The 57,671-nt window shown below is 43.2% G+C and carries 51 protein-coding genes and 2 other annotated features (2 of these 53 cut by a window edge); of the genes, 35 read left to right on the top strand and 16 right to left on the bottom strand.

Going from position 1 to position 57,671, the window contains the following annotated elements; all coding sequences use genetic code 11:
- The 3 genes in view from IGI86_RS14715 to IGI86_RS14705 are tightly spaced (at most 6 nt apart) and all read left to right on the top strand, a layout consistent with a single transcriptional unit that may run on beyond the window.
- A protein-coding gene (locus IGI86_RS14715; protein WP_430617504.1) for an alpha-mannosidase crosses the window boundary here: on the top strand, positions 1-188 show its end. 2,860 nt of this gene lie to the left of the window's left edge; the window shows 188 of its 3,048 coding nt (coding positions 2,861-3,048); its start codon lies beyond the left edge, outside the window; the stop codon is at positions 186-188.
- 6 nt (positions 189-194) lie between these two features.
- On the top strand, positions 195-2,450 hold the full coding sequence (locus IGI86_RS14710) for a glycoside hydrolase family 3 N-terminal domain-containing protein (RefSeq protein WP_430617503.1): 2,256 nt from the start codon (positions 195-197) through the stop codon (positions 2,448-2,450).
- Positions 2,447-3,832: a glycoside hydrolase family 1 protein gene (locus tag IGI86_RS14705; protein WP_430617502.1), complete on the top strand. Its 1,386-nt coding sequence runs from the start codon at positions 2,447-2,449 to the stop codon at positions 3,830-3,832. Before IGI86_RS14710 ends, IGI86_RS14705 begins: the two co-directional genes overlap by 4 nt.
- Positions 3,833-3,901: 69 nt before the next feature.
- Here the strand turns inward: IGI86_RS14705 and IGI86_RS14700 are convergent, their stop codons facing one another.
- Positions 3,902-4,762: a MurR/RpiR family transcriptional regulator gene (locus IGI86_RS14700; RefSeq protein ID WP_008379484.1), complete on the bottom strand. Its 861-nt coding sequence runs from the start codon at positions 4,760-4,762 to the stop codon at positions 3,902-3,904.
- A 216-nt stretch (positions 4,763-4,978) separates the two neighbouring features.
- On the opposite strand from IGI86_RS14700, the gene rpsO reads away from it, so the two are divergent.
- From rpsO to celB, 4 genes are all read left to right on the top strand, one after another.
- Positions 4,979-5,248, top strand: a complete 270-nt coding sequence (rpsO, locus tag IGI86_RS14695; protein ID WP_005228072.1) for a 30S ribosomal protein S15 — start codon at positions 4,979-4,981, stop codon at positions 5,246-5,248.
- A gap of 470 nt (positions 5,249-5,718) precedes the next feature.
- Entirely contained in the window at positions 5,719-7,836 is a 2,118-nt protein-coding gene (pnp, locus tag IGI86_RS14690) for a polyribonucleotide nucleotidyltransferase (RefSeq protein WP_008379486.1), read from the top strand.
- A gap of 210 nt (positions 7,837-8,046) precedes the next feature.
- Positions 8,047-9,447 (top strand): glycoside hydrolase family 1 protein, encoded by a 1,401-nt coding sequence (locus IGI86_RS14685; RefSeq protein WP_430617501.1) that lies wholly within the window; start codon positions 8,047-8,049, stop codon positions 9,445-9,447.
- Positions 9,448-9,449: 2 nt separating this feature from the next.
- Positions 9,450-10,790 carry a PTS cellobiose transporter subunit IIC gene (celB, locus tag IGI86_RS14680; protein WP_016621892.1) on the top strand — a complete coding sequence of 447 codons (1,341 nt, stop codon included), beginning with the start codon at positions 9,450-9,452 and terminating at the stop codon, positions 10,788-10,790.
- Positions 10,791-10,871: 81 nt separating this feature from the next.
- On the opposite strand, the gene IGI86_RS14675 is transcribed toward celB, so the two are convergent.
- From IGI86_RS14675 to mvk, 5 genes are all read right to left on the bottom strand, one after another.
- On the bottom strand, positions 10,872-12,794 hold the full coding sequence (locus IGI86_RS14675; RefSeq protein WP_430617500.1) for a heavy metal translocating P-type ATPase: 1,923 nt from the start codon (positions 12,792-12,794) through the stop codon (positions 10,872-10,874).
- 294 nt (positions 12,795-13,088) lie between these two features.
- Positions 13,089-14,129, bottom strand: coding sequence for a type 2 isopentenyl-diphosphate Delta-isomerase (gene fni, locus IGI86_RS14670; RefSeq protein WP_430617499.1), 1,041 nt, complete (start codon positions 14,127-14,129; stop codon positions 13,089-13,091).
- Positions 14,126-15,208 (bottom strand): phosphomevalonate kinase, encoded by a 1,083-nt coding sequence (locus IGI86_RS14665; protein WP_005233792.1) that lies wholly within the window; start codon positions 15,206-15,208, stop codon positions 14,126-14,128. Before IGI86_RS14665 ends, fni begins: the two co-directional genes overlap by 4 nt.
- 36 nt (positions 15,209-15,244) lie before the next feature.
- Complete coding sequence (mvaD, locus tag IGI86_RS14660; protein ID WP_430617498.1) at positions 15,245-16,243, bottom strand: diphosphomevalonate decarboxylase; 999 nt, start codon at positions 16,241-16,243, stop codon at positions 15,245-15,247.
- Positions 16,236-17,168, bottom strand: coding sequence for a mevalonate kinase (gene mvk / locus IGI86_RS14655; protein WP_430617497.1), 933 nt, complete (start codon positions 17,166-17,168; stop codon positions 16,236-16,238). Before mvk ends, mvaD begins: the two co-directional genes overlap by 8 nt.
- Positions 17,169-17,473: 305 nt before the next feature.
- Between mvk and IGI86_RS14650 the strand changes: the two genes are divergently transcribed.
- Positions 17,474-18,118 (top strand): deoxynucleoside kinase, encoded by a 645-nt coding sequence (locus IGI86_RS14650; RefSeq protein WP_008379503.1) that lies wholly within the window; start codon positions 17,474-17,476, stop codon positions 18,116-18,118.
- 90 nt (positions 18,119-18,208) lie between these two features.
- Entirely contained in the window at positions 18,209-19,114 is a 906-nt protein-coding gene (locus tag IGI86_RS14645; RefSeq protein WP_008379505.1) for a magnesium transporter CorA family protein, read from the top strand.
- Here the strand turns inward: IGI86_RS14645 and IGI86_RS14640 are convergent.
- Positions 19,111-19,746 (bottom strand): pentapeptide repeat-containing protein, encoded by a 636-nt coding sequence (locus IGI86_RS14640; RefSeq protein WP_430617496.1) that lies wholly within the window; start codon positions 19,744-19,746, stop codon positions 19,111-19,113. The two genes, IGI86_RS14645 and IGI86_RS14640, sit on opposite strands and share 4 nt — an antisense overlap.
- A 332-nt stretch (positions 19,747-20,078) precedes the next feature.
- On the opposite strand from IGI86_RS14640, the gene nox reads away from it, so the two are divergent.
- From nox to IGI86_RS14605, 7 genes are all read left to right on the top strand, one after another.
- A complete protein-coding gene (nox, locus tag IGI86_RS14635; RefSeq protein ID WP_061053308.1) occupies positions 20,079-21,413 on the top strand; it encodes a H2O-forming NADH oxidase in 1,335 nt (444 codons plus the stop codon).
- Between the two features lie 99 nt (positions 21,414-21,512).
- Positions 21,513-21,636, top strand: a sequence feature (ribosomal protein L20 leader region).
- Positions 21,637-21,683: 47 nt separating this feature from the next.
- A complete protein-coding gene (gene infC / locus IGI86_RS14630; protein ID WP_005228103.1) occupies positions 21,684-22,205 on the top strand; it encodes a translation initiation factor IF-3 in 522 nt (173 codons plus the stop codon).
- A 60-nt stretch (positions 22,206-22,265) separates the two neighbouring features.
- Positions 22,266-22,466, top strand: a complete 201-nt coding sequence (gene rpmI, locus IGI86_RS14625) for a 50S ribosomal protein L35 (RefSeq protein ID WP_003128650.1) — start codon at positions 22,266-22,268, stop codon at positions 22,464-22,466.
- A gap of 63 nt (positions 22,467-22,529) precedes the next feature.
- A complete protein-coding gene (rplT, locus tag IGI86_RS14620) occupies positions 22,530-22,889 on the top strand; it encodes a 50S ribosomal protein L20 (protein WP_003128653.1) in 360 nt (119 codons plus the stop codon).
- Positions 22,890-23,478: 589 nt separating this feature from the next.
- Positions 23,479-27,117, top strand: a complete 3,639-nt coding sequence (locus IGI86_RS14615) for an RNase A-like domain-containing protein (protein WP_430617495.1) — start codon at positions 23,479-23,481, stop codon at positions 27,115-27,117.
- Between the two features lie 27 nt (positions 27,118-27,144).
- On the top strand, positions 27,145-27,996 hold the full coding sequence (locus IGI86_RS14610; RefSeq protein ID WP_430617494.1) for a hypothetical protein: 852 nt from the start codon (positions 27,145-27,147) through the stop codon (positions 27,994-27,996).
- A 41-nt stretch (positions 27,997-28,037) separates the two neighbouring features.
- Positions 28,038-28,187 (top strand): hypothetical protein, encoded by a 150-nt coding sequence (locus tag IGI86_RS14605; RefSeq protein WP_430617493.1) that lies wholly within the window; start codon positions 28,038-28,040, stop codon positions 28,185-28,187.
- Here IGI86_RS14605 and IGI86_RS14600 read toward each other — a convergent pair.
- Positions 28,156-28,731 carry a helix-turn-helix transcriptional regulator gene (locus IGI86_RS14600; RefSeq protein WP_430617492.1) on the bottom strand — a complete coding sequence of 192 codons (576 nt, stop codon included), beginning with the start codon at positions 28,729-28,731 and terminating at the stop codon, positions 28,156-28,158. The two genes, IGI86_RS14605 and IGI86_RS14600, sit on opposite strands and share 32 nt — an antisense overlap.
- A 552-nt stretch (positions 28,732-29,283) precedes the next feature.
- Between IGI86_RS14600 and IGI86_RS14595 the strand changes: the two genes are divergently transcribed.
- The 6 genes from IGI86_RS14595 (at position 29,284) to IGI86_RS14570 (ending at position 34,958) form a co-directional block, all read left to right on the top strand.
- Positions 29,284-29,883, top strand: coding sequence for an MptD family putative ECF transporter S component (locus IGI86_RS14595; RefSeq protein ID WP_430617491.1), 600 nt, complete (start codon positions 29,284-29,286; stop codon positions 29,881-29,883).
- A complete protein-coding gene (locus tag IGI86_RS14590; protein WP_005233872.1) occupies positions 29,880-30,581 on the top strand; it encodes an energy-coupling factor transporter transmembrane component T in 702 nt (233 codons plus the stop codon). The genes IGI86_RS14595 and IGI86_RS14590 overlap by 4 nt, the downstream gene beginning before the upstream one ends.
- Complete coding sequence (locus IGI86_RS14585) at positions 30,578-32,014, top strand: ABC transporter ATP-binding protein (protein ID WP_074536796.1); 1,437 nt, start codon at positions 30,578-30,580, stop codon at positions 32,012-32,014. The genes IGI86_RS14590 and IGI86_RS14585 overlap by 4 nt, the downstream gene beginning before the upstream one ends.
- 142 nt (positions 32,015-32,156) lie before the next feature.
- A complete protein-coding gene (locus IGI86_RS14580; RefSeq protein ID WP_008379528.1) occupies positions 32,157-32,864 on the top strand; it encodes a response regulator transcription factor in 708 nt (235 codons plus the stop codon).
- Positions 32,854-34,212, top strand: a complete 1,359-nt coding sequence (locus IGI86_RS14575; RefSeq protein WP_008379530.1) for a sensor histidine kinase — start codon at positions 32,854-32,856, stop codon at positions 34,210-34,212. Before IGI86_RS14580 ends, IGI86_RS14575 begins: the two co-directional genes overlap by 11 nt.
- Before the next feature lie 107 nt (positions 34,213-34,319).
- Positions 34,320-34,958: a PepSY domain-containing protein gene (locus tag IGI86_RS14570; protein WP_008379532.1), complete on the top strand. Its 639-nt coding sequence runs from the start codon at positions 34,320-34,322 to the stop codon at positions 34,956-34,958.
- A gap of 68 nt (positions 34,959-35,026) precedes the next feature.
- Here the strand turns inward: IGI86_RS14570 and IGI86_RS14565 are convergent, their stop codons facing one another.
- Together IGI86_RS14565 and IGI86_RS14560 are read right to left on the bottom strand one after the other, a co-directional pair.
- On the bottom strand, positions 35,027-35,197 hold the full coding sequence (locus IGI86_RS14565; protein ID WP_008379536.1) for a hypothetical protein: 171 nt from the start codon (positions 35,195-35,197) through the stop codon (positions 35,027-35,029).
- A 90-nt stretch (positions 35,198-35,287) separates the two neighbouring features.
- Entirely contained in the window at positions 35,288-35,722 is a 435-nt protein-coding gene (locus IGI86_RS14560; RefSeq protein WP_008379539.1) for an acyl-CoA thioesterase, read from the bottom strand.
- A gap of 189 nt (positions 35,723-35,911) precedes the next feature.
- Positions 35,912-36,116: a binding site (T-box leader), on the top strand.
- Between the two features lie 403 nt (positions 36,117-36,519).
- Between IGI86_RS14560 and hisS the strand changes: the two genes are divergently transcribed.
- The 4 genes from hisS to IGI86_RS14540 all read left to right on the top strand — a co-directional run bounded on the left by hisS (position 36,520) and on the right by IGI86_RS14540 (position 42,704).
- Positions 36,520-37,818 carry a histidine--tRNA ligase gene (hisS, locus tag IGI86_RS14555; protein WP_034872142.1) on the top strand — a complete coding sequence of 433 codons (1,299 nt, stop codon included), beginning with the start codon at positions 36,520-36,522 and terminating at the stop codon, positions 37,816-37,818.
- An 11-nt stretch (positions 37,819-37,829) separates the two neighbouring features.
- Positions 37,830-39,605 carry an aspartate--tRNA ligase gene (gene aspS / locus IGI86_RS14550; protein WP_430617490.1) on the top strand — a complete coding sequence of 592 codons (1,776 nt, stop codon included), beginning with the start codon at positions 37,830-37,832 and terminating at the stop codon, positions 39,603-39,605.
- A gap of 156 nt (positions 39,606-39,761) precedes the next feature.
- A complete protein-coding gene (locus IGI86_RS14545) occupies positions 39,762-40,637 on the top strand; it encodes a YitT family protein (protein ID WP_005233887.1) in 876 nt (291 codons plus the stop codon).
- A 198-nt stretch (positions 40,638-40,835) separates the two neighbouring features.
- Positions 40,836-42,704 (top strand): acyltransferase family protein, encoded by a 1,869-nt coding sequence (locus IGI86_RS14540; protein ID WP_005233891.1) that lies wholly within the window; start codon positions 40,836-40,838, stop codon positions 42,702-42,704.
- Between the two features lie 78 nt (positions 42,705-42,782).
- Here IGI86_RS14540 and dhaL read toward each other — a convergent pair whose 3' ends face one another.
- The 4 genes from dhaL to IGI86_RS14520 form a co-directional block, all read right to left on the bottom strand.
- Positions 42,783-43,388, bottom strand: coding sequence for a dihydroxyacetone kinase subunit DhaL (gene dhaL, locus IGI86_RS14535; protein ID WP_005233893.1), 606 nt, complete (start codon positions 43,386-43,388; stop codon positions 42,783-42,785).
- A 14-nt stretch (positions 43,389-43,402) separates the two neighbouring features.
- Positions 43,403-44,386: a dihydroxyacetone kinase subunit DhaK gene (gene dhaK, locus IGI86_RS14530; RefSeq protein WP_086332694.1), complete on the bottom strand. Its 984-nt coding sequence runs from the start codon at positions 44,384-44,386 to the stop codon at positions 43,403-43,405.
- Positions 44,383-44,787, bottom strand: coding sequence for a dihydroxyacetone kinase phosphoryl donor subunit DhaM (dhaM, locus tag IGI86_RS14525; protein WP_005228160.1), 405 nt, complete (start codon positions 44,785-44,787; stop codon positions 44,383-44,385). Before dhaM ends, dhaK begins: the two co-directional genes overlap by 4 nt.
- A gap of 201 nt (positions 44,788-44,988) precedes the next feature.
- The gene (locus IGI86_RS14520) at positions 44,989-47,313 is read right to left on the bottom strand and encodes an HAD-IC family P-type ATPase (protein WP_034878322.1); all 2,325 of its coding nucleotides are present in this window, start codon (positions 47,311-47,313) and stop codon (positions 44,989-44,991) included.
- Between the two features lie 259 nt (positions 47,314-47,572).
- Here IGI86_RS14520 and queG point away from each other — a divergent pair, with 259 nt between their 5' ends.
- Positions 47,573-48,748, top strand: a complete 1,176-nt coding sequence (queG, locus tag IGI86_RS14515; protein WP_194199217.1) for a tRNA epoxyqueuosine(34) reductase QueG — start codon at positions 47,573-47,575, stop codon at positions 48,746-48,748.
- A gap of 38 nt (positions 48,749-48,786) precedes the next feature.
- Here queG and IGI86_RS14510 read toward each other — a convergent pair whose 3' ends face one another.
- Positions 48,787-49,143: a hypothetical protein gene (locus IGI86_RS14510; protein WP_430617489.1), complete on the bottom strand. Its 357-nt coding sequence runs from the start codon at positions 49,141-49,143 to the stop codon at positions 48,787-48,789.
- Positions 49,144-49,308: 165 nt separating this feature from the next.
- Here IGI86_RS14510 and IGI86_RS14505 point away from each other — a divergent pair, with 165 nt between their 5' ends.
- From IGI86_RS14505 to IGI86_RS14480, 6 genes are all read left to right on the top strand, one after another.
- Positions 49,309-50,184, top strand: a complete 876-nt coding sequence (locus tag IGI86_RS14505; RefSeq protein ID WP_008379560.1) for an SPFH domain-containing protein — start codon at positions 49,309-49,311, stop codon at positions 50,182-50,184.
- Between the two features lie 3 nt (positions 50,185-50,187).
- Entirely contained in the window at positions 50,188-50,685 is a 498-nt protein-coding gene (locus tag IGI86_RS14500) for an LURP-one-related/scramblase family protein (protein ID WP_005233908.1), read from the top strand.
- Between the two features lie 19 nt (positions 50,686-50,704).
- Positions 50,705-51,577 (top strand): fructokinase ScrK, encoded by an 873-nt coding sequence (scrK, locus tag IGI86_RS14495; RefSeq protein WP_002347415.1) that lies wholly within the window; start codon positions 50,705-50,707, stop codon positions 51,575-51,577.
- 98 nt (positions 51,578-51,675) lie between these two features.
- On the top strand, positions 51,676-52,425 hold the full coding sequence (locus tag IGI86_RS14490; protein ID WP_008379569.1) for an alpha/beta fold hydrolase: 750 nt from the start codon (positions 51,676-51,678) through the stop codon (positions 52,423-52,425).
- Positions 52,426-52,532: 107 nt separating this feature from the next.
- Positions 52,533-53,495 carry a rhodanese-related sulfurtransferase gene (locus IGI86_RS14485; RefSeq protein WP_430617488.1) on the top strand — a complete coding sequence of 321 codons (963 nt, stop codon included), beginning with the start codon at positions 52,533-52,535 and terminating at the stop codon, positions 53,493-53,495.
- A gap of 265 nt (positions 53,496-53,760) precedes the next feature.
- Entirely contained in the window at positions 53,761-54,699 is a 939-nt protein-coding gene (locus IGI86_RS14480; protein ID WP_008379573.1) for a 2-dehydropantoate 2-reductase, read from the top strand.
- A gap of 107 nt (positions 54,700-54,806) precedes the next feature.
- Here the strand turns inward: IGI86_RS14480 and IGI86_RS14475 are convergent, their stop codons facing one another.
- Entirely contained in the window at positions 54,807-55,595 is a 789-nt protein-coding gene (locus IGI86_RS14475; RefSeq protein WP_005233917.1) for a PHP domain-containing protein, read from the bottom strand.
- Positions 55,596-55,727: 132 nt separating this feature from the next.
- Between IGI86_RS14475 and IGI86_RS14470 the strand changes: the two genes are divergently transcribed.
- Both IGI86_RS14470 and IGI86_RS14465 read left to right on the top strand, forming a co-directional pair.
- On the top strand, positions 55,728-56,594 hold the full coding sequence (locus IGI86_RS14470) for an AraC family transcriptional regulator (protein ID WP_301389587.1): 867 nt from the start codon (positions 55,728-55,730) through the stop codon (positions 56,592-56,594).
- 234 nt (positions 56,595-56,828) lie between these two features.
- Positions 56,829-57,671, top strand: partial view of a Gfo/Idh/MocA family protein gene (locus IGI86_RS14465; protein WP_005228203.1) — the 5' portion only. 231 nt of this gene lie beyond the right edge of the window; the window shows 843 of its 1,074 coding nt (coding positions 1-843); the start codon lies at positions 56,829-56,831; the stop codon falls past the right edge of the window.

Below are 57,671 nucleotides of genomic sequence, written 5' to 3'. Positions count from 1 at the left end.
ATGAATATCACAATCAAACCACCGCCTGTCAATTGCGTTGCAAAAAAAGAATCAAAAAAGCGGTTTTAACGAATCTTTTGGAAGAAACCGTCGCTGAACTGCCGGTCGAGCCGCTGGATGCCCAAAGCATCACAATCCATTTCCAGCCTTTTGAGATCCAGACCATCATGCTTTATTTAGAAGACTAAATAGAAATGGAGAAGCATATGATTGAGACACTTTTACGGCAAATGACGTTGAAAGAAAAAATCGGCCAGCTGAATCAGCGTCTGTATGGTTGGGAAGTTTATGAAAAAACTAACGGAAAAATTATGTTGACTGAAACCTTTAAAAAAGAAGTAGCTCGTTTTGGCAGTCTTGGCTGGATTTACGGCGTGTTTCGAGCTGATCCTTGGTCAGGTAGAAATCAGCAAACAGGCCTGACGACCACGGAGTCCTATGAGCTGTCCCTTATGATTCAAACTTATTTGCAGGAGCACACTCGGCTGGGGATTCCGGCCCTTCTCAGTGAAGAGTGTCCTCACGGGCACCAAGGTTTAGAAGCGACGACGTTTCCGGTCAATTTTAGTGTTGGTTCTAGTTGGAATCCAGAGCTGTATCAAGCGGCCCAAACTATCACTGCTCAAGAGATTCGGGCAAAAGGAGCCCATGTTGGCTTGGTTTCCGCATTGGACATTGCTAGAGATCCGCGTTGGGGGCGAACTGAAGAATGTTTCAGTGAAGATCCGTTTTTAACCAGCAGCTTTACCAAAGCGGCCGTCAGAGGATTACAAGGATCAAAAACAACGATAGAAAAGCAGAACGTTTTAGCGGTATTGAAGCACTTTGCTGCCCAAGGTGCAGGAATGGGGGGACACAATGCAGGGCCAGTGGCAATCGGTGATCGGGAATTCCGCGAGATCCATCTGCCACCAATGAAAGCAGGGATTGCTGCTGGGGCCTTGGGGTGTATGGCTGCATACAATGATCTAGACGGTATCCCGTGCCATGCCAATGCTTATTTGCTGCAAGATGTTTTACGAGAAGAAAGTGGCTTTACGGGAATTGTGATGGCCGATGGGTGTGGGCTGGATCGGATTGCTGACTGGCTGGGGAGCCACCCACAAGCGGCCGCCAAATCCTTGACCAGCGGTGTGGATGTTAGTTTATGGGATGAAGTTTTCCCAGTGTTAGAAGAAGCTGTCCTTGAGGGGCTACTTGCGGAAACGGCGATCGATGATGCAGTCCGTCGTGTGCTTCTTTTGAAAGAAAAACTTGGCTTGTTTAAAGAAGCAACGCCCCGTGTTTCATTGCCCCGTAAAGAAAAGGCGCAACAAGTTGCCTTGAAATTGGCGGAGGAATCGATTGTTTTACTAGAGAACAATGGTATTTTGCCTTTGAAGAAAACGCGACAAAAGATTGCCGTCATCGGTCCTCACGTTAAACAGCTCTATCATCAGCTGGGGGATTATACGCCATTCAAGGAAGAAACAACATGTACGACCTTTTGGGAAGGTTTGACCAGTTTAAGTACGCATCAAGCTGACTTCTTCTACGAGAAAGGCTGCGAAATCTCTAGTGGCACACTGGCTCAACGAAGGCAAGCCTGTCAGATTGCAGAAAAAGCGGATGTCGTCTTAGTGACGATCGGCGGCTCCAGTGCCCGTGATTTCACAACGGATTTTGACAAAAACGGTGCCGCCTTAAGGGGATCTCAGGAAATGACCAGTGGAGAAAACATCGACTTGGCTACCCTCGATTTGCCGCAATGCCAGTTGGATTTACTGTTTGCGTTGAAGAAGAGTAAAAAGCCGCTGATTGGGATCGTGATTTCCGGTCGACCGCATTGCTTAGCTCCTTTGCAAGACTTGTTCGATGGGGTGCTTTACGTTGGCTATCCCGGCCAATATGGAGGGGAAGCGATTGCTCGGATTCTTTTTGGTGAAACGGTACCTAGTGGGAAATTAGCAGTTTCTATTCCTGATACAGTTGGACAACTGCCTGTCTGTTATAATTATCGCAACACAGCGTTTCAAAAAGACTACCTCGATCAAAAAGGCGCACCAGTATATTCTTTTGGTTATGGGCTTAGTTATGCCTCTTTTATTTGCAGCTCGGTTTCGGCTGAATATGCAGGGGAAGGCATTATCGTCAGTGGCACACTTGAAAATCATTCTACTGTGTCTGGTAAAGAAGTGGTCCAATGCTATCTAAAAGAGTATACAAAAGCATATGTGCCGAGGAAAAAAGTCTTATGCGGCTTTCAAAAAGTATGGGTGCCTAGTCAAGGACAAGCAACTTTTCAACTCGTGATCGGTGAAGCATCATTGCAGCAGCTGGCAATTTCCTTGGAAGAAACAACATCGTTTTGTCTGGAAGTCGAAACAGCAGGTCAGCAGTATCGATTTGTATTTCAACGGTCCAACCCTGACCGCACGTGGCAGGTAATTCAGAAAGGAGCAAAAGAATGATTCAATTTCCAAAAAACTTTTTATGGGGAGCGGCCGCGTCAGCACCGCAAACCGAGGGGGCCGCAGTGGTTGACGGCAAAAGTCCCTCTACATGGGACAAATGGTTTGAGTTGGAGCCGTCACGCTTTTACGATGGTGTCGGACCAAGCGACACCTCAAATACCTACTATCAATACCGGGAAGACGTAGCAAACATGAAGGCCATGAACTTGAATTCCTATCGGACATCGATTGCATGGACCCGCTTATTACCAGATGGAAAAACATTGAATCAGACGGCAGTCCGGTTTTATCGGGCATATTTTCAGGAAATGCTGGATCAAGGCATCGAACCGATCATTAATTTGTTTCATTTTGACATGCCTTGGTGGCTGATGGAAAAAGGAGGCTGGGAGGCGCGGGAATCCGTGGACCATTTTGCATTTTATGCAAAAACTGCTTTTGAACAATTTGGCGATTTAGTGAAAAAATGGGCGACCTTTAATGAACCATTGGTGCATATTGAATGTGGGTATTATGGAGATGCTCATTGGCCGCAAGTGCGTGATTTCAAGCGGGCGATCCAAGTGGGTTATCATACCTTGTTAGCCCATGCGAAGGCAGTTGCCGAGTTTCGTAAAATCGCACTATCTGAGGGAGAAATCAGCATCATCTTGAATCTGTCACCTGTTTACCCAAAAAGCCAAGAGGCAGCTAATCGAGAAGCTGCTGAATGGGCAGATCTCTTGTATATTCGCAGTTTTTTGGACTGTGTCGTTTATGGACAATTTCCTGAAAAACTAACGAGCTTATTCAAGGAGCATCACTTGTCCCCTGAATATGAGGCAGCAGATGCGGAAATTTTCCGTGAAAATACCGTAGATTTTATTGGTTGCAATTATTATCAACCGTTGCGGATCCAGGCACCACTTCCGCAGAATGCAGCATCCGAATCCTTTGAGCCACGTCAGTTATTTCGTGGGTACGATTGGCCAGAGAAAAAAATCAATCCTCATCGCGGCTGGGAAATCTATCCAGAAGGGATTTACGATATCGCGATGCGTCTAAAGAATGACTATCAAAACATGCCATGGTTTGTTTCCGAAAATGGCATGGGGGTATCTGAGGAAGAACGGTTCATGGACGCCACGGGGCAGGTCAATGATACGTATCGGATCGCCTTTGTTGAAGACCATTTGCGTCAGCTGCATCATGCAATCGAAGACGGGTCTCCTTGTTTCGGTTACCATATGTGGACCTTTATGGATTGCTGGAGCTGGTTGAATGCATATAAAAACCGTTATGGGTTTTATCGAGTGGATTTGAAAAATGACTTCAAGCGTTATCCCAAAGCGTCCAGTTTTTGGTTGGCAGAAGTAGCTGCCAAGAATGCCCTTGATTGATCAAAGTGTCCTTAGAAGAAAAAATACCGCAGGAAAACTTTCCTGCGGACTTCTTTGGCTATGAATATTTTATAAATACTTCTCACGAAAATCGGCAATGGCTTGGCGTGAGGCATAGATATTGCGTGCCAGCTTTTCATTCTTGCTTAAAAAGACATAGAAAAGGACATCGACCGCCAATAGGTGGGCGATAATCGAATTCGTAGCAGCACTACGTTGGTTGGCTTCTTTGGAACGGGACACTTGCAGGGGAACATCCGCCAACTTTGTTAACGGATTACTGCCAAATCGGGTGAGTGACAGAATCGGGACGCCAAGATTTTTAACGATTTCTGCTAAGTGAACCATCTCAGGCGTGTGTCCACTGTTGGAAATGACCCAGAGGAGACTTTTTTTCTCGTTTTTGACGAGTTGCGGCAACAAGAGATTGTAGTCATTTTCAAACACGACGATTTTGCCTAAACGGGTCCATTTTTGTTGGATATCTTGTGCGATCAATGAAGAAGCACCGATCCCGCAGACAAAGATTCGCTCACGAGTCGCGATCAGTTCAGCGGCAGCCAACATCAACTGTTCTTCTAACAATTGGGCCGTCTCATTCATAGTCACCTGTGCATTGTGGCTTAATTTAGATGTGATGGCATGAAAGGGCTCATTTAATTCAACATCGGCATAGCCCAAGTTTTCATTGGCATTTTGGCGCAAGCCGGATTCCGCAGATAATTGTATTTTTAAATCTGTCAAACTAGCAAAGCCGGTTTTTTTCGCAAAGCGTACGACAGTCGGCGCACTGATCCCAGTGGCTTCTGCTAATTGACTCGCAGTCATCGACGGCACTTTTTCAGGATTGGCCTCCATGAATGCGAAGAGTTTCTTCTCAGAAAGCGATAATTCATTTTTCATGCTCTCGATTCGGGAAAGAACGCTCATCCTTACACTTCCTTTAGATAGAGTAGTATCCTCAGTATAACATAAGTTTTGGAGGAGCTTTCAAAAGAAACGAAAAGAATAGGTAGATAAACTTGCTTTTTTACTTAGAATCAAGTAAAGTAATTACGTGTGAAAAGCACAGTACCTGTTACTTGGTTTAACGAATCACCAACGTTTTACTCAGTCGCAGGGGAAAAAGAAAAAGAGGTGAAAAACATGGCAATTTCAAAAGAACGCAAAAACGAAATCATCAACAAATTTGCACGTCATGAAGGAGATACTGGTTCTCCAGAAGTTCAAATCGCTGTTTTAACAGAAGAAATCAACCATTTGAACGAACATGCACGTATGCACAAAAAAGACCACCATTCATACCGTGGGTTGATGAAAAAAGTTGGACATCGTCGTAACTTATTAGCTTACCTACGTCAAAAAGACGTACAACGTTACCGCGAATTAATCCAAGCTTTAGGATTACGTCGTTAATCAAACAAAGAAAAGTGAGGTTCAACCCGAATCTCACTTTTTTGCTATGAATCACTGCGACTGGGCGGCGCAAGCCGCACAGAGCAGATGATGAATAGTACTAGGCGAGGGAAACGAGCGTAGTGACCAAGCAGCGGAATCGCTGCGACTGGGCGGCGCAAGCCGCACAGAGCAGATGATGAAACCTACTAGGCGAGAGCAGCGAGCGTAGTGATCAAGCAGCGGAATCACTGCGACTGCAGTGTCGGCTAAAACAGCTGATGCAGTCTGACAGGTGATCTCGAGTCATCTAAAAAGTGAAACACCGAAAGAGCGGCCTTTTGACTGGTGAATCAAAAAGCGCAGCTAAAAAGAATTTTGGGTCCTTGTAAGCAGCATCCTACTAACCAAATGAAAGCAGCGGAACGACATTCCGATTTTTTCATTTGTTTAGTAGTGACTTGCTGGGATCCGATGAAAAGGAGCAGAACATGACAGAAAAACAAGTATTCAAAACAACTTGGGGCGGCCGCCCATTAGAAGTAGAAGTTGGCCAATTAGCCAAACAAGCAAACGGAGCTGTATTGGTTCGTTATGGCGATACGGTTGTCCTAAGTGCAGCGGTTGCATCTAAGGAAGCAAAAGATACCGACTTTTTCCCATTAACAATCAATTACGAAGAAAAAATGTATGCCGTAGGGAAAGTACCTGGTGGCTTTATCAAACGGGAAGGACGTCCAAGTACGGAAGCAACCTTGACTGCCCGCTTGATCGATCGTCCGATCCGTCCAATGTTTGCGGAAGGTTTCCGTAACGAAGTACAAGTAACAAACATCGTAATGAGTGTTGAACAAGATTGTACGCCAGCAATGGCGGCAATGTTAGGTTCTTCTTTAGCATTGTCTATTTCAGATATCCCGTTTGACGGACCGATCGCTGGTGTTGATGTTGGTCGGGTCAATGGTGAGTACGTCTTGAATCCAACAGTAGAACAAGCAGAACAAACTGATATCGAATTGACAGTAGCTGGAACGAAAAAAGCTATCAACATGGTTGAATCAGGCGCGAAGGAAGTTTCTGAAGAAGACATGTTAGGTGCGTTATTATTCGGTTTTGATGCTATCCAAGAATTGGTTGCCTTCCAAGAAGAAGTTGTCGCAGCTGTGGGTAAACCAAAAATGGAAGTCAAATTGTTACAAGTAGATGCTGACTTGAAAAAAGAAATTTTCGACGGCTACTACCAAACAATGAAAACTGCTGTTATGACTGAAGAAAAATTGGCTCGTGAAGACGAGATCGATAAAGTCAAAGACACAGTGAAAGAAGTGTATGCAGAAAAATTTGCTGGACATGAAGAGGAAGCACAATTCTTGAAAGAAGTGAAACAAATCGCGGAAGATCTTGAAAAAGATGTGGTTCGCGAATTGATTACTATCGACAAGATTCGTCCGGATGGTCGTCAATTAGACGAAATCCGTCCATTGGCATCAGAAGTTGGCCTATTGCCACGTGTTCATGGTTCTGGTCTATTTACTCGGGGACAAACCCAAGCATTGTCCGCCTGTACGTTAGCACCTTTAGGAGAACACCAAATCATTGATGGATTAGGGGTTGAAGAATCAAAACGATTCATCCACCATTACAACTTCCCTCAATTTTCTGTTGGTTCGACTGGTCGTGCCGGCTCACCAGGGCGTCGTGAAATCGGTCATGGTGCATTAGGCGAACGTGCCTTAGCACAAGTGATTCCTGATGAAACAGACTTCCCTTACACAATCCGTCTCGTTGCAGAAGTATTAGAATCAAATGGTTCTTCTTCTCAAGCAAGTATTTGTGCTGGAACTTTAGCATTGATGGATGCAGGGGTACCAATCAAAGCACCAGTTGCAGGTATCGCAATGGGACTTGTATCTGATGGTGAAAACTACACGATCTTAACTGATATTCAAGGCTTAGAAGATCACCTTGGCGATATGGACTTTAAAGTTGCTGGAACCAAAGATGGGATCACTGCGTTACAAATGGATATCAAGATTCAAGGAATCACTGAACAAATCTTGACAGAAGCATTAGATCAAGCGAAAAAAGCACGGATGGAAATCTTAAATGAATTGACATCAACATTGGCTGCTCCTCGTGAAGAGTTAAGCCAATATGCACCGAAGATCGAAATGATCCAAATCGATCCTGCGAAGATCAAAGATGTAATCGGTAAAGGCGGCGACACCATCAATGGCATCATTGATGAAACTGGCGTGAAAATCGATATTGATCAAGACGGAAAAGTTTCGATTGCTTCTGCTGATGCAGAAATGATCCAAAAAGCTATCAAGATTATTGAAGAATTGACGAAAGAAGTAAAAGTTGGCGAAGTGTACCTTGGGAAAGTTGTCCGTGTTGAAAAATTCGGTGCGTTTGTCAACTTGATCAAAGGCAAAGACGGCTTAGTTCACATTTCACAACTTGCGAACGAACGGGTCAACAAAGTAGAAGACGTTGTCAAAGAAGGCGACGAAATCTTAGTGAAGGTCACAGAAATCGACAAACAAGGCCGTGTGAACCTTTCAAGAAAAGCACTATTGAACGAAGATAAAGCAGAGCAAAAATAAGCTGTTACTTCTAAATCATAAGCAAAGTCTAGGAAACTGGACTTTGCTTTTTTTGTGTCTAAGTAGCAGCTCTTCAAAAGGGTCTTACTTGACAGGAGTTATTTTTTGCGTTACCGCGAAAAATAAGAGATAATTCAGAATATTGTCTTTGCCATGCAAGCAATAATTCTAAGATGTTAAACGCATCTTATTTAGGATAAGGAGTACGATATGAAACAAACATTTCCAACTGATTTTTTATGGGGAGCATCGATTTCCGCTCACCAAACCGAAGGAGCGTATCAAACCGATGGCAAGGGACTGAGTGTCCAAGATACTCGTCCAAGAGACAACCACAAGATCGCGGATTTTACTGTGGCTGTCGACCATTACCACCAGTACAAAGAGGATATCGCCTTGTTAGCAGAAATGGGGATCAAAATTTTCCGTTTTTCGATCGCTTGGTCGCGAATTTTTCCAGAAGGGCGCGGTACTATTAATCAAAAAGGATTGGATCATTACAGCGATGTCATTGATGAATTGCTGAAACACGGCATTCAGCCCTTTGTAACGTTGAACCATTTTGACTTGCCGCAAGCATTGGAAGACGAAGGCGGCTGGACAAAACGCAGCACCGTTGAGGCATTTGCCGCATACGCCAAAACGCTGTTTACAGCCTATGGGGATCGAGTGACGCACTGGCTGACGATCAATGAACCAAATATCATGCTGTTGGTGGATCAAAAAATATTAGGGAAAAAGATTCCATTATCAGAAAAATACCAGCAATTTCATCACCTGATGATCGCTGAAAAATATGCTTTCGAAGCGTGTCATGAAATCGTACCGAATGGCAAAATCGGACCGGTGCCGAATATTTCGTTGGTCTATGCGGCGACTAGTCGACCAGAAGACAACCAAGCGGCGCTGTATTTCAACAGTGTCCGGAACTGGGCGTACCTTGATTTCGCCTGCTTCGGTCGTTACAATACGGTCTTTCAAGATTATTTGAACCAAAACGGCCTCACGATTGACTTTGGTCCGGAAGATGAGGTGTTGATGAAACGGGCTCTGCCTGACTTTGTCGCAATGAACTTCTACACCACGGTGACAGTGGAGCAGCCGACGGAAGCTGGGGACATGAAAAACGGCATCAGTGATCAGCAAAGTGAAGACATTATGGAGCGTGGTTTTTACAAAGGGTTCACCAATACGTTCTTGAAGAAAAATGCCTTCAATTGGACCATCGATCCCTTGGGACTGAAAACGACGTTGCAAACACTTTATGATCGTTACCACTTGCCGATCATCATTACTGAAAACGGCTTAGGGGCCGAAGACCATCTAGAAGCAGATGGCGCGGTTCATGATCCGTACCGCATCGACTATTTATCGCAGCATATCAGTCAATGCTTAGCAGCGATCAATGCTGGGGTGGAACTGATGGGATACAGCCCTTGGTCTGCCATTGATTTGATCAGTGTGCATGAAGGGATTCGAAAACGGTATGGCTTTATTTACGTGGATCGCAATGACGCAGAGGAAAAAGAACAAAAACGAGTGAGAAAAGACAGCTTTTATTGGTACCAAAAGCTGATTGAAGAAGGGGCGATCCCTTCGTTGGAGGAGTAACGATGACAAGTGTTTTTACCTTTTTAGAAACGCGTTTGATGCCGCCTTTGAATAAGTTGGCGAATTTACGCTTTATTCGCGCAATCATGCAAGCAGGGATCATTACGGTCCCTTTTACGATCGTCGGATCGATTTTTTTAATCATCAATAATTTACCACAAATCATTCCACCACTGGCTGGCTTTTTCGAACAAACGATTTTACGATTTTCACCGCTTTATAGTGTCGTAACTACCATGTCTGTTGGCTCGATTGCTGTTTTTTATTGTTTAGCAACAGGGTATTATTTAACTGAGATCTATCATAAAGAAGAGCATTTGACTATGAGCAGTTTTGTAGGGGCGTTATTAAGTTTGTTTGCCTTTTTAATGACGATCGTCCAAGTCGATATCACAGATGGTGCGGCACAATTGCTGCAGTCAGAGAGCGAAACCGCCATTGTTTATAATGGGATCGCTTTAGGCGGTTGGATCACTCGCTTCAGTGGAGTAGGGATCTTCATCGGGATTATCACTGCAGTACTTGCTACGTCAGTCTATCGTTTTTGTGTAAAAAGAAAGATCACCATCCAGATGCCTGAAGGGGTTCCTGATGGAGTCAGCAAAGCATTTGCGTCATTGATCCCAGCGATTTTGATTGCCTTTTTGATGGTGGCGATCAATGGAGTACTGGCGGTTTTCCACACGGATCTTCACGGATTGCTATCCAAACCATTTGAATTCGTGAAGGAGTTGACGGGTTCTTGGTTAGGAATCATCGTGATTATGCTCCTTATCCATCTCTTATGGGCAGTGGGGGTTCATGGGACGGCAGTTATTAAAAATAGTTTCATCAATCCCATCCTATTGGTGGCTCTAACTGAAAATATCGATGGTGCCAATAATATTTTTGCTGGGGATTTTGTGAACATGTATATTTTTATGGGCGGAGCAGGAAGTACACTTGGATTGGTTTTATTGATGCTGTTTGTGGCAAAATCACAACAGCTCAAAGTCTTAGGAAAAGCAGCGATCTTACCGGGGCTTTTTAACATCAATGAACCAGTAATCTTCGGGGCACCGATCGTCTACAATCCGTATTTGATCATCCCCTTTATCGTAACACCTTTGATCAACGTGACGATTGCTTACTTTGCTAGCTCGTTTGGCTTTGTCGATAAAGTCATTACGGGAATTCCCTGGATTTCACCGGTGGGCATAGGGGCGTTTTTAGGAACCGGCGGTGATTTCCGAGCCATCCTGATCGCTTTGATCAACTTAGGGGTTTCCATTCTCTGCTATTATCCATTCTTTAAGATGTACGATGGCAAACTCTACACGGAACAACTTGCCAATCAAGCATAAGTAGAAAAAACAGCAAAACGCCCGTTGATGGACTTCGAGTGAAGTGCCAACAATGGGCGTTTTTGCTAGTGTAAATAGTGGTCACGTGTGCAAAGACTGTTGATACAAGACACAATCATCGCAATCTTTGCGGGTTGGTTTGGCTTGCTGGGGTGTTTCTTTGTGTAATGGCAAAAGCATACGCAACCCGTTTAAGATAACTAAGATCGTGCTTCCTTCATGACCCACGACCCCTAGAGGTAGCGTGAGAAATTCAAGGAAGTTTGAAGCGATCAGCAACAAGATGACACTGATAGAAAAGACGATGTTTTGTTTGATGATCCGCTGTAATTTCTTAGCCAAACGGTGACTGTCGACCAAACGCAGCAAATCATTTTTCATCAAGACGATGTCCGCCACATCCATTGCGACATCTGTTCCTTCGCCCATCGCGATCCCTACACTTGCGGTCGCTAAGGCTGGAGCATCATTGATCCCATCACCGACCATCGCATTGATTTGGTAGGTTTCTTTCATTTCTTTGATACGAGTGGTTTTCTCATCAGGCAGGCAATCACTTTCGTAGTCAGACAAGCCGATTTCTGCGGCGATCACTTTGGCAGTACCTAAATGATCACCCGTCAGCATCGTCGTGTGAATTCCTTGCTTATTGAAGTAGGCGAGACTCTCACGAGCTTCAGGACGGGGCTGATCCAATAGTGCTAAATACCCTGCTAATACACGGTCTCGATTGATATAAATCAAGGTTTTTCCGGCTGCTTTCAATTCTTGGATGCGGGTTTGTTCACTGACAGCAACAGAGGTTAGATCGACTTCTTTTCCAATCGTCCAATGGGCAGCTTGGTAAGTGGTGGCTAGACCGACCCCCGCTTGTTCTTCCACTGCTAATTCCAATGGTCTTTCATCGTGGAAATACGCCAAGATCGCTTCAGCCAATGGGTGATTTGATTGTTTTTCCATCCCAACAATCAGTTGGGGAATAAACGGTTCATCCAGCAACAGATGAACATCAGTGACAGCAGGTTTGCCTCGAGTCAGCGTCCCTGTTTTGTCAAAAGCGATCGCTTTGACATCGGCAAAGGCATCCAAGGCTTGTCCGCCTTTGCATAAAACGCCCAAACGAGCAGCGTGAGAAATGGCTGCTAACGTCGCAGGAGTAGCAGAGGCGACTAAGGCACAAGGGGATGCCACTACTAGTAAGACCATGCCACGATAAAAACTTTCTTGGAACCCCCAATTCGTGAAAAACGTACACAAAACGATCATTAGTGGGACGGCGATCAGGACGATCGGCACATAGATCCGTTCGATTTTTTCGATCAGGGTCGCCGTTTGACTTGGCATTTGCTGCGCTTCTTCCACCAATTGAATGATTTTTGCAAAGCGGGTGTTTTCACTCGTTTGAGTAACTTCAATGTACAATGGCTGCCCAAGGTTGATGGTTCCCCCAAAGACTTCACTGCCTAAACGTTTCTCGACAGGAATGGATTCGCCACTGATGGCCGCCTCATCAACACTGCTGGTTCCTTGGATCACGATACCGTCGATCGGGATCGCACTGCCTTTTGCCACCATAATCGTATCTTTTAACTGAAGGGCTTCGACTGGTACTTCGACGAGCTCCCCAGATTCAATCATTTTTAAGGCAGTCGTTGGTTGCAGTGCCATTAATGAACTAATTTCTCGCGTACTTTTGTTGGTCGTATATTCCTCAAGGGCACCGCTCAAACAAAAGATAAAGGTCAGCATCGCCCCTTCAAACCAATGCCCAATGATACAGGCACCAATGGCGGCTAACGCCATCAGTAGATCGACGTTCAACCGTTTGTCGTGCACCAATTCTTGCGTGCCTTCCCAGGTTTGTTTCCAACCCCCGGCAAGAATCGCTAACAGATAAGGGACAAAGCTATAAGGAATGGAAAAAGATGCCATAAGAAAGCCAGTTGCCATCAATAGCAAACAAGCAATCGTTGAAAAAACAGCCGACGATTCGGATTTACTCATAAGAAACGCCTCCTTTTGAATGTAGTCTAGGAATGAAAAAACCGATCCTTTTCTCAAGAAACAATCGATTATTCCTCCCTCGACTTGAGCATAGCACATTCGAAAACAAGATGGTAAAAAAACAACGTACCTGATAATGAAAGTGATTATCAAGTAGCGATTAAATAACGCTACTATCCAAATGATAAATGGAAACTTACTATTATAGAAAAAAGAACACAAAAAAAGCAGCACAATAAAAAACGAATTGTACTGCTTTTACTTATTTGATGTGGTAGTCAGCGATTGGATCTCTCAACGCAAACTATACTTTGCTAAGGGAATTTGACGTGCTTCACACCACTCTTTGACAGCGCCAGAAAAAATCAGCTGAACCTTGGTGAGGTCTTTAGTGCTTGTCTGTCCTGCCATTGTGTAGAGCATCTGCAGCTGTTCCTTCCATGATTGTAAGGTGGCGATGGTTTCTTCTTTGCCTTTTGACAAAAGCAGCACGAGGATCGTGGCGGATAGTCCTACGCTATCCGCACCAAGGCAAAGTGCTTTGAAGATATCGTAAGCATCCCGAACGCCGCCTGAAGCGATGCGGGTAAAGGGCTGTTGGATCTCATTTGCTTCCAGCAAGGAAATCACGGTGGATTGGCCGAAGGTATCAAGATACGCCAATTCACGTTTTTTTCGACGAGCATTTTCGATTTGAGTAAAACTTGTGCCGCCGCTACCAGCAACATCAATCGTTTGTACGCCGATCGCCAGTAACTGCTGGATCGTTTCACGGGACATCCCAAAGCCGACCTCTTTGACGACAACCGGAACGGCAACAGAAGCCATCGTTTTTTCCAATAAGGACAGCCATTGGCTAAATTGACGATCGCCTTCGGGCATCACTAATTCTTGCGGTGCATTAAGATGGATCTGCAAGGCATCGGCATCAAAGAGCTCCACTGCCCGCTGTGCATTTTCAACGGGACTGCCCGCGCCAATATTGGCTAATAAGAAGCCGTCAGGATTGGCTTTACGGACGATACGGAAAGAATCGGCGACACTTGGGTCTTTTAAGGCAGCCGAAACGGAGCCGGTTGCCATCATCAAATCACAGGCTTGCGCGATCTCTGCTAACTCTTGATTGATTTTTAAGGTTTTTTCACTGCCGCCTGTCATGGCATTGATGAAAAAAGGGCTGGAAAATGAGCGGTCAAAGACAGTCGTCGTAATTGCCACATCAGCCACGTCAATTTGCGGAAAGGACTGGTGGACCAAGCGAACTGCATCAAAATCGTTGCTGTGTTCTTTATGGAACGCTTTTGCTAAGGAAACATGTTCATCTTTTCGATTCATGATAGGTCCTCCCGGTAATGGTAAACATGCAGCGGCAATGGGGTGATCTCGGCTTTTTCCCACGCACTCATCAATGGTAAAATACCGGTTTTTTGGTCAACGATCACGATACCGCAATCGCCGCCGCCGGCACCGGAAGATTTGGCTGCACCACAATAATTTTCTGCTAGATCACAAAGCTTTTTAAGTGCTGGAGTTTCAATCGGCACACCAGTCAGTGCGGACAACTCCCGCAGGAGCTTTCGATTTTCTGTGATCATTTTTTTGATCGTGCGACTGTCTTCATTTAAGAAGCCGTCGATCAATCGATTGACGCAGTCTTTGCTGGCTGCTAAAAAGGCGGCATAGGCGTTTTCTTTTTCTTCTTTGGATTGATAGACTTGATCCACTAAATCAGAAGTAGAGGCAGGAGAGCCTGTCCAACCAATCAATAGTCGAAGCGATTTCGGAACCGTCAAGGGACGGATCGATAATCCTGGCCAATCGAAAGCGATCAATTCTGTTAAGGTATGGTCCTTTTGTTTGGCTAAGACCCAGTCGTGATCGAAGGTTGAAAAAGCGATCCAGCCGCCATAACAAGAGGCTGCAATATCACCGCAAGACCCATTGCCTTGAACAGCGAGATGGGCAAGAGCCGCAATTTTGAATTGGGTCAACCGATCCATTTCCATTTGATAGTACAGATTCAATGCTTTGACCGTGGCAACAGTCACGGCGCCGCTGGAACCGAGGCCATATTTGCGGCCGTTCGAGTTATCCAGTTCACTGGTCACTTTTAAATCGTAAAAGGAAAGGGGAATGCCTTTTTCTTGGGCATATTTTTCCGTCAGACGAATGGCTGCCAAAATATAGTGGAAAGGATTATCCCGATGGTCTAAGACTAATTCGCCTTTGCGACGCGTCCAGCGAATCGGCAGGTCGCTGTATTGGGCAGACTGGATGCTGCCGTTTTTACGGGCCTCTTCCACATTGACCGTAATAAATTGGTCAACGGCAACGATGATTGCAGGATGACCAGGTTCGACAACCGCGTATTCACCAGCAATAAATAGTTTTCCGGGAACAGATAGTTCAATCATTTCGACACTCCTAATCGATGGCTTCTTAATGGCTTCTTAGTTGATGGCAGAAGATTCTTCCACCGGTAAAAAGGCTAATCCTTTGCCCGCATGAGCAGTTACTAATTGTTCTGAGGCAAAGTGAGCACTTAATTCACGTAAAATCGTTTGTTCTTCTTGTTTTTGGCATAAAACTTTGACATTGGGACCAGCATCCATCGTGAAATAGCAAGCCAATCCTTTTTTTCGCAGCATTCGGACACATTCCATAGCTCGTAAAGATTCAGAAGACCAATAAGTAAAAGGTGGTTCGGCGGCTAAGGTCGTTCCATGCATTTTCAAGGCGTTGGCCTCGGTCGTTTCCCCTAAAGCAGTAAAGTCTTTTTCGGCAATCGCTTGTTTCATTTTCACGAGATCGGTGGCAGTGGCAGAAAGCCAGCCTGGATAAAAGCTCGAGGTTTCAACGGTTCGGCGCATCCCCTCACGACTGGAGACTTCTTTGGCTTGTGCGTTGATCAAAATAAAGATCATACTCAATTCTTCTTCCCAGCCATTCGACGGCACTTGCATGGCAAAAGAAGTCTCATCGGTGCCTTGATGCCATTCAGCAAAGCCGCCGTAGATACTCCGACAAGCCGAACCAGAACCGCGACGGGCCAAACGGGATAACTCTTGCTCCGACAAGTTTAAGTCCAGTGCTTCACTACAGGCACCCGCCAATGCCGCTAATCCACTGGCAGAAGAGGCAAGTCCGGCAGCGGTTGGAACAAAATTTTGACTTTCCACCGTGGCATACCACGGGCAGTCCGCTTTTTTTCGTACCAGATCCAAAAAGTCCGCAACTTTTTTTGTGGCAGCGTCTGTTTGCACCACGCCATCCAATGTAAAGCGATCTTGCGTAAAATCGGGTGAAAAAGCCACCGTTGTTTCTGTGTAAAAAGCATCGAGGGTCAGGGACAAACTATTGTTCATCGGTAAAATGAAGGTTTCGTCTTGTTTTCCCCAATACTTGATCAATGCGATATTCGTGTAGGCACGAGCCTTTCCCTTATACATGTTCATAAACTCCTAATCCTTGTATCCATGCCGCACGAGCGCCATCGGACAATAAAATACGGCTGATATTCTCAGCCTGTTCCTTCGTTTTGGTTAGTGCGATCATACAGCCGCCCCGGCCCCCGCCGGTCAGCTTTGCCCCGTAAGCACCGTGTGCCAACGCTAAGGAAACCAACTGATCCAGTTGCTGATTGCTGACCCCTAGCTGCTGCAGGGCCTGATGGGCGTTGTTCATGCTTTCACCTAATACTTCTAATTGATTGGCTATGATGGCCTCTTTAGCTTTTTTGGTTTCGATCCCTATACGCTGGATTGCTTGACTAGCCAGCTGCTTGCTGGTTTCAAAAAGATGGGCGACACTTTTGACTGCTTCTCTCGTTTGCCCTTTGATTCCAGTATCAGCGACGAGCAAATAACCGTCGATCGTGAGGGGAAACGAAGTGATGGGATGCCCTTTGATAAAGTAAATGGCATCTGTCCCACTGGCTGCCGCAGCATCGATCCCGCTAGGATTGCCATGAGCGATTTTTTCAGAAAAGTTGACATAGGTCATCAATTCTTCTTTTGTAAAGTCTTTTTTGATCCAATCAAAAAAAGCGCGAGTCAGTGCAACAGCGACCGCCGCGCTAGAACCCATTCCCCGTTCAGAAGGTATAGTGCTGACGATGGAGGTTGCAAAAGGACCCGTGTGGAAGTCTTGTTGCAGACGATGCAGCAAGTCTTTGACATTTTTTAAGTGGCTGGGGACTTCTTCAAGCAGACCGTGATAGTAACTTGAAATCAAGGTGTTTGTTTCATTTGCTGTGATCTCGACTTGTACTTTTGCTCCCGCAAAAGGGAAAGCAATTGCTGGTTCACCGTAAACAACTGAATGTTCACCCATTAAGATGATTTTTCCTGTAGCTATGCCAGTACCAATTGACATTATTTTCCTCATTTCTCTAGGGAGCTTACCCCACATGATTCATTTATCGTTTGTCAGTCAATTGTAACTATCTCCTGACAAAAACACAATTTAATTAAAGATCCTTTCCTATTTTACTAGAAGAAGGCTCTTTCGTTAAGCATTCCGTATGAGATTTCAAAAAAAAGCAAAAATCTTTAAACTTTTATTGAAAAAATTCTTGATCTGTGCTTCAAAAGTTTCAGTTGACGGCACAAGATATAGTGTTGTATAGTTGATATCGCAAATGCAACATACAATATTTAGTGATGAGTGAGTTGGGGGATATGAGCGTGATCGTATTAGCAGGAACGATTGGTGCCGGTAAATCAAGTTTGACCGCATTGATCGCCAATCATTTTGGCAGTCAAGCCTTTTATGAATCGATCGATGACAATGAAGTGTTACCATTATTTTATGCAGATCCAAATAAATATGCGTTTTTACTGCAAATCTATTTCTTAAATAAACGATTTGAAAGTATCAAGCAAGCCATGAAAGACGACAATAACGTCCTGGACCGTTCCATTTATGAGGATTCACTGTTGTTCCATTTAAATGCGGACCTTGGGCGAGCGACCGATACCGAGGTCAAAGTCTATGATGAATTGTTAGCCAATATGTTAGAAGAGCTGCCGTATGCAGCTCACAAAAAGCATCCAGATCTTTTGGTGCATATTCGCGTTTCTTTTGAAACGATGCTCGAGCGTATTGAAAAACGTGGGCGGGAATATGAGCAGTTGACCTTTGATCCTTCGTTATACGACTACTACAAAGAGTTGAACAAACGCTACGATCAATGGTACGAAGAGTACAATGAGAGTCCAAAGATCCAGATCGATGGCGATCAATTCAATTTTGTCGAAGACCCGCAAGCGGCACAGGCCGTTTTAACGATGGTGGAAGAGGCCTTGAAAGACGCCCGTAAATAAGTAATAGCCGATACAGCCAGGAAAGTCCTTTGATTGGGCTTCTGGCTGTTTTCTTTTATAATAGAAGAAAGCAAGAGTGGAGGATGGATTGTGGAAAACAAACATGTCTTTTATGACGGAAACTATGAATGGATTCAAGTCGACCAACAAGACGCAAAAAGCGTGATGGCACTGCAAAAACAATATCATTTGTCTGACGAGATGCTTACGTACTCTTTAGATAAAAACGAACGCGCGCGGGTCGAATATGATGCCGAAGAGGAAGCATTGCTGCTGGTTTTCAATGTACCTCAGCAAGAAAAGCGTGAAAATCATTTTGAGACCAGCCCGATGACGTTTATTTTAAAAAGGAAGCAACTCTTTACTTTTGCATCCCACAATACCCGTTATGTGATTCCAATGATGGAGCGCTTGATCCTGCAAAATCCGCTGCAAACACCCATTCATTTTTTGTTTCAAAGCTTGTTCTTGATTTCTGGCACGTTTTTTCCGTTAGTCGAAGAAGTCAATAGTGAGCGGATTCGCTTGAATCAGCGACTACGGGAAAAAACAACCAATAAAAACTTACTGCAAATGTCTGATTTGGAAGTTGGACTGGTTTTTTTAGTGTCTGCCACGAAACAAAATGCGGTTCTCTTGGAGCAAATCAAAGCATTGTCCATTTATCGTTTGATGGATGATGATGAGCGGGAACAGCTGGATGATGCCCTGATCGAAGCCAAACAGGCAGTGGAAATGACCCAACTGGCATTCCAAATTTTGGAACAATTGTCTGGTACCTACAATAATCTATTAAACAATAACTTGAATGATACCATGAAGTTTTTGACCGTTTGGTCCCTCTTATTGACTGTGCCTTCCATCGTCACCAGTTTCTTTGGCATGAATGTTCCGCTGCCTTTTACCAATAGTATTTTCGGTTGGGGTATTGCCTTATTGATCAGTTTAGTGTTATCCGTCTGGATGTTGATTGCTTTATGGCGCAGAATTCGTTAGTCGATCACCAAACCTAGACCGGCGGCGATGACCAAGGCTTGTTCTTGATCGACTGTTAGTCCTCGCAAGTGTTCAAAGGACAACGCGATCTTTTGAAATTGATTGGTCCGAAAATCTAAAGTTGCTAATTTTGTGTGAAACCAGTTGCTATTGTTCAACTGGTTTTCTTGTAGCGTCAAGTGTTTCCAATCCATCTCATAAAACTCACTGTCGTTTAGTTGGCACTGACGAAACAGCATCGTCCGTAAATTGGTATTGCTAAAAGAAGCAAAGTTTGCCACGCAATCTTCAAAGGTACAGTCACGGAAATAGCTTTCCGCAAAATTCGTACCAGTCAATTTACACTGTTTAAAGTGAACGCGATGAAAGCTGGCACCAAAACATTCCAGATTAGAAAAATCGCAGTTCTCAAAGAGAACATTTTGACATTCCCATTGACTCAAGCGTGTTTTTTGCATCGTCACTTTCTTGAAATGACATTGCTTCAAGATAAGGTTTTTGCAAGTATCATAGCTATAATCATCGCCTTCGAACATCCCCCCTTCGAAAAGCAGTTCTTCTTCTAAATAAAAATCCTGTGGCTCTAATGCCGACAATAAGGGCGGTAGTGGCAATACGATTTTTTTCTTCATCAAGATCCCATCCTGTATGTTTTTCTCTCAGTATAACACGGCGAATCGATGCCGCGATAGTTACGAAAAAGCGGTGGGGCATTGTGAAATTTATTCAATCGGTTTGCAGAATGCTTTTATAACAAGGAAAACCTTTGATTTTGAATACATATTTTTTCACAATCTTTTTACTTGCAAGACAAAAATAATTTTGATATAGAAACTTAACCCGCTGAAAGTGACGTATATCAACGAAAAACTGTCACAAATTTTTAAAATCGCGAAAAAGTTGATAGTTTTCAAATTCACAAGCGAGCTATAATGACAATGTAAACAAAAGGAGGAAATTTTCCATGACAAAAACAGTTATTATCGGTGCAAACCACGCGGGGATTGCTGCTGCCAATACACTATTAGATAACTACAAAGACCAAGAGGTCGTAATGATCGACCGTAATACAAACTTAAGCTACCTAGGTTGTGGGACTGCTTTATGGGTTGGACGTCAAATCGATTCATATGAAGGCTTGTTCTATACAAAACGTGAAGATTTTGAAGCAAAAGGTGCAAAAATTCATATGGAAACAGTGGTTGACCATATCGATTTTGAGAAAAAAGAAGTGCACGCTGTAACCAATGACGGTGAAACGATCGTTGAATCTTATGATAAAGTTGTCATCGCAACTGGTTCTGTGCCAATTTCACCAAAAGTACCTGGACGTGATTTGAAAAACATCCATTTCTTGAAAAAATTCCAAGATGGACAAACGGTTGATAAAGAGTTAGCCTCAGAAGACGTGAAAAACGTTGCCGTTATCGGTGCTGGTTACATCGGTGTTGAAATTGCTGAAGCAGCAAAACGCCGTGGTAAAAATGTGTTGCTTTTTGATGCAGCGACACGGGCATTGCCAAACTACTACGACAAATGGTTCACAGAAGATATGGACAAAAACTTAGCTGACAATGGCATTGAATTGCATTTCGGTGAATTAGCACGTGAATACAAAGGAACAGAGAAAGTAGAAGCAGTTGTAACAGACAACGGCGAATACCCAGTTGATCTAGTGATCAATGCGATCGGTTTCTTACCAAACAATGAGCTGGGCAAAGATCATTTGGAATTGTTTGCTAACGGCGCGTACTTAGTGGACCGCCATCAACGGACAAGCGATGCAGATGTTTACGCAGTCGGTGACTGTGCAACGGTGTACTCAAATGCTTTGCAACAAACCACTTATATCGCATTAGCAACGAATGCCGTACGTTCAGGGATCGTCGCTGCCCATAATATCGGCGGAACTTCTTTAGAATCAACAGGTGTTCAAGGATCAAACGGGATTTCGATCTTCGGCTACAACATGGTTTCAACTGGCTTGTCAGTCGAAGCTGCCGAACGTAATGGCATGAAAGTGAAATACTCTGATTACGAAGATACCCAAAAACCAGGCTTCATGAAAGAAAATGCGACGGTTAAAATCCGCATCGTCTATGAAGAAGAATCACGCCGCATCGTTGGTGCACAAATGGCATCACGAACATCTGAAATCGCAATGGGCATCCACATGTTCTCACTAGCGATCGAAGAAGGCGTAACGATCGACAAGATGAAGCTATTAGATATCTTCTTCTTGCCTCACTTCAATCAACCATACAACTACATCACGATGGCTGCGTTGAAAGCAGAATAAGAAACACGAAAGTCGGAGCGTATGCTCCGGCTTTTTTTTGAAACAATCATGAAAACTGTTGACAATAAGAGGAAAAAGCAGTATACTATGAAAGTTGAGAAATAAAAGCAGAAGCACCCGCTTCTCGCCTGAGTGAAGATATCGCTGGGCAGAATAGGATTCCTACCATTTATTTGTGTGGAGTACGTGCGGGTTCGTGAAGAACTCGTTTTTTTATTGTCTGATTTCGAATCGACAAGCTTTTCTTTCTCTCAAAAAACTCGGAGGTGAATGACCATAGCAAAGGATATGATGGTAAACGACGGCATTCGTGCACGTGAATTGCGTTTGATTGATCAAAACGGCGAACAACTTGGTGTAAAGAGTAAAGCTGAAGCATTGCAAATTGCAGAACGAGCAAACCTTGATGTGGTATTGGTGGCACCAAATGCTAAGCCGCCAGTAGCAAGAATTATGGATTACGGGAAATTCCGCTTTGAGCAACAGAAAAAAGACCGTGAAGCTCGTAAGAAACAAAAAGTAATCAACATTAAAGAGGTTCGTTTAAGTCCAACGATCGACGTCAATGATTTCAACACAAAATTGCGTAATGCACGTAAATTCCTTGAAAAAGGGGACAAAGTGAAAGCTTCGATCCGTTTCAAAGGCCGTGCCATTACCCATAAAGAAATTGGTCAGAAAGTGTTAGATCGTTTGGCGGAAGAAACTGCTGATTTGGCAACTGTTGAGCAAAAGCCAAAAATGGATGGCCGCAGTATGTTCTTAGTATTAGCACCAAAAAACGATAAATAATGACTCACTGAGTTTCAGTTTAAAGTCAGATAACGAAAGATTTTGAGGAGGAAATTAGTTATGCCAAAACAAAAAACACACCGCGGATTAGCAAAACGCGTAAAACGCACTGGCGGCGGCGGATTGAAACGCTTCCGTGCCTTTACCAGTCACCGTTTCCACGGCAAAACAAAAAAACAACGTCGTCAATTGCGTAAAGCTTCAATGGTTTCAGCTGGCGATTACAAACGTATCCGTCAACAACTAGCACGCATGAAATAATTGCGTAACCCAAGCTTCACGTATACAAACAATTATCGATTTTCATATTAGGAGGAATTATACATGGCACGTGTTAAAGGTGGAACAGTAACTCGTAAACGTCGTAAAAAAGTGCTTAAATTAGCAAAAGGTTACTACGGTTCTAAACACACTCTATTTAAAACAGCAAAAGAACAAGTAATGAATTCATACAACTACGCATACCGCGATCGTCGTCAAAAGAAACGCGACTTCCGCAAATTGTGGATCGCTCGTATCAACGCAGCGGCTCGTATGAATGGCTTAAGCTACTCAAAATTGATGCACGGCTTGAAATTAGCTGAAATCGACATCAACCGCAAAATGTTAGCTGACTTGGCTGTAAACGATGCAACAGCATTTACTGCATTAGCTGACCAAGCAAAAGACGCTTTAAACAAATAATCAATCGTTGGCAACAACGTTAGCCCCGCTCTTTGAGCGGGGTTTTTTTATAAACTTTTTTACAAAACAGTGCGATCCTTTACTGATGTACTTTCTTAGTACGCAAATCAAAGGAATAAAGCGTGATTCTTGATTAGAAATTTTTTATTAAACATAGAAATCAAGCGGATAAATATATAAAGAAACTGATCGATTTTGTCGCATAATTTAAGGTGTCGGAAGTAGTTTATTGTTAATAAATAGGTCGTTATTTACTGTAAAAAATAAAAATAAAAGTATTTTTTGACAAATGAATACCCAAATACTATAATTATTGTGAATATAGGATTAACTTTAAGTCATTGTCAGCAGTCGATGTACAATGTTTTATGGCTGTGTCAATGGCTTTCTTAGTTCGAAAAGAGGATGATACAAGGAGGTTATGGAAAGAACATTGGATAACCAATGTGAATCGGGTTTTGCAAAATATATGGAATACATAGAAAATTAGAATTTTTAATAGGTACATTTTTCAGAATATTCAAAAAATTACTCGCCATAGGAATAGGACAGGATGAATAAACTGATTCAAAATGGGAGTAGATGAAAAATGATAAAGCGTTTGTTGATTTTATGGAGTGTATTGGGGTTATTGATTCCTTATTTTTTACCAGCATCCATCGTTGTAGCAGAGGAAATTGAAACAAGCAGAGGAATTTACTTTTTATCTGAGCCAACAGAACAAGTAGATTTCTCGACTGAGAAAGAGCAACTGTCTGAGATTTTTCAAGAGGAAGACTGGATATTTTTAAATCCAATCAATATTCGCTTTTATGTAGAAGGACAGATGGATTACCAAAAATATTTCCCCGTTTTTAAAGATGGGGACTTTCATCAATTGATTGATGAAAGCAGTTGGCAACTAGCACCATCAGAAGTAGCTGACTTTATCCAAAATCATAGTAAAACGACAAAACCAACCTCACCTATGACCTTTATTATCGTCAACTATGCTTGGTATGGTTTTTTTGATGAAACTTGGTACGACCTGTATTTGAACGAACCAGCTGATTTATCTGAATTGCTTTCCGATTTAGAGGAAACGATAATTATTCGAGATTTATTTACTGATTATCAGGATCAAGTAAAGCAAGAACAGTCAAATCAAAAAGCACTTGGATCTTCACAACAAAGTACATCCTCTAGAGAAGAAACCAATCACGATTTTTCGACTAGTACAGAATCGCAGGAAAACAAACAATCGGAAGAGTCAAAAGAAAATGTTGAAGGGGTTAGTGAAGACGAACCTGAAGGGACTATCAGAAAAAATACAATTGAAAAGCTTGAAGTGATTGAGGATTATAAATCAGAGAATAAAAAGGTGTTGTTAGAAAATTATCATGGAGATTGGGGAGATTTTGATTACACAAATGGATTAATTGATTCGACAAATAGCAACGGTTTTGCTTTTGTTAATAGGATAGGAGAATACACATTTAATCGGAAAGATTTTTATTTTTTAATCAAGGAAAAGGATGGAAAATATGCATATGCCCAAAGTATTTATACTAATTCATTTCCACATAGTTCAAATCTTCAACTAAAAAGACTTGGTATGGATGGCGTTCACTATCGAATGCTGGGAGGAAATTCAGGTTCTGGCAACCAAGTTAATTCTCATAGAACAATCAGATTGATTGGCTTCCAATTTATACCAGAATTTTATCGGTTCTATGATGTAAATAGTAATGACGATCCTAATAAGAATCAGAATATACATGTATTTTTGAATTGGCTGAACTTTTGGACAGACAATGAGGTTACTGTCGTCCAAAAAGACACTTTACTCTCAATGGAAAATTATATTAGAGAAAAAAACTCAGGTGTTAAATACGAACCACTAGGTATTGATTATACCAATGGGTTGATTGAGATAGATGGTAGCAATGAAGGAATTTTTGTAACTAATAGAGGTTTCTATGGATTAGGATCAAATTTATATTTCCTGATTAAATCGAAAGATGGGAAGTACGCATATACCCGTAACATTTATACGAATAGTTATCAGCATAATTCTATACGTTTAAATAAACGAGGAACAGATGCAGTACACTATCGGTTTTCAGGTGGAGATCATGGGACATCCTTAAATATTAACTCAAGTAAAACTCCCATTATAGTTGGATTTGAATTTAAGCCAGATTTTTATCGCTTCTATGATGTTAGCAGCGATGAGGATCCGTATAAGAATCAAAATATACATGTATTTTTAAATTGGCTGAACTTTTGGACAGAAAATGAGATAACTGTTATACAAAAAGACAACATACTTTCAATGGATAACTACGTTAGAGGAAAAAATTCAGGTGTTAAATACGAACCGCTAGGTATTGATTATACTAATGGATTGATAGAGAGAGAGGATAGCGACGAAGGAACTTTTGTATCTAATGGAGCTTTCTATGGATTAGGATCAAATTTATATTTTCTGATTAAATCGAAAAATGGGAAGTACGCATATACTCAACAAATTTATACGAACAGCTATCAACATAATTCTATACGTTTAAGTAAACAAGGAACAGATGGAGTACACTATCGATTCTCAGGTGGGGATCATGGGACAGCTTTAAATATTAACTCTAGTATCGCACCTCCTGTTATAGTGGGGTTTGAATTTAGATCTGAATTTTACTTGTTTTATGATGTAACGAAAAATGAAGACCCCTATAAAAATAAGAATATCCACGTATTTCTAAATTGGTTAAACTTTTGGACAGACAACGAAATTACTATTGTTCAAACAGATGCAGTAGATTTATATGTAGCCCAAAAAAACAATGACATCCAGCCTTGGCGTTTTTTCAAGACGGGTCGTCAATCAATAAGGGATCAAACTTTTTCACTTACACTAGATGAGACAACCAGACTAGATTTTGATATGAGAGGAAGATCAGGTCAAAGATTAACAGTCTATCAAGAAAATGAAACGAAGGTATTTGGTCGAAAGTATTCGGGATTTAACAATACAGTTACTCTTGATTTACCTGCTGGCAGCTACTATATTGCGATGACAGATATTACGGCTGAAACAACGCTACAAATCAGGCGACACCAGTTCAATGATTTCCAGCTTTCAATTGATACCAATCCAGAGCGAACACATATCTACTTAAATGGTGTGTTTCATCAAGAATTGACCGACATATATGCTCCCCACCATCGACCACTTCAATTACCAACAGCAGTAAGTGTTTCAAATAAGTTAAATTCAATTTGGCGAACCTCGCGAGGAAGCCATCCAGTTTTAGATGCAATGTTTGGTAAAAACTACTTATTGGGCACCAATTTAAGAGAGCAAACATTTCCTACTGTTGGTAATCTGCCGTTAGGAAGTACGTCCCTTTCGGCGCCGTTGCAATATGTAGGAAATGGTCAGTTCTATACAGATGCTCAAATAGTCAATTTTGGTCCACAACAGCGATTTGTGATCACCGGGTCAACCTTACTTCTAGCGATGGCAGGAACGCTGGTCGTTTACTATGCAGCACATCTGATCCATACCAATCAGCTACAATTAACAACCCCGTCTATTTTTCGAGAATTTGAAAGTGGTAGTTGGGAAGAGCTTGAAAAATTCACCTACCACGGGATCGTTTCCTATGAGGGGAAAACTTATGGAGTAAACGATGAGACGGGTGAAATCAAAAACACCGAAACTGGAGAAGAACTGCCTAAAAGTGTTATCCCAGATGATATTCGAAAATCTGCTGCAGGTGCCAGTAAATTGGCTATCAATAAGATTTTGGCAGAATTAAATGCATTAAAAATAGAAAATGTTGATGACGAGTATGAATGGTATACTTTTAAAGACTTAGTCCAAGACGAGTTGGAAGGACAAGGCAATAAACGAGGACATACAATTGAAAAACATGTAATGAAGTCGGATACTTACTTAAAAAATCGTCTGAATACAGATAACCTCCTATTTAGTTCAACTTACTACGGGGTAGTGGAAGCATTGATTGCTATCAATGTGACCAAGCTTAAACATCCAGAAGTTTTTCAGAATGTAGGTAAACAGAAAGGGCAATTTATTGAAACCCCCTTTAAGCTAGGGCGAGGTTTTACACAAAGTAATATTCCTGTATCTCCATTATACAACAACCAACTATATCTAATGCCTTCTACTAGCGACAAAGGCTTCAGAGTATTGACTAGTTATCCTGTATTTAAAGTAGGGGATTAAAAATAGTAATTGAAGGGAACAATCTCAGTGCAAAGATTATATATTGAAGATATAAAAGAAATGAGCATCCAAAGTGTTCTGGAGTTGAATGAATGGTATAAAAAATTAGGAGAAAAAGAAAGTTGCTACTTACTGGATAAGAAAAATTTTTTCACTGCAAATCGAACGAAGCAAAATCAAGAATATGAGTTTGTTTTTAGGAAAAGGCTTTATTTTTATCCATTTAACACACTAGGAGAATTAACAGAATATGCAACAAAGCATAAGTGCTATTTTGAATATCGAGGGAGTAATGAATTTACAAAAGAGCAGGAAAAAGAACGAGAAATGTCTTTTACAACAGTATCTTTCTGCAAAGATTCATTTTCAGAAACCCATGAGGATACTTTGATTTATCCCTTCTATCATTTTGAGATGGAAATCATTCCCAAGGCAAAAACTAGCTCTGACTATGACTTTTTTAAAGAATACATTTCAGATGATACACAGAATTTAGCTCCTAGTGATGAGGTGCAATGTGTGCGCAGCTTATTCTATGAAGATATTGAGATAGTCACAACAAAAAATGCTGAAGAATGGCAGAAATTCTATGATCAGTGGATTCAGAAACAAAATGCCCATTTTCTTGATCGAAAAGAATACTATCCAAATATAAATCAGGCAGTTGCTATTCAGTACCATAAACTGGAAATTCAAGCCTTCTCGCAAGAAGAGTTGGAAATGGAGCTCAAGAAAGTGGGGTATCTTTTTAGCCATAAACCAGAGAATGGCTGGACAGAGCAACGTAATACCAAACTTTTTAAGATTGTCGATGAAGCAAGTAAACCTATCAGCTATCTGTTTCTCGGCGTGCGAGAAGATATCATTGAGCTGTCTTAATGATGTGGAAGAAAAATAAAAGATGTTTATTAGGGAGGTGGTTGACAATAATCAACTTGCCCCATCGCCCGAAAAAAATGGTTTATGATGAGATCATTGAATTGAAAAAAAGGGTGCAGCTACTCGTTTATGAACAGCAGCTGCACCCTGTATTTTTTGTCAGCGCATCAGTAAATGCGGCAGTGTACTAAGCCATGCGATGATGCCGACGATCAAGGTAAAGACCACGACGATGACTGCTGTTGAAAGGAAATCTTTTTTGACGTCGCGCTTTTTTCTAATGGCATCGAGGTCTTGATTTTCCATGAAGGCAACGATCTCTTTATACGTTTTGATATTTTGGGTTTTCTTGATTTTTTCGATCTTTAATGCGGCATACATGGAGACGAGCCAAAAACATAGAGGCGGGACAATCCACCAGTATCCGGGTAAATAAAGAGCAGGCCCAACAGAGAGTGCGGTCAATAGTATAAAAAGCAGCATCATTTTTGTGTAACGATCCATTTCTGTTTTCTCAATCGTTTCTTTCATTTGTTCAACATCCCCTTTGACTAATTCATCTAAAGAAACATTAAATAGAACACTGAGCAATAATAAATTGTGAACATCAGGATAGCTTTTTTCATTCTCCCAATTGGAGATCGTTTGTCGGGAGACATAGAGTTTTTCTGCCAGCCCTTCCTGAGAGAGACTTAATCGTTCCCGATGTTTTTTTATTTGTTTGCTTAAGTTCATTTTATCCGCTCCTTCTCCCATTAGTTTAGGCCAATGTCTGCATTCTAACGATCAAATGTCTTTGACAATGCCTTGAAATCAAGTGTCAAAATGTTTTTACAGTTGGGTTTGGGGTGTTTACATAGCAGTACAGCGTTGATTTTCTTCCGTTAACAAGCGACGGTCAACTTGGTTATTGTTTTTTTATAGACATACCTGCTGGTTTCTAAAAAAAAGAAAAAAGATGGCGAGTCTTTGCTGATTTTAAGTGTTTGTCCTTGTCTATTAGTCATTAATTTCGCAAAGATGGGAAGAGGAGAAAACAACTAAGCGTGTGAAAGATTCATTTTTCCATTAGTGATTCTTTAAAGGTACCTGTGTGTTGAAATGGAGCCATTCAGAAGACACCTCTATTTGTTGGTTCTGTTTTAGAAGAAAAACGACTGTTGGTAAGCATATCTCCCCATAAAAACGTCTGCTTTGTGCTATACTGAGGCTTTGTAAAAATAAGTTTGTACAAGCAAGCAGCAACGGTTTTTTCATTGATTGCTTGCAAGAAGGAGCGTATACGCAGTGAAAAAACTAAAGGTTCAAGATTTAATTGCAGTAGGGATCTATACAGCGATCTATTTTCTTTTAATGAGCGTCTGTCTATTGATTTTGCGTTTTGTGATCCCAGGTTTTCATAATTTATTTATTCCAGCAGTCACCGCTTTGTTTTCTGGCATTATCTATCTGATTTTATTGAATAAAGTACCGAAATTTGGCGCAATCACCATTATGGGTACCGTGGTAGGGCTCTTTTTTTTGATTTCAGGACATTTTCCATTGGCCTTTTTACCCAATATGCTTTGTGCCTTAGTAGCTGATTTGATTCAATACAAAACAAAGCTCAAAGAGAACGTTCGCGTACTGGCGAGTTATATCGTCTTTAGTTTTGGCTTGATGGGCCCGATCTTGCCCCTGTGGTTTATGAAAAATGCCTATATCGATTCATTAGTGGCTCGCGGAAAAGATGAAACCTACATTGCCGGCGTGTTTGCTCATACCTCCAATGTGATGTTAGGGCTTTGTGCATTGGCCGTTTTGATTGGTGCGGTGGTTGGTTTAGGCATTGGCAGCCGCTTGATGGAAAAACATTTTCAACCAACGATCCAATCGCATAAAGGGTGAGGAATGTGTCGAAAACAAGGTTTGATCCCCGCAGCAAATTGGCGGTGATTCTCTTTGCTAGTTTTACTATGATGGTGTCCATTAGCTGGATCGATGAGTTTGTCTTTGTCACGTTCTTGCTGCTGCTATTTTTAGTCAGCGGCTTTTGGAAAAAAGGCCTGATGTTCTATGGCGTGTTTGTCTTGCTGACACTGGCAGATAGTTTTTTGTTTCGCCAAGGAAACCACCTACTGATCGTGTTGCTGGATTTCTTTTCCGTCGGTTATCGCCGCTTATTGCCAACGATCATGGCGGCGGCTTTTGCCATTAGTGGGACGAAGAACAGTGAGTGGATGGCGGCGTTGCAAAAAATGCACGTGCCCAATGTATTATTAGTCCCGTTGGCAGTCTTATTTCGTTTTTTTCCCACACTGGTACAAGATTTCAAAAGTATTCGCCAAGCGATGCGCTTTCGCGGCATCTCGCTGTCGGCAGGATCGATCTTGCTTCATCCGCTGCAAAGTGCGGAGTATTTTTTGATTCCATTACTGATGTCGGCTGAAAAGACCGCAACCGAACTGTCGGCTACGGCCCTCGTTCGCGGGCTAGCATCAGAAAATCCCCATACCACCGTCCACGAACTGAAGCTGCGCTGGTGGGATGGCTTGGTCTTTTTAGCATTAGGAGGCTTTATCGTGAAAAGGATGTGGCTTGGATGATCAGATTAGAACAAGTGTCAGTGAAGCGAGAAAATCGGACCGTATTATCTGAGCTCTCTTTGACGGTCGCAGCTGGGGAAGTCATCGTTTTGTGCGGCGCTAGTGGCAGCGGCAAATCGACCCTGCTCAATGTTTTGAATGGCTTGATCCCTGAGCTGTATCCTGCCGAAGTGCAAGGGAAGATCCGTGTCGGAGAAACAGACTTGCCAGTTGCCGATTTCTCCCATTATGCCCAGACGATCGGTGTTGTCTTTCAAAACCCCAAGACCCAATTTTTCACCACGGATGTCTATTCGGAGTTGGCTTTTTCAATGGAAAATGCGGGCGTCGCGCCAGAAAACATTCGACAGCGAATCACCGAAGTAGCGCAGCAGTTTTCCTTGACCCCGTTGCTTGATGCTAGTGTCTTTGACCTTTCTGGTGGGGAGAAACAGCTGATTGCTCTCGCTGCAGCCACGATGTTGCCCCATGATGTGTTCCTATTGGATGAGCCTTCCAGCAATTTGGATCAAGAAGCGATCCAAAAGTTGACTCAAGGATTGGCTTCTTTAAAACAACAAGGGAAAACCATTGTGATCGCCGAACACCGCTTGGCGTATTTGGCGCCACTGGCAGACCGCTTTTGCTTATTAGAAGCAGGGCGGTTGCGGGCGTCCTATCCAGCAGATCAGCTGTTGTCACTGCCGGAGGAGGCAATTCACGAGTTAGGATTGCGAAAAGTAGGTGAGGTGACATTGGCAGCCCAGCACTGCCGAGAATCTTTGCCAGAAAAATCTGGATTAACGGCAACGCATCTGCAGATCAAGCAATCAAAACGCTCGGCAAACAGCAGAAATTGGGCGCTCAACTTGCCTGAACTACAACTGCCGATGAAGCAAGCTGTGGGGATCGTTGGACCAAATGGTGCTGGCAAAAGTACGTTGGTGCAAGTCCTGTCAGGATTGAAAAAATGCCCAGAAGCAGTATTTGCCATCAATGGACAAAAGCGAACCCAAAAGCAGCTGCTGCAGGAAAGTTTTCTTGTGATGCAGGATGTCAACTTGCAACTGTTTTTTGAAACGGTGGAAAAAGAGTTGCTGATCAAAGCCCAAAACCCAGCTCGCTTTGAAGAAATAGTCTCATTGTTGCACTTAACACCACTCCTTGCCCGTCATCCACAAAGCTTGTCGGGTGGGGAAAAACAACGAGTTGCGATTGGCAGTGCCTTGCTTTCTGGCAAACGTTTGTTGTTTTTCGATGAACCAACGAGTGGATTAGATTTGCAGCAAATGGAGGAAGTCGCAAAACTACTGCGAATAGTTGCCAAAGAAGTTGATTTATTAGCCGTGATCAGTCATGATCGTGAGTTTTTAGCTGAAACATGTCCTTACATGATTCAACTCGAAAAAGGAGAACTTGTTGGCACGTATCAGCTGGCAAAAAATATGGAATAACTGAAAGACGGAGTGAACCTTGGTTCATGCCGTCTTTTTTTGGTCGAACATGAAAAAATCTTCATGTTTTTTTTCTTTCAATCAGTTAGGAAGTTTTGAAAAAATCCGTTATGATAGAAGCAAAACCAGAGGAGGAGCGCATATGGCTTTGAAGATCTTGCTAGTAGAAGACGAAGAAAGTTTAGCCAGTTTTATCCAGACCGAATTGACTTTTGAGGGATATGACACGGTCTGGGCCAAAGATGGGCAAGAGGCATTGACCTTATTCAATCAGCAAGCAAATGCTTTTGATCTGATTTTATTGGATTGGATGCTGCCAATCTATGATGGCATCACAGTGGCGCGGCGTATACGCAAAGAAAGCGACATCCCGATTTTGATGATGACCGCCAGAAATCAAACCGCCGATGTGGTGACGGGGCTTGATGTTGGGTTAGATGATTATTTAACGAAACCTTTTGAAATCGAAGAACTGTTTGCCAGAATTCGCGTGATCGAGCGGCGGCTGCAAAGAGAAGCCAAACAACAAAAGAACCAGCAAAACCAATTAGTGGCGGGGGAGTTGATGATGGACATCGCCAAGCACTTGGTTCAGGTTGCCGGTGAAACCATTGAGTTGACGCCCAAAGAGTTTGGGATTTTATATGAATTAATGAAAGAGCCGGAAGTCGTCAAAACCAGAGATGACCTATTGAATGAGATTTGGGGTTATGAATACGACGGTCAAACGAATGTTGTAGATGTCTATATCCGTACACTGCGGAACAAGCTGGATGTTTGCGGCAAAGGCAAAATGATCGCAACCGTTCGAGGATTAGGCTATGTCTTGAGGACCGACCATGAAGAATAAGTCAGTCAACCAACGTAGAAAAACAGCCCAGTTTCAATTGACGAGCCGCTTTTCCTTGATACTCTTTGGTCTGCTGATTCTCTTCAATCTGCTGTTTATTTTATTATCCGTAGGTTATTTGTTTGAACATATCGAAAATCGTGCTAGCAACATTCTTGAAGCCATCGAAAAAGGTGAGGCATCAGGGGATACCTGGGACACTCTCGTCAATGCCTATGTCTCGGCAGATGAAGAAGACGCCCTGCAAGTGATCTTAGCCGATGGCAGTGTCGTTTCATCAGAAGATGCGGAAGAGATTTTTACCGATATCAATCAAGGGCGAGTGATGCCGTTTCTCGAAGACATCGTTTTTACAGAGGAGGGCATCTATTACACGAAAACCCAAGAAGTCGATGGGGATCAGGTGACGATCGCTATCAATGGGGAGGATAGTGTGGAATTAGCCTATGGTCTCTTTATGATCAGCAGTTTCTTGAATCTGATCGCTGTTGTGGTGGGCAGTCTGCTGATTTATTGGAGTGTCGGGAAATGGAGCCAGAAGCTTACTGGCATGGCGCAAGAAATTGCTGCCATTGAACAAAGCCGACAAGGAGAATTGTCAGTGTCTGAAGAACCCATCGAGATTCGTTCGGTGGCCTTGGCTTTCAATAAATTGTTGAAAGAACAGCGTGAGACGATCGAACGGGAAAAACGATTCGTTGCCGATGCTTCCCATGAGCTGCGCACACCTTTGGCTGCGATTCGCGGACATGTCCAATTGATCCAGCGGCGTGGAACCAAACATCCCGAAGTCATTCCTTCCTCGATGGCATTTATTGACAAAGAGTCGAAGCGTTTGGAAACATTGAGCAATCAATTGCTAGACCTAGAAAAAAATCAATCCCAAGAAGAAATGACCCTTGTTAATGTTTCCCAGATCGTCCGAGAAGAGTGTGAAAAACAAGCGACGATCGTTCCGCAATCGATTGAATATTTTGTGGAGAACCAATGTATGAAGCGAGGACATAAACGTGACTTCCAGCAAATCATCCAAAACCTGTTAGAAAATGCCGCGAAGTATTCGCCTGTTGATCAGCCGATTCATGTGACCTTGACACAAGAGCAAAGGCAGTTGTCTTTAACCGTCGCCGATTTTGGCATTGGGATTCCCGATGACAAGAAAGCCTTGATTTTTGAACGGTTCTATCGGGTAGAAGATTCTCGTTCTAGCCAGATTGCCGGTTCAGGCATTGGGCTTTCACTGGTAAAACAGCTGGCAGACAAATATCATGCCAAAATCACCGTGATAGACAATCAACCGCAAGGCAGTATCTTTAAACTTGCCTTTCCAAATGAAAGAGAAAGATGAAGATTTTTTTAGATTTTCTTCAAGCAATTTTGATTCTTTTTCTTTGGGAACTTGTTATTCTAAATATATAGAAAAAAGGAATACACAAACAATTGGAGGAATGAAACATGAAAAAAACAACTATTTTATTCGGAATTGCCGCATTAGGATTATTGGCAGGATGTACACAAAACAACACGGGAAATTCAGAACCTGCGCAAAACAGCAGCTCAAGCACAGCAGTTGCCTCATCGAGTGAAACAACGTCGTCACAAGCAACAGACAGCTCTTCAAGCAGTGCAGCGATCGCCAATGGCGGCTTACCTACGGTGACCGTAGAAGAAGCGATCAAAATATTCCAAGACAAATACCCAGATGCAGCGATCACTTCGATTGATTTGGATACTTCTTTTGGCAATTACTTCTACCAAGTAGAAGGCGTGGATGACACGAATGAGTTTGAATTAAAGATCGATGCAGAAACCAAAGAAACTTCTGAAGAAAGAACGGAAAAATTGGATACCGATGAACAAAACGGTGTCAAAAAAGATGCCGATCAATTGGACCTAACCAACTTGCTTTCATTGGAAGAAATTTCTGATATCGCCGTGAAAGAAGCTGGCGGTGGTCAAGCAACAGATTGGTCCTTAGACAAAGAAATGAATGTAACCTATTGGGAAGTCAAAGTAGAAGATGGCAACAAACAAACAGATGTGAAAATCAATGCCCAAACAGGTGAAGTACTTGAAACAGAATTGGATGACTAATCCTTTTACGCAGTAAAAAAGATAAGCCGCTATCGTCTATGCGCAAAAGACGATAACGGCTTATTTCTTTACGTATGCTGTTTGACTTCAGTTAACGGTTTGACGCGACCACCAATTTTATCTGCAAATGCTTCGGACTGCTTCCGATCTTCAAAGACCCATAACTTGTCTGGAATTTTTTCACGAGTGCGACGACCATCTTTGCCAATGTAACCATGCAAAACTTTAATCACGTACATCGCCATCATCCTTCCCTGAAATTACTTTTGATTATACGAAAGCCGTTTCAAAAAGCAAGGATTTTGACTTAAATGAGTGATCAGAATTGATTATTCTCCTGACAGGGCAGCATAATCAGCAAATCGTTGATGGATTTCAGGAAAACTACGCTTCAGCTGCACGATGCGATTGGTCTCTTTTGCTAAAAAACAATGCTTTGAAGTCCCTGTCGTAGCCAACTGACCATCGCTAGTTTTGTAGATCTCATAGCGAAAATCCAAACGCGTGCCCGTATATTTGTCGACCAAAACATCGATTCGCACCTCATCTTCGTAACGAATCATCGTTTTGTATTGCGCACTGACTTCCAGCACAGGAACGATCAAGCCAGCTTCTTCGATGGTATGATATGGTAAATCCAAAAACGCCAGTAATTCCACGCGGGCCTCTTCAAACCAGCGGATATAATTGGCGTGATGGATGATCGCCATTTGATCGGTCTCATAGTAGTGTGGTTGACGGATATAGCCTGAATATAAAGACATAAAAACAGCTCCTTTCATAGAAACAAAACCTTCGTTATTCAGCATAACGCAAAAAGAAAGAAAAGCAAACAGAAGGGTAACTTCTTTGCGTTGACTACTAGAGAAAACGCTACTAGAGAGCAGCGGAGTGAAAAAGACAGTGAAACACCTTGACTTTTTCATAGCTTTCTTGTAGTTTATAGATAATATCAAAAATCAGTGAAGGATCGAGTACTTTATTCTATTCCTTAAAAGAGAAAACTGCCCCGGCTGAAAGCAGTTTAGGACGTGTAAAGGAAAGACAATCTGGAGATGAACAGAAGAAAAGCTGTTCCGTGACCGAGCGTTAATCGAGAGGAGAAGAACATTTCTCGAATTTAGGTGGTACCGCGTGTAATCAAAACTCGCCCTTGTATAAAAAAACAAGGGCGAGTTTTTTGCTGTGAATCACTGCGACTGGTCCGCAAAGCGGAACAGAGCAGATGATGAACAGTACTAGGCGACCACAGGGAGCGTAGTAACCATACTAGGAATCACTATGACTGGTCCGCAAAGCGGAACAGAGCAGATGATGAACAGTACTAGGCGACCCTAGGGAGCGTAATAACCGTACTAGGAATCACTGGGATTGTCTTTTGGAGCAAGACAGAATAGATGATGACCAGCAGCAACCAACCACTAAAAGCGCAATAACCCAAAAGCCAAACACGAGAACAACCCACCCACATCAATGAGCAACAAGCAATAGGTGAATAAGCAAACAAGCAATGAAAGCAAAGAACATGGGCAACCATGAAACAAATAGGAGGATGCATACGATGAGTTACCAACGTCCAAAAGGAACCAACGATATTTTGCCAGGAGAATCCGAAAAATGGCAATTTGTGGAAGAAACAGCACGTTTAGTGTTTCGCGATTACCAATTCAACGAGATTCGTACACCGATTTTTGAGCACTTTGAAGTGATTGCCCGCAGTGTCGGTGACACAACGGATATCGTTTCAAAAGAAATGTATGATTTTTACGATAAAGGAGAGCGGCATGTGACGTTGCGTCCAGAAGGCACCGCACCGATCGCTCGTTCTTATGTCGAAAACAAACTATTCGGACCAGAACATACGAAGCCTTATAAAGTGTTTTACATGGGACCAATGTTCCGTTATGAACGTCCGCAAAAAGGCCGTTTGCGTCAATTCCACCAAATCGGTGTCGAAGTTTTCGGTTCAGCAAATCCAGCGACCGATGTTGAGACAATGGCGATGGCAATGGATTTTTATCGTCAATTAGGACTGAGTCAATTGCGCTTGGTCATCAATTCATTAGGTGACAAAGAGACACGCCAAAACTATCGTCAAGCGTTGATCGATTATCTAGCGCCCCATGAAGCGGAGCTTAGTGAGGATTCAAAACGCCGCTTGCATGAGAATCCTTTGCGGGTTCTTGACAGCAAAGACAAGCGAGACCAAAAATTTGTGGCAGATGCGCCATCGATCTTAGACTACTTAACGCCAGATGCCAAGGCACATTTTGAAACCGTAACGAGTATGCTGGATGCGTTGGAGATCCCTTATGAGGTCGATTCGAATATGGTGCGTGGTCTGGATTATTATACCCACACGATTTTTGAGATCATGAGTGATGCACCAAAAATGGGGGCGCAAGCCACCATCTGTGCCGGCGGTCGTTACAATCATTTAGTGGAAGAGCTAGGTGGACCAGAAACACCTGGTTTTGGTTTTGCTTTGGGGATCGAACGTTTATTGATCACTATGGAAGCCGAAGAAGTTGTGATTCCTGCTTTGAATGAGTTAGATGCGTATGTGGTTGGTCTGGGACAAGAAACCAATTTAGAAGCGCTGAAAGTCGTGCAAGCGATCCGTAATTTCGGCTTTTCTGCCGATCGTGATTTCATGGATCGTAAAGCCAAAGCCCAGTTCAAATCTGCTGATAAACAAGGGGCACGGTTGGTTCTGACTCTAGGCGAAACAGAATTAGCAGAACAAGTGATCAATATCAAATCCATGGCAAGCCGTGAAGAAAAACAATTTCCGTTAGCGGATCTTTATGCCCGCTTCGATGAGATCTACGATGAAATGACAACCAAAATGTTTGAGTGAGGAGAAAAAGAATGACAAAACGTACAGTATATTGCGGGTTAGTAAATGAGACCCATTTAAACCAGAAAGTGACACTAAAAGGCTGGGTGCAAAAGCGCCGTGACTTAGGTGGCGTGATTTTTATTGACTTACGCGACCGGGAAGGGATCGTGCAAATCGTCTTCAATCCTGAGGTTTCGAAAGAAGCCTGGGAAATCGCGGACAAATGCCGCAGCGAATATGTATTAGAAGTAACGGGTCAAGTCATCAATCGTGCACCAGAAGCCATCAATCCGAAAATGGTGACAGGTGCCTATGAAGTGATGATCAGCGAAATCACGATTTTAAACACTGCAAAAACACCAGCCTTTTTGATTGAAGATGATCAAACCGTTGGCGACGAGATTCGCATGAAATACCGTTATTTAGACTTGCGTCGTCCAAAAATGACGAACAACATCGTGATGCGGGCGAAAACGACGCAAGTGATCCGCAATTTCTTAGACACGAACGAGTTCTTGGATATCGAAACCCCTTATCTAGGAAAATCAACACCAGAGGGCGCGCGGGATTATTTGGTTCCTTCACGGATCTATCCAGGTCATTTCTATGCGTTGCCGCAATCACCACAAATTTTTAAACAGTTATTGATGGGCGCCGGCTTCGATCGCTACTATCAAATCGTACGTTGCTTCCGTGACGAAGATTTGCGGGGCGACCGTCAACCAGAATTTACCCAAGTCGATATCGAAACCTCTTTCTTGACGGCAGAAGAAATCCAAACCTATACGGAAGAGCTATTGGCAAAAGTGATGCGAGAAGTCAAAGGCATCGAAGTTACCTTGCCATTCCCACGGATGACCTATGATGAGGCAATGGGACGCTACGGCAGTGACAAACCAGATACACGGTTTGACATGGAGCTTATCGACTTATCAGAAGTTGTGAAAGACGTTGATTTTAAAGTCTTCCAAATGGCTCTTGAAAAAGGCGGCGTTGTGAAAGTCTTGAATGCCAAAGGGGCTGCAGACAAATACTCAAGAAAAGATATGGACAATCTAGGTCATTACGCTGGCCAATTTGGTGCCAAAGGATTGGCATGGGTCAAAGTTGAAGAAGATGGATTGAAAGGACCGATCGCTAAATTCTTGACGGAAGCAACCGACGCGATTATTGCAGCAGCCAATGCGGAAGTTGGCGATATTCTGATGTTTGGTGCCGATTCCTTTGAGATCGTTTCAGCGACGTTAGGTGCGATCCGTAATAAATTAGGAAAAGAATTAGGCTTGATCGACGAGAGCAAATTCAACTTCCTATGGGTTACTGACTGGCCGCAATTTGAATACGATGAAGAAGCAGGTCGCTATGTTTCTGCTCACCATCCGTTCACATTGCCAAAAGAAAGCGATCTGCCGTTGTTAACGACAGACCCTTCAAAAGTCTATGCGCAAGCCTACGATATCGTGCTAAACGGTTACGAGCTAGGTGGCGGATCATTGCGTATCCATACACGGGAAGTGCAAGAGCAAATGTTTGAAGCGCTAGGCTTCTCACGTCGCGAGATGCAAAATCAATTTGGCTTCTTATTGGATGCTTTGGATTATGGTTTCCCACCACATGGCGGCATCGCCCTTGGGTTAGACCGATTAGTCATGCTCTTGGCTGGTGAAGAAAACATTCGCGAAGTCATTGCCTTCCCTAAAAATGGGAAAGCGGCTGATCCAATGTCACAAGCGCCAAGTACCGTTTCGCCAATGCAACTGTTTGACTTGAGCATTGATGTAACAACGGTTGAAGAAAACGAATAAGCGTTAAACCCATGATGAAATGAGTGATGAAATAGAAATTGGTGAATGAATGAAAAAAGTTCATGAGAATTCACCCATTTCTTTCATTGCTCGTTTCTTTTTTTATGTGCTGAAGTATAATAAAGGCAAATCAAAAAAGTGAGGCTATGAAATGCAATGACTCCTCTGTTTAAATGGCTCCCTCATCCGGAATATGCCAACAAACTTTCATTCTCGATCGTGTACGCACTGCTGGCATCGATTGCGGTCAATTTTTTCTATCAGCCGGGCAATATTTATTCCAGCGGCATTACCGGTGTCGCTCAGATCATTACTACGATCTCAAGAGAATGGATCGGGTTTTATATCCCCTTATCCCTTGCGCTATTATTGTTGAATGTGCCATTATTTTTTCTTGGCTGGTTTAAGATCGGCCACAAATTTACGATCTTTACTGGAATCACTGTTTTATTGACATCCTTATTCGTGCAAATTTTGCCAGAAGAAACCGTCACGACGGACCCGATGATCTGTGCGATTTTCGGTGGTGCCATCAATGGAGTGGGGATCGGCTATGCCTTGAAGAATGGTCTTTCTTCCGGAGGGCTGGATTTTGTCAGCATTGCCATCCGCAAACGGACAGGGAAGACGATCGGCTCGATATCGATTTTCTTTAACATTGTTATTTTGTTCGCCGCCGGAATCTTGTTTGGCTGGCAATATGCGTTGTATAGTGCAATCGCGATTTTTGTCAGTGGAAAAGTGACGGATGCGGTCTTTACGAAGCAAAAGAAAATGCAGGTGACGATCATCACTCGCAACCCAGAAGAAGTCATTCAAACGATCCAAAAACATATGCGGCGAGGCATTACCATCATCAATGAAGCCGAAGGAGCCTACAAGCATGACAAACAAACGGTTTTGCTGACGGTAGTCACACGCTTTGAACTGCCGATGCTGCGCAGTGCTATGAAAGAAGCCGATCCAAAAGCCTTTGTTAGTATTGCGGAAAATGTCCAGATTTTGGGTCGGTTTTATGAAGAAGAACTGTAAAAAAGGAGTTGAAAAAAGTATTTCTTTATAGAAGTACTTTTTTTTCGCCAAAAATTAATTTTTTTGAAATATAGCAGATGTTGCTAGCTTTATATGGGGGATTTCTGGTAAATTATGAGAGTATGGAATCAATAGCGTTCATGCTGAAATTGTTTTTTTATGAAACAATTGGATCAATTAGAGAAAAGTGGTTGAAAAATGAATAAACGTTTAAGCACAAGCCGCTATATTACCGGGTTTGACGGCATTCGAACCTTGGCAGTCATCGGCGTTATTTTATATCATTTACTACCTACTCATATGCGAGGCGGGTATTTAGGAGTTCCAGTATTCTTTGTCGTATCAGGTTATTTAATCACTGACTTGCTGAGGCAAGAATGGGATCAAAACGGCAAAATCAAAGTCAAAGATTTTTATATTCGGCGGATGAAACGGCTCTATCCAGGAATGGTGGTGATGCTGCTTATCTCAGCAGCGTATATCACTTTGTTCCAGCGAAACCTGCTGAATAATTTGCGCGGGGTTTTTGTTAGCTCGCTGCTGTATTACAACAACTGGTGGCAGATCAATCATGGGTTATCCTATTTTGATCGGTTCGGCAATGAATCCCCCTTTACCCATCTGTGGTCACTGGCTGTGGAGGGACAGAACTATCTGATTTGGCCTTTAGTGTTTATTTTGTTGATGAAAATCGGCAAGCAGAGGCATCGCGCCTTTAAATTTACTGCCGCAGTCACGATTTTATCGGCAATTCTGTTAGCGGTCCTTTACACACCAGGCGCTGATCCGACACGGGTCTATTATGGAACAGATACGCGGCTCTTTTCGATCTGGATGGGGAGTGCCTTAGCATTCATTTGGCCAAGTACCCACTTGAAGAAAGAGATACCGCAAAAAGCCAAACGGGTCTTAAATATCTCTGGTTTTGCTTCCTTGGCTGGTCTGATCGCAGCGTTCTTTTTCTTAGATGATCATTTGACCTTTGTCTATTATGGCGGCATGTTCTTGATCAGTATCCTATGTACGATTCTTGTGGCAGTCACCGCTCATCCCGGAGCCAGTTTGAATCGTGTATTGAGTAATCCGATTTTCAGTTATATCGGCAAGCGCAGTTATGGGATCTATTTGTATCAATTTCCAGTGATGATTTTTTACGAAGCAAAAGTGGGAAATATCGGTGAGAACGTGTTGATGCACACGTTAGTGGAACTATTCTTGATCTTGTTTATCAGTGAATTGTCCTATCGGTTTATCGAAAACCCAATGCGTAAATTCCAGTACAAAGATACATTCAGAACGGTCCGCGGTTGGTTCAGTAAACCAATTTTTAGTTGGAAAAAACCGTGGTTAGTGCCCAGCTTACTCATTACCCTCGTTGCTTTGTTTGGCGTCGTGACTGCACCGACGAATTATGTCGATGCCCAGCAGCAGCAGTTGAAAGACAACATTGCTGCCAATAAAAAAGCGGCAGAGCAATCGCAAAAGAATGCGAATGCTGAAGGAAATGAAGCGGATGATGAGGCGAACACGAGTGAAGATGAAAAAAATATCATGGAAAAGTATGATTTAACAGCAGCCCAAGTGAAAAAAGCGGAATCTCTTGAAATCACGGCTTTTGGTGATTCTGTGATGCTGGATGCAACGGCTGACTTGAAAGAAGTCTTTACCCAAGCGGTAGTTGATGGGGATGTTGGGCGCCAGCTGTATGCGAGCCCTGAATTGATCAAAGACTTGAAAGAAAAAAATCTTTTGCGGGATACCGTCCTTGTGGGGCTAGGGACGAATGGTTCCTTTACAGAAGCCCAATTTGACAGTTTTATGAACGAGATCGGTGATCGCAAAGTCTACTGGATCAATGTACGGGTACCGACACAGCGTTGGCAAAATGAAGTCAATCGGATGTTGGAGCGCATGGCGGAAAAATACGACAATATGACCTTGATCGATTGGTATGATTTGAGTAATGATCAAGAGTCCTGGTTCTATGAAGATCGGGTCCATCCAAATCCAGATGGCATGGATCAATACGTGAAGCTAGTTGCCCAAACGATTTTACAAGAGGAATAAACAAGAAAAAGACAAACCTTATGCAATCATAAGGTTTGTCTTTTGTCTTAAACGGTATTTTGTAAGAGCATCGTTTTTTTAATCCTTTTCTATCACCGTTAACAAAGACTCAAATAAAATCGCACTAGAAGCCGATCCGGGATCGATATGACCGATGGCACGTTCACCAACATAAGAGGCACGGCCTTTTTTAGCCACTAGTTCTTTGGTATGCTCTTTCGCTGCTTCGATCGTGTCTTTGGTCAATTCACCTTTTTTCAAGGCTTCTGCGACAGGTTGCCACACATCGACCATCGTTTTGTCTTCAAACTCAGCTTTTCCCCGCATTTTGATACCGGTCAAGCCTTCTTCAACGATCGTACCTAATTGTTCAAAGGAGTCGATTGTTTCTAGTTCCTTCGTTGCTTTGGTCATATTCATAAACGCCGAACCATAAAGGGGACCCGAAGCTCCGCCGACTTTTGAGATCATTGCCATCGAGAAGACTTTAAAGGTATCGCTGATCGTCGTTGGCTGTTGTTTGGCATAAGCTTCTTGATAAGCGGCTACGCCGCGTGCCATATTGTTGCCATGGTCACCGTCGCCGATCGGTGTATCTAAATCGCTTAAATAGGCCTTGTTTGCTTCGATTTCTTTCGTGAAGGTATCTAACCATGCTTGCACCGTTTCTGTTGTCAATTGCATCTCTATTCGCTCCTTTACCAGGCTATTGTTGTGACGGTTTCATTTAACGCATCGGTGTGATCCGTTTCGCTGAAGTCGATCAAGGTCAGTGAAAGTCCCTGCATATCGATGGAAGTCATGAAATTGCCGACTTTATGGAAGGAGACAGGGATGTCTTTTTCTGCGAGTAATTTCGCGACATCATTGGCAAAAACGAATAACTCCATTTGCGGCGTACCACCCATACCGTTGATCAAGACACCGACTTTTTCTGGGGTCTTTTCATAATCCGCCAAGATTTTTTCCACCAACTCTTTTGCTAGTTCACGTGAGGGTTTCAGTTTTTCTCGACGGTAACCAGGTTCGCCGTGGATACCCACGCCATACTCGATCTCATCATCGGCTAAGTCAAAACCTGGTTTCCCAACTTCAGGAACTGTTGCCGCTTTTAATGCGACCCCAATGGTTTTGATCGATGCAACCAAGGCATCGCCCAGTGTTTTTAATTCACTTAAGCTGGCACCATTACGAGCAGCTGCGCCTAAAATCTTGTGGACTAAGACCGTACCGGCAACTCCTCGTTTCCCAGCAGTATAGGTGCTATTTTCAACAGCGATATCATCATCAACGACCACGATCTCCGTTGTGATCTCTTCCATTTCTGCCATATCTTTGGCCATCTCAAAGTTCAAGATATCGCCAGTATAGTTTTTGACGATCAACAAGACGCCTTGTCCTTGATCAGAATCTTGGATAGCCGTCAAAATCTGGTCGGGGGTAGGGGAGGTAAAGACATCGCCTAAAACGGCGGCGCTAAGCATCCCATCACCGACAAAGCCAGCATGGGCCGGCTCATGTCCGCTCCCACCGCCAGAAACAAGACCGACTTGTTCTTTTTGATTATTCTTAGCGATCACCCGTGAGTCGGCGACTTGATGGACCAGTTCAGGATAACTGCCTACGATACCAGCCAACATTTCTTCTACGATCATTGAGGGATCATTAATGATTTTTTTCATGCTTCATGCCATCCTTTCTCGGCTGCTTTTTTTGCTTCTGCAACGATTTGTGCCAAATCATCACTGAAACCAGCGGTGATCGCTGCAGCAAAGGCACCTTCCACTAGCGGCGCGTCGATCAGGTGATAGCGTTCTTGTTGCTGAGGTTCCAGCATGTCGTAAGCAAGTTCGGCATTCAAAACGGCACTGCCTAGATCGGCAAAGACTAAGATCAGTTCAGCATCTGCGGATTCGTTGACGGCATCCACGATTTTCGTGGCGTCAGAACCCAGCTCTCCTTCTGCTGTCCCGCCTAAAGAATAGATCGTGACTGACTCGCCATCAGCCATTTCTTCGATCATCTGTTTTAATCCTTCGGTGAGTTGCTGACTGTGAGAAACGAGTAAAATACTTTTTTTCATCCAATTTCACCAACACTTTCTGATTAAATTTGGCTGTTCAACAAGATGGCTTTTGGTAAAATGATAGCTTTCCTGTTGAAACCGCCTACAGGTTCAGTATACCAAATTTCTTCCTTCTTGTATGGTTGCACCTATGGAGAGGACAAAAAAACAGCATCGTCTTTCTGGACAAAGCAAGAAAGAGCGATGCTGCAAAATCAATTAGGATTGTTTAACGAGCATTTTGGCTGAAAAGCGCTTCGTTAGGAAAGAAAGCCCAACGTACAGACAGATATTTAATGCCATCATGCCAAGGAAATAAGGCAAGGTCACAGCGGTCAAGAAACCGACTTCCAGCAGACCGTGGAAGAGCATTGCTGCAACATAGATCCCCACGGTAGTGGTAATCGCTAAGAACAATCGCAATGGATTTAATGGCAAGCAAGCGCGAATCACAGCGATACAGCTGATCCCGATCAACAAATAGTACAACAAGGTCGTCGTATCAAATTGCGACCAACCGTAGTCGGTTTGTAAAAAGCGGATCGCAAAGTAATTGACTAACACCAACAAGGCATTTGGCAACGCATTGAGCAAGACTGTCGGCAAGTAACGACCTTTGATCGGTGCTTTGTTTTCTTCAAAGGAAAGGAAGAAAGATGGATAACCTTCAATTGCTAAGTCGATCAATGTGATTTGGATCGGCAAGAACGGAAAGGCGCTGGATGTCAGGATACAAACCAAAGAGAGCAAGAAGCTGTAAATCGTCTTGATAAAGAAGATTCCCGACGCTTTGGTCACGTTATTGACGACGCGACGTCCTTCAAATAAAACATCTGGCAACGTAGTAAAGTCAGAATCCAATAAGACAAAGTTAGCGATTTGACGAGCCGCACTGTCGCCAGCAGCCATTGCAATGCTGACGTCGGCTTCCCGTAGTGCCAACACATCGTTGACGCCATCACCCGTCATGGCAACGGTCCGTTGATTGGCTTTTAATTCTTGAACGAGTAGTTTCTTTTGTTCAGGAGTCACACGACCAAAGACCGTATAGCGTGTCGCAGCTTCTCGGACTTCTGCTTCGGTCGTTAAGGTAGAAAGATCGATGGCTTGATCGGCATTCGCTAGGCCTGCACGATGGGCGATCGCTGCGACAGCTATTGGATTATCGCCAGAGATCACTTTTAGATCGATGCCTTGATCCGCTAAGTAAGCCAAGGTTTCTTCTGCGTTTTGGCGGATGATATCGGATAAAATCAAGACAGCCACCGCTTGTGCGTTGGTTGGGTCAAAGGATGTCGGCGTTTTTGGATCAGTTTCTACGGCTAAAATCAACACCCGTAGACCAGCTTCTTGCGCTTCTATGACTTGCGGCAAGGCAGCAGAGCCGGCGACTTTTTCAGGTGCACCAAGATAGACATTTCCTAGATGTTCAAAAGCCACAGCACCCCATTTGCGCTGTGAAGAAAAGGCAGCGACGTCGATCGGCTGATGATCCGTTAGCTCAGGACAGCCTTGACGCAATGCTTGCATCGTCAAATTGTTATCCGTACTGGCTGCCAAATAATTCCCTAAGAGCATGTTAGGGTCGCTGTCGGCTTGGAGAGGAACGATCGATTCGAGAACCATATGGCCTTCCGTCAACGTCCCCGTCTTATCCAGACAAAGGGTATCGACATGCGCTAAGGTTTCAACGGCATACATGTCTTGGACCAAAATCCGTTTTTTTGCCAATTTAATGACACCTGTCGTCAAGGCGATACTGATCAGCAGGACAAGTCCTTTTGGTAACATTCCTAATAAGGCAGCGGCAGAAACGACGACGGATTCCTTGATCCCAGCATCTCGCATCATAAAGGCTTGGAAGAACAAAATCACCCCTAAAGGAACGATTACATAGCTGGTGAATTTGGATACACTACGGATCGAAGCAAGCAGCTCAGAGCGGATCGGTTTGTGGACCTTTGCCTCATTGCTTAGTTTCGCTGCGTAGTTTTCTGCACCGACATGAAGGACTGTTCCTGTCATTTCACCGCTGACGATGAAACTCCCTGAGAGTAAGGAAGCACCTGCTTCTTTGACAACCAGATCGGCTTCACCAGTCAGCATCGCTTCATTGACTTCGACTAGTCCAGAAAGCACAGTCATATCAGCGGGGATTTGGTCCCCAGCACCAAGAATAACTACGTCCTCTAAGACCAATTCTTTGGCTGAAATCTCATGGATTTGGGCATCTCGAATCACTCGTACCGTTTGCGGTGAAACAAGTGAGAGTTTTTTTACTAAATTACGCGCGTGCAATTCTTGGCTGATCCCAATGGTGATATTCACAAAAATAATCGCTAAGTAGAACATGTTGGAATAGGCGCCTACGGCAAATAAAAAAACGCCAATCAATAGATTGAGAAAATTGAATAATGTCAGTAAATTGTCTTTGATGATCGCAGCAGTTGATTTACTGGTTTTTGTTTCATAATCATTGTGCAACCCCTCTTGGGTTTTCTTGGCGACTTCTGCTGCAGTCAAGCCGGTGGGTAATTGAGTCATAAGCATCTCCATTTCATTTGTTCATTTCTTTCTAATTCCTTTATATAGTCTAGCATTCGAAAAAGGCAATGCAATCGTTGCGAGGAAAATAACGATAAAATTAATTAAAATCTTAAACAATCAACACGTGTTCTTTTAAAGAAAGAAAAAAACTGGGGGAACAAACCGCACCATCGACTTTTTTCAGGTGCTTACGTATAATAGGGGAAGAGAAAAAGCCGAGAAGCAGATGCTTAGCGGACAAAAGAGGGTAGCGAGCATGTCTTTAAAAGAAAAAATTATTGCAGAAAGCAAGCGGCTTGGCATTGACAAAATCGGGTTTGCTTCAGCGGAGCCGTTTTTGGCATTGGAGCCTTCCTTGCGGGAACAAAAATCCAAAGGTCATACGTCTGGTTTTGAGCATCCCGTGATCGAAGAGCGTATCTATCCTGAACGGACATTTGAAAATCCGCAAACGATCATTGCGATCGCTTTAGCTTATCCGACAAAAATCAAAGAGAAAGTCCCGCGGGATGAAAAACGCGGCATGTTTGCCCGTGCCTCGTGGGGCATCGATTACCATGATATTTTGCGAGAACGATTGGATCGCTTGATCGCCTTTATCAAAGAACAAGCGCAAACGATGGAAGAACAAGTCGAATGGCGTTTCGCACCGCAAGTCGATACAGGGGAATTGGTGGATGTGGCGGCAGCGCAGCGGGCGGGTCTTGGCTTTATCGGTCGTAATGGCTTGCTGATTACGGAAGAATTTGGTTCGTTTGTTTATCTAGGGGAGATCGTCACTAATATCTCTCTTGAACCAGATGAAGAAGTCCCGTTTGGTTGTGGTGATTGCATGCGTTGTGTGACGGCTTGCCCCACCAAAGCGTTATTGGGCGATGGTCGAATGAATGCCCAGCGCTGTTTGTCCTATCAAACCCAGACGAAGGGTATGATGCCAGAAGAGTACCGCAAAAAGATGCATAACGTGATTTACGGCTGCGATATTTGTCAGCTGGTCTGCCCTTATAATCGGGGGAAAGACTTCCATTTTCATCAAGAGATGGAGCCTGAAGTCGATACCGTTTATCCAAAACTGCAACCGATGCTGTCTTTATCAAACAAAGCCTTCAAAGCACAATTTGGCCATCTATCTGGCTCTTGGCGGGGGAAAAAACCTCTGCAGCGTAATGCCATCATCGCCTTAGCCAATGTGGGAGACCGCAGTGCCTTGCCAGCGATTTGGCGCTGTGCGACAGAAGACGTGCGCCCAGTGATTCGAGGAACGGCTTATTGGGCCATTGGCCAGTTGGGCGTCAAAGAACCAGAAATGTGGTTAGAGCGACTGCAACGGTGTGCAGAGTTAGAACCTGAAGAAGAGGCGCTACAAGAATTGCAGCCTGCCATCGAACGATTGCAAGCAGTCATTACCAAAAGGCAAGAAAAAGAGATATAAAAAAGCAAAACGAGCCCGTGGCCGTTTTGCTTTTTTGTTTAATCTAGTACGTCATCACTTTCAACGATTTCATCTGAATCCAGTTCAAAATCAGGTGCTGGATGCACACGCTCAGGCAGCTCCATTTCTAACTCGCCTTCTTCGGTGTATTGGTTGTCGGTATCGGCAACGTCAACTAAAATTTCTTCAGGAAGCTCTTGCTCCAACCGATAGCCTTCTGCATGACGTGCATCGAGTAATTCCAAAAGATGTTGCCACTCGTCTTTCGAGATCACTACAACGTCAATGCCATCTTTGTTTTGTACCTCTACAACAGAGGAAAGATCGGTGCCGACCGTTTTAATGATCGATTCCAACGACCATTTACTCGTTTCTAAGTCAATTTTTTGTGCCATAAGAATTACTCCTTTTTTGAGAAAAATTTTGTCCTACCTTAATTGTAACGGGAAAGTTGCAGAAAACAAAATAGCTTGATTGGGAATCGTCCCTGATATGCGCAAGAACATTTGCACAGCGGCTTTAACCAAGGTAAGATAAGAGCAAGAAGGGAAGGAATAAAAATGACAGAAAAACAGACATTTCATGTGAATGGGTATTTAGCACTGGTTGTGCTGATCGGGTTATTAGTTGGCGGCGGTTATTTGTTTTATCATGGGTTCGTAAATGAGAGCGTTCTCGAAATCGTTCTCAGTATTCTTTTATGGATCGTTTCGTTTCTTTTCCTTAGTTCGTTAACGATCGTACAACCCAACCAAGCCAAAGCGATCCTCTTTTTTGGGCAATATTTAGGAACCATTAAAGACAACGGCTTGTTTGTGACAACCCCATTAACCCAAAAAATCAATGTTTCATTGAAAGTTCGCAACTTTAACAGTTCGCTGTTGAAGGTCAATGATTCAGACGGAAACCCGATCGAGATCTCGGCAGTGGTGGTTTTTAAAGTTGTAGATACCGCTAAAGCATTGTTTGATGTCGATTATTACCAAGACTTCATTGAGATCCAAAGTGAAACAGCGATTCGTCACATTGCGACGCAATACCCTTATGACACGTTCAATGACGATGATCTGACGTTGCGAGGCAATACAAGTGAAGTCTCGGAGGAGCTGGCAAAAGAATTGCAGGAACGATTAGCTGTTGCTGGGGTCGAAGTCATAGAGACCCGCTTAAATCACCTCGCGTATGCGACTGAGATCGCTAGTGCGATGCTGCAGCGCCAACAAGCTAAAGCAATTTTATCAGCACGGCAAATCATTGTTGAAGGGGCCGTCTCCATGACACAAATGGCGTTAGAACAAATCGAAGACGGACAGGACATCAATTTCACAGACGACCGCAAAGTCCAACTGATCAATAATTTATTGGTGTCGATCATTACCGATAAAGGCACTCAGCCGGTGATCAATACGGGCGATGTCAAAGAGAAAGGAGTGTAGCATTTGAAGAAACTTTACATCAAACAGAAGGTTTTCAGCATCGGCGAAAAATTTACCGTGACCGATGACTTACAAAACCCTCGCTATTATGTCGAAGGCAGTTTTTTTAAGATCCCGAAAAGTTTTACGATCTTCAATGAGCAGCAGCGACCGATCGCGGAGATCACCAAAAAAGTGTTCAGTTTATTACCAAAATTTTTTGTGGAAGTCCACGGCCAAGAAGCGATCGTTTTAGAAAAACATTTCACATTTTTTAAAGCCCGCTATTCCATCAGTGCAGAAGGCATCGATGTGGACGGCAATTGGTGGGATATGGATTTTGTGGTCAACCGCAACGGCAAGCGGATCGCAGAGATCCACAAAAAATGGATCTCTTGGGGCGATACCTATGAAGTCGTGATCTATGAAGAAGATCTTGATGACCTGATCATTGCATTAGTGGTAGCCATCGATCGCGTCAAAGCAGATGATGCCGCAGCGTCAAGTTCAGCAAGTAGTTAGAAAAAAAGGAGCGATGTGCATGTTATACGGTTCGATTGAAGCAGGCGGCACAAAATTTGTGTGTGCCATTGGCGATGAAGAAATGACGATCAAGGAAAGAGTGAGCTTTCCGACAACGACACCTGAGGAAACAATGCCTTTAGTCATTGATTTCTTCAAACAATACCAAGCAGATTTAGCAGGGATTGGGATTGGCTCATTTGGGCCCATCGATATCCATCGCGATTCTGCCACTTATGGGTACATTACCTCAACCCCGAAATTGGCATGGCAAAATTTTGATTTCATCGGTACCATGAAAAAAGAATTTCCGATCCCTATTTCTTGGACAACAGATGTCAATGCGGCTGCCTATGGTGAGTATGTCTTCGGCAGTGGCAAAGGATTGAGTAGTGTCGTTTACTACACGATCGGTACAGGTGTTGGCGGCGGTGCCTTACAAGAAGGGCGCTTTATCGAAGGATTTAGTCATCCAGAAATGGGGCATATGCTGGTCGTCCCTCATCCAAAAGATGACTTTGCTGGCAGCTGTCCATTTCATGGCAACTGTTTAGAAGGGATGGCCGCTGGACCAGCCATCGAAAAACGCTTAGGGAAAAAAGGACAAGAGGTTGCAGAAGATGATCCTTATTGGGAGATCGAAGCCTCCTATATTGCTCAATGTGCCTACAATACAACCTTGATGTTTTCTCCAGATGTGATCATTTTTGGCGGTGGAGTGATGAAACAGCGCCATATGCTGCAAAACGTCCACGACGCATTTGCAAAATTGGTCAATGGGTATGTCGAAACGCCTGAGTTAAGCAAATATATCGTGACCCCAGCATTGGAAGACAACGCTGGAACCCTCGGTTGTTTGGCATTGGCTCGAGAAGCGGTCTTACATTCATAAATAAAAAAAGATCATACTCTTTGGGTATGGTCTTTTTTTGCAGCGTATCAGTGGCGCTTTTGGCGACTTTTTGTATACTTAAGCTGAGGTGGAAAAGAATGAAATTAGCTGTTCGAAAAAGAAAAATCGGGAATATTCCGGTCTTAGAAGTCGTACCAGAAGAAATGATTTACGAGCCGCTGCCATTGATTATTTACTATCATGGCTGGCAGACGAGTAAAGAATTAGTGTTGACACAAGGCAGAAAGTTGGCTAGAGAAGGTTTTCGGGTGGTCTTGCCAGATGCAGCCAATCATGGGGAGCGCAAGACCCAGCTATCGGAGATTCCTTCTTTAACTTTTTGGCAAAGTATCCAAACCAATCTATTTGAGTTTTCTTACTTAGTCGATTTTTTTGAAAACCTTGGTTTGGTCAACGGTCAGATCGCAGTTGGCGGTGTCTCCATGGGAGGGATGACCACGTGTGGTTTATTATGCCAGCATCCAGAAATCACAGCGGCAGCTTGTATCATGGGTTCTCCTTCCATGTTGAAATACCGTGACCGCATCCAAATGCACGCCGGCGCTGCTGGGTTCTTTGTACCCGAGGATTATGGTCAGCTTTTAAGCTGGATGGATGCTTACGATCTGTCTTCTCAACCAGAGAAATTAGGACAGCGTCCCCTTTTATTTTGGCATGGTACCCAAGATGAGAAAATTCCTTATGCTGATGTGGAAGCCTTTGTGGCAGAAAATCCAGAAGCAAATCTGCAGTTTATCTCGCGAGAAGAACGCCATCTGGTGCGTGGAGAAACGATGGATCAAGTCACAGCTTTTTTCGTGGCAGAGCTCAATAAAACCAATCCATGACACTGTTTGCTCAAAGAAAAAGATTGTGTGAAAAGGTACAAGCATAAAACTCGTTTTTTGTCACGCGATAACCTATACTGTAGGGTGCAAAAAAAGGAGGAATTGGTTTGACATACCGCGTTTTATTATTTTATAAATATACAACAATTGAAGATCCGGAAAGCTTCGCCAAGGAGCATTTAGCATTTGGAAAAGAAATTGGCATCAAGGGCCGTATTTTAGTAGCCAATGAAGGGATCAATGGCACGCTTTCTGGAACGGTTGAAGCAACAAATCGCTACATGGAAAAAATGGAAGCTGATCCCCGTTTTAAAGGGATTTTTTATAAAATCGATGAAGTAGAAGAACATGCGTTTAAAAAGCTATTCGTTCGTCCGCGCAAAGAATTGGTTTCATTGAACCTGGAAGATGACATCGATCCATTAGAAATGACTGGAAAATATTTAGATCCTAAAGCGTTCAAAGAAGCTTTGTTAGATGAAGATACCGTGGTGATCGATGCCCGTAACGATTATGAATATGACTTAGGCCATTTCCGGGGAGCCGTTCGTCCCGATATCCGCAGCTTCCGTGAGTTGCCGCAATGGATCATCGATAATAAAGAAAAATTTATGGATAAAAAAGTCGTTACTTATTGTACTGGTGGTATCCGTTGTGAAAAATTCTCAGGCTGGTTGCTGCGAGAAGGCTTTGATGATGTGGCCCAACTTCATGGTGGTATCTTTGCTTATGGGAATGACCCAGAAGTTCAAGGCGAGCTTTGGGATGGCAAAATGTACGTCTTTGATGAACGCATTAGTGTGGAAATCAATCATGTGGATAAAAAAGTTATCGGTCGCGACTGGTTTGATGGCAAACCTTGCGAGCGCTATGTAAACTGTGCCAACCCAGAATGCAATCGCCAATTTTTGACTTCTGAAGAAAATCAAGCTGCCCATTTAGGTGCCTGTAGCTATGATTGTGCCATCCACGAACACAACCGTTACGTGGAACAACATGGGATCACAGAAGCGGAAAAAGCTGAACGGCTAAAAAACTTTGCAACAAAAAATGAAACAGTCACTGCCTAAAACGACAACTGTTTCACAGGAAATAATTGAATAGAAGGGTCGCACGTGAGTCCGAAAACTGGTTTAGCTCAGTCAAGTTTTCAATCTTCCGTGCGACTTTTTGAATGGACAAAATTGGAAACGACCGTTTTTTAATTATCTGAAAAATCTAACTATTCCAATTGTTCTTTTTTCTTTCCTATCGAGAAAAAACGCAAGGCTCTCGCATATTTCACGATTTTAGAGTAAACTATACCTAATTGTGGAAGAGGAAAGAGGAATTCAGATGAAAATTGTTATTGCTGGTGCAGGTGCTATGGGCAGCCGTTTTGCTATTATGCTAAAAAGAGGCGGAAATGACGTCACGTTGATCGACGGCTGGCCGGCGCATATCGAAGCGATCCGTGAACACGGATTACGAGCGAACTTAAACGGTGAAGAGATCGCAGTCCCTTTTTCGATCTATTCGCAAAATGAGATCCCAACGACTGTACAAGCAGACTTGATCCTGGTCTTTACTAAAGCGATGCAACTGGATCAAATGATGCAAACGATCAAACCGATGATCGGAGAGCAAACGAAAGTCTTATGCTTATTAAACGGGATCGGTCATGAGGACACGATTGAAAAATATGTCAGCACGGATAAAATCTTTTTAGGAAATACCATTTGGACGGCGGACTTGATTGGTCCTGGTAATGTTCGCTTGTTTGGGGATGGTTCTGTAGAACTGCAAAATATCGAACCGGGCAAAGAAGAAGATGCCCGTCAATTAGCGGCAGTCTTGGCTGATGCTGGGTTAAATGCGTCTTATTCTGAGAACATTCGCTACTCCATCTATCGCAAAGCCTGTGTCAACGGCACACTAAATGGTTTGTGTTCGATTTTAAATGTGAATATTGCCCAATTCGGACAAACCTCAACGGCGCGTGCGATGGTCCAAACGATTGTGGAAGAATTTGCGGCAGTTGCTACCCATGAATCTGTTGAACTGGATGTATCCGAAGTAGTCCACCATATTGAGGAAACCTATGATCCAGAAGGCATCGGAATGCACTATCCATCCATGTATCAAGATTTGATCAATAATCATCGCAAAACCGAGATCGATTATATCAATGGCGCAATCTCACGAAAAGGCCGCAAGTACCAAGTGCCAACGCCTTATTGTGACTTTTTGACTCAAATGATCCATGCCAAGGAAGATATTTTAGCAGCAGAGTAACCTAAGTAAATATGGTCTTAGAATGAAAAAACGGCGTATCCTTTTAGGGTTCGCCGTTTTTGGTTCATTTATTGAAAATGTGTTGTAGAGTGCATTCAAAGGTGACGCTATTTAGCAGGCAGATCCGCCATAAACCGTTCACTACCTTGAAAGACCGCTAATTGATTGACACCAAAGGAACGCAGCAGATCGCTCATCGCTGCAAAATCTAACCGATAATCACTGGCTTTATGGGCATCAGAGCCGAGGGTGAACAAGTTACCCCCGACACTTTGATACAGCGGGATAGCATATTGGTAAAGGTGGGCATTTTGATAAGGGCCAAAGCTCTTAGCGTTGATTTCCATCGCTAAGTCACGGGCAACGATTTTTTTGAAGATCGTCGTTAACTCTGTTTCAAAATGGGCGGCCAATTCCTCAGCTGTAAATTGGAAACGACGCAAGCCATAATCAAAGTGGGTCACGATATGCCCGTCTGGAAACGAGTCCAACACGTGGGCCATTTGGTCAAAGTATTGTTTGGCGACTGCAAATTTGTCCTTCGTCAACACGGCATCGTCCATATAATCAAAGGTACCGTTTTGATGGATACTGATCAATTTCAAGTCATAAGGATGGCTTTCAAGATAGCGCAAGATTTCTTGTTCTTGACCAGGCACGACACCAATCTCGATGCCTTTTAAGAGTTTCGTCGCTGTGGTCTCTTGCAGCTTCTGGTGGGTTTTTACTAGTAATTCATAGTCAGGAATATCATCACGGAATCCCGAATAGGGGTTCTTCAAATCGAAATGATCTGTCGCAACGAAGTAGGCAGGCTGGTAAGCTAGATAATTCTCAAACTGTTCATCTGAATCAAAAGACAAAAATGTATGCAGATGTTGATCATAATAATTCATAAACAAGACTCCTTTTCTTGAATACGATACCACAAAAAAGCAGAAGAAACTATGATTGGCTGAGAAAAGGTTTTCTCTTGGGCAATTTTTCGCTTATAATAAATAAGAATAGAGCGAAGGAGTCGGTCAGCCATGAGTATGTATCTTGAAATTCCTGAATTTGAAAGTGAATTTCGTTTTCGAACGTTTCTAAATGATGGTTTGACCATCGTTTATCCCCATGTCCATAAAGAAATCGAGATCATTTACGCTAAGCGCGGCACGGTGAATATTGGTGTTGACGATACGATTATTGAGTTGAAAGAAGGGGATCTATATCTTTTTTCCAGCGGGCAGCCCCACTACTTTCTTGCATCACCTGAGAGTGAACGCTATGTCTATCAATTTGATATGCAGCTTTTTGAAGAGCCGCTGCTGCGAGAAAATGAAGTATCCTTGATGACACTCTTTGAAGAAGGGGAGCCCCACAGCAAAAATTGGCCAGCGAGTTTTACGGAAAAAATAACAGGTCTCTTGATCGAGTTGTATCAGTTGGAAGAGGAAAATGTTGTTGGGAAGCGTTATTTGACTCTCGGGCTGCTTTACCAGTTGATCGGGGAGTGCTATCAAAGCTTGCCAAAGCGAAAACGAGCCGTCAATCCACTAAAACGAACGGCCGCACAATATAAAGAAACCTTGCAGCGTCTGAATGATGTCTTTGAGTACATCGAATCCCATTACCAAGAAGTCTTGACAATGGAGGACACCGCAAGACATGTAGGGTTTAGTCCCCATTATTTCACGCGTTTCTTTAAAACCAATACTGGCAAGACCTTCATGCAGTTTTTGACGGAATACCGCATCAATCAAGCCAAATTTATCTTGGCAAATGAAAAGATCCCGATGGCGGAAGTCGCTGAAAAAGCAGGCTTTGCCAGTGTCAAAACATTTCATCATGTCTTTAAGGAAGCTGTTGGTCAATCACCGTTGCAGTACCAGAAACAATTGAATCAAAATTGATAGAAACAGCCGATGAGCCTTTGCTTGTCGACTGTTTTTTTGTTGATCTGGCACTATTTTTTTCTCGATAGTGTTTTTTTAAGCGCTTTGCATAAATTGTGGAGTGGTTCTTTTTGTTAAAGTTTCATAAGATAATTTTCGGGAATTTTTTCAATGGAAACTGGGAAGAACTGCTTTCGATGTTTCGCTATAATGAGGGGGTAGAAAATAATAAGCGTTTTCAGGAGGAAAGATATGACAGTTAAAGTTGGAATTATTGGGTGCGGTGGGATCGCAAACGGCAAGCACATGCCTGCCTTGTCTCAAGTAGAGGAAGTAGAAATGGTTGCCTTTTGTGATCTGCTGGTTGAACGTGCAGTTGAAGCGAAATCAGCATTTGGGACCGAAGATGCTCAAGTATTCAGCGATTATCAAGAAATGTTGGCACAAGCTGATCTAGATGTGATCCATGTGTGTACACCAAACGCCTCACATGCTGAGTTGACGATTGCTGCACTAGAAGCGGATTGTCATGTCATGTGTGAAAAACCAATGGCAAAAACAGCGGCAGAAGCCAAAGCAATGATCGAAGCAGCCAACCGAACAGGAAAAAAACTCACGATCGGCTACCAAAACCGTTTTAGAAAAGATTCTCGTTATCTTCATGAAGTGTGCGCCGAAGGACAATTAGGAAACATTTATTTTGGGAAAGCTCATGCGATCCGTCGTCGGGCTGTGCCAACTTGGGGTGTTTTCCTTGATGAAGAGGCGCAAGGCGGCGGTCCTTTGATCGATATCGGTACCCACGCATTGGATCTGACCTTATGGATGATGAACAATTACAAACCAAAATTTGTTGTCGGAAAAGCGTATCATGAGTTGTCGCAAACCAAAAATGCCGCAAATGCTTGGGGCCCTTGGGACCCAGAGAAATTCTCAGTAGAAGATTCGGCCTTTGGTTTTGTGGTCATGGAAGATGGCGCAACGATTTTCTTAGAAGCCAGCTGGGCGCTCAACAGCTTGGATGTGAAAGAAGCCAAAACGACACTGATGGGTAGCAAAGCCGGTGCGGATATGAACAACGGTTTGACCATCAAT

Origin of the sequence: Enterococcus sp. AZ188, assembly GCF_050544075.1 — a bacterium.
GTDB classification, from domain to species: Bacteria; Bacillota; Bacilli; order Lactobacillales; family Enterococcaceae; genus Enterococcus_D; species Enterococcus_D entomosocium.
The sequence above is the reverse complement of the archived record's forward strand: the minus strand, read 5'-3'. Positions and strand labels throughout refer to the sequence as shown.

Excerpts from the sequence above, each read along its gene's own strand:
- scrK (WP_002347415.1), top strand. The coding sequence starts at position 50,705 with ATGTTATACGGTTCGATTGAAGCAGGCGGCACAAAATTTGTGTGTGCC.
- IGI86_RS14585 (WP_074536796.1), top strand. The coding sequence starts at position 30,578 with ATGATCAGATTAGAACAAGTGTCAGTGAAGCGAGAAAATCGGACCGTA.
- IGI86_RS14685 (WP_430617501.1), top strand. The coding sequence starts at position 8,047 with ATGAAACAAACATTTCCAACTGATTTTTTATGGGGAGCATCGATTTCC.
- queG (WP_194199217.1), top strand. The coding sequence starts at position 47,573 with ATGTCTTTAAAAGAAAAAATTATTGCAGAAAGCAAGCGGCTTGGCATT.
- IGI86_RS14710 (WP_430617503.1), top strand. The coding sequence starts at position 195 with ATGGAGAAGCATATGATTGAGACACTTTTACGGCAAATGACGTTGAAA.
- IGI86_RS14675 (WP_430617500.1), bottom strand. The coding sequence starts at position 12,794 with ATGAGTAAATCCGAATCGTCGGCTGTTTTTTCAACGATTGCTTGTTTG.
- rpmI (WP_003128650.1), top strand. The coding sequence starts at position 22,266 with ATGCCAAAACAAAAAACACACCGCGGATTAGCAAAACGCGTAAAACGC.
- IGI86_RS14520 (WP_034878322.1), bottom strand. The coding sequence starts at position 47,313 with ATGACTCAATTACCCACCGGCTTGACTGCAGCAGAAGTCGCCAAGAAA.
- IGI86_RS14700 (WP_008379484.1), bottom strand. The coding sequence starts at position 4,762 with ATGAGCGTTCTTTCCCGAATCGAGAGCATGAAAAATGAATTATCGCTT.
- IGI86_RS14580 (WP_008379528.1), top strand. The coding sequence starts at position 32,157 with ATGGCTTTGAAGATCTTGCTAGTAGAAGACGAAGAAAGTTTAGCCAGT.
- aspS (WP_430617490.1), top strand. The coding sequence starts at position 37,830 with ATGACAAAACGTACAGTATATTGCGGGTTAGTAAATGAGACCCATTTA.
- mvk (WP_430617497.1), bottom strand. The coding sequence starts at position 17,168 with ATGTCAATTGGTACTGGCATAGCTACAGGAAAAATCATCTTAATGGGT.
- pnp (WP_008379486.1), top strand. The coding sequence starts at position 5,719 with ATGACAGAAAAACAAGTATTCAAAACAACTTGGGGCGGCCGCCCATTA.
- IGI86_RS14565 (WP_008379536.1), bottom strand. The coding sequence starts at position 35,197 with ATGTACGTGATTAAAGTTTTGCATGGTTACATTGGCAAAGATGGTCGT.
- dhaM (WP_005228160.1), bottom strand. The coding sequence starts at position 44,787 with ATGAAAAAAAGTATTTTACTCGTTTCTCACAGTCAGCAACTCACCGAA.
- dhaK (WP_086332694.1), bottom strand. The coding sequence starts at position 44,386 with ATGAAAAAAATCATTAATGATCCCTCAATGATCGTAGAAGAAATGTTG.
- IGI86_RS14575 (WP_008379530.1), top strand. The coding sequence starts at position 32,854 with ATGAAGAATAAGTCAGTCAACCAACGTAGAAAAACAGCCCAGTTTCAA.
- IGI86_RS14560 (WP_008379539.1), bottom strand. The coding sequence starts at position 35,722 with ATGTCTTTATATTCAGGCTATATCCGTCAACCACACTACTATGAGACC.
- nox (WP_061053308.1), top strand. The coding sequence starts at position 20,079 with ATGACAAAAACAGTTATTATCGGTGCAAACCACGCGGGGATTGCTGCT.
- mvaD (WP_430617498.1), bottom strand. The coding sequence starts at position 16,243 with ATGTATAAGGGAAAGGCTCGTGCCTACACGAATATCGCATTGATCAAG.
- dhaL (WP_005233893.1), bottom strand. The coding sequence starts at position 43,388 with ATGCAATTGACAACAGAAACGGTGCAAGCATGGTTAGATACCTTCACG.
- IGI86_RS14540 (WP_005233891.1), top strand. The coding sequence starts at position 40,836 with ATGAATAAACGTTTAAGCACAAGCCGCTATATTACCGGGTTTGACGGC.
- IGI86_RS14570 (WP_008379532.1), top strand. The coding sequence starts at position 34,320 with ATGAAAAAAACAACTATTTTATTCGGAATTGCCGCATTAGGATTATTG.
- IGI86_RS14650 (WP_008379503.1), top strand. The coding sequence starts at position 17,474 with ATGAGCGTGATCGTATTAGCAGGAACGATTGGTGCCGGTAAATCAAGT.
- IGI86_RS14480 (WP_008379573.1), top strand. The coding sequence starts at position 53,761 with ATGAAAATTGTTATTGCTGGTGCAGGTGCTATGGGCAGCCGTTTTGCT.
- IGI86_RS14705 (WP_430617502.1), top strand. The coding sequence starts at position 2,447 with ATGATTCAATTTCCAAAAAACTTTTTATGGGGAGCGGCCGCGTCAGCA.
- infC (WP_005228103.1), top strand. The coding sequence starts at position 21,684 with ATGACCATAGCAAAGGATATGATGGTAAACGACGGCATTCGTGCACGT.
- IGI86_RS14475 (WP_005233917.1), bottom strand. The coding sequence starts at position 55,595 with ATGAATTATTATGATCAACATCTGCATACATTTTTGTCTTTTGATTCA.
- IGI86_RS14490 (WP_008379569.1), top strand. The coding sequence starts at position 51,676 with ATGAAATTAGCTGTTCGAAAAAGAAAAATCGGGAATATTCCGGTCTTA.
- IGI86_RS14505 (WP_008379560.1), top strand. The coding sequence starts at position 49,309 with ATGACAGAAAAACAGACATTTCATGTGAATGGGTATTTAGCACTGGTT.
- rplT (WP_003128653.1), top strand. The coding sequence starts at position 22,530 with ATGGCACGTGTTAAAGGTGGAACAGTAACTCGTAAACGTCGTAAAAAA.
- IGI86_RS14545 (WP_005233887.1), top strand. The coding sequence starts at position 39,762 with ATGACTCCTCTGTTTAAATGGCTCCCTCATCCGGAATATGCCAACAAA.
- IGI86_RS14600 (WP_430617492.1), bottom strand. The coding sequence starts at position 28,731 with ATGAACTTAAGCAAACAAATAAAAAAACATCGGGAACGATTAAGTCTC.
- IGI86_RS14665 (WP_005233792.1), bottom strand. The coding sequence starts at position 15,208 with ATGATTGAACTATCTGTTCCCGGAAAACTATTTATTGCTGGTGAATAC.
- IGI86_RS14615 (WP_430617495.1), top strand. The coding sequence starts at position 23,479 with ATGATAAAGCGTTTGTTGATTTTATGGAGTGTATTGGGGTTATTGATT.
- IGI86_RS14640 (WP_430617496.1), bottom strand. The coding sequence starts at position 19,746 with ATGAAGAAAAAAATCGTATTGCCACTACCGCCCTTATTGTCGGCATTA.
- fni (WP_430617499.1), bottom strand. The coding sequence starts at position 14,129 with ATGAATCGAAAAGATGAACATGTTTCCTTAGCAAAAGCGTTCCATAAA.
- rpsO (WP_005228072.1), top strand. The coding sequence starts at position 4,979 with ATGGCAATTTCAAAAGAACGCAAAAACGAAATCATCAACAAATTTGCA.
- IGI86_RS14470 (WP_301389587.1), top strand. The coding sequence starts at position 55,728 with ATGAGTATGTATCTTGAAATTCCTGAATTTGAAAGTGAATTTCGTTTT.
- hisS (WP_034872142.1), top strand. The coding sequence starts at position 36,520 with ATGAGTTACCAACGTCCAAAAGGAACCAACGATATTTTGCCAGGAGAA.
- IGI86_RS14510 (WP_430617489.1), bottom strand. The coding sequence starts at position 49,143 with ATGGCACAAAAAATTGACTTAGAAACGAGTAAATGGTCGTTGGAATCG.
- celB (WP_016621892.1), top strand. The coding sequence starts at position 9,450 with ATGACAAGTGTTTTTACCTTTTTAGAAACGCGTTTGATGCCGCCTTTG.